General features: G+C 64.6%; 53 protein-coding genes and 1 other RNA gene (1 of these 54 running past the window's edge). 31 read left to right on the top strand and 23 right to left on the bottom strand.

Annotation, left to right across the window (positions count from 1 at the left end; all coding sequences use genetic code 11):
• Positions 1-201, bottom strand: partial view of a cytochrome c biogenesis CcdA family protein gene (locus tag ACT4OC_RS13665; RefSeq protein ID WP_444839525.1) — the beginning only. Its footprint begins 531 nt before the window's first position; only the first 201 of its 732 coding nucleotides appear in the window; it begins with the start codon at positions 199-201; its stop codon lies off the left edge, out of view.
• A 173-nt stretch (positions 202-374) separates the two neighbouring features.
• Between ACT4OC_RS13665 and ACT4OC_RS13660 the strand changes: the two genes are divergently transcribed.
• The 4 genes from ACT4OC_RS13660 to ACT4OC_RS13645 all read left to right on the top strand — a co-directional run bounded on the left by ACT4OC_RS13660 (position 375) and on the right by ACT4OC_RS13645 (position 5,175).
• Positions 375-2,405, top strand: coding sequence for an adenylate/guanylate cyclase domain-containing protein (locus tag ACT4OC_RS13660; RefSeq protein ID WP_444839524.1), 2,031 nt, complete (start codon positions 375-377; stop codon positions 2,403-2,405).
• 102 nt (positions 2,406-2,507) lie between these two features.
• Entirely contained in the window at positions 2,508-3,497 is a 990-nt protein-coding gene (locus ACT4OC_RS13655) for an NAD(P)-dependent oxidoreductase (protein ID WP_444839523.1), read from the top strand.
• A complete protein-coding gene (locus tag ACT4OC_RS13650; RefSeq protein WP_444839522.1) occupies positions 3,494-4,792 on the top strand; it encodes an MFS transporter in 1,299 nt (432 codons plus the stop codon). Before ACT4OC_RS13655 ends, ACT4OC_RS13650 begins: the two co-directional genes overlap by 4 nt.
• 65 nt (positions 4,793-4,857) lie before the next feature.
• Positions 4,858-5,175, top strand: a complete 318-nt coding sequence (locus tag ACT4OC_RS13645; protein WP_444839521.1) for a hypothetical protein — start codon at positions 4,858-4,860, stop codon at positions 5,173-5,175.
• A gap of 165 nt (positions 5,176-5,340) precedes the next feature.
• Here the strand turns inward: ACT4OC_RS13645 and ACT4OC_RS13640 are convergent, their stop codons facing one another.
• Positions 5,341-5,955, bottom strand: coding sequence for a TetR/AcrR family transcriptional regulator (locus ACT4OC_RS13640; protein WP_444839520.1), 615 nt, complete (start codon positions 5,953-5,955; stop codon positions 5,341-5,343).
• A 147-nt stretch (positions 5,956-6,102) separates the two neighbouring features.
• On the opposite strand from ACT4OC_RS13640, the gene ACT4OC_RS13635 reads away from it, so the two are divergent.
• The 4 genes from ACT4OC_RS13635 (at position 6,103) to ACT4OC_RS13620 (ending at position 12,241) form a co-directional block, all read left to right on the top strand.
• Complete coding sequence (locus ACT4OC_RS13635) at positions 6,103-7,332, top strand: cytochrome P450 (protein ID WP_444839519.1); 1,230 nt, start codon at positions 6,103-6,105, stop codon at positions 7,330-7,332.
• Between the two features lie 127 nt (positions 7,333-7,459).
• A complete protein-coding gene (locus tag ACT4OC_RS13630; protein ID WP_444839518.1) occupies positions 7,460-11,155 on the top strand; it encodes an AsmA family protein in 3,696 nt (1,231 codons plus the stop codon).
• A gap of 353 nt (positions 11,156-11,508) precedes the next feature.
• On the top strand, positions 11,509-11,982 hold the full coding sequence (locus tag ACT4OC_RS13625) for a hypothetical protein (RefSeq protein WP_444839517.1): 474 nt from the start codon (positions 11,509-11,511) through the stop codon (positions 11,980-11,982).
• Between the two features lie 16 nt (positions 11,983-11,998).
• Positions 11,999-12,241 carry a hypothetical protein gene (locus ACT4OC_RS13620; protein WP_444839516.1) on the top strand — a complete coding sequence of 81 codons (243 nt, stop codon included), beginning with the start codon at positions 11,999-12,001 and terminating at the stop codon, positions 12,239-12,241.
• Positions 12,242-12,590: 349 nt separating this feature from the next.
• Here ACT4OC_RS13620 and ACT4OC_RS13615 read toward each other — a convergent pair whose 3' ends face one another.
• From ACT4OC_RS13615 to ACT4OC_RS13575, 9 genes are all read right to left on the bottom strand, one after another.
• Positions 12,591-12,944: a hypothetical protein gene (locus ACT4OC_RS13615; protein ID WP_444839515.1), complete on the bottom strand. Its 354-nt coding sequence runs from the start codon at positions 12,942-12,944 to the stop codon at positions 12,591-12,593.
• A 363-nt stretch (positions 12,945-13,307) separates the two neighbouring features.
• Entirely contained in the window at positions 13,308-14,684 is a 1,377-nt protein-coding gene (locus ACT4OC_RS13610) for a CaiB/BaiF CoA transferase family protein (RefSeq protein ID WP_444839514.1), read from the bottom strand.
• A 257-nt stretch (positions 14,685-14,941) separates the two neighbouring features.
• Positions 14,942-15,343, bottom strand: coding sequence for a PAS domain S-box protein (locus ACT4OC_RS13605; RefSeq protein ID WP_444839513.1), 402 nt, complete (start codon positions 15,341-15,343; stop codon positions 14,942-14,944).
• Positions 15,344-15,646: 303 nt separating this feature from the next.
• Positions 15,647-16,228: a hypothetical protein gene (locus ACT4OC_RS13600; protein ID WP_444839512.1), complete on the bottom strand. Its 582-nt coding sequence runs from the start codon at positions 16,226-16,228 to the stop codon at positions 15,647-15,649.
• A 47-nt stretch (positions 16,229-16,275) separates the two neighbouring features.
• Positions 16,276-16,758, bottom strand: a complete 483-nt coding sequence (locus tag ACT4OC_RS13595) for a copper chaperone PCu(A)C (RefSeq protein ID WP_444839511.1) — start codon at positions 16,756-16,758, stop codon at positions 16,276-16,278.
• Entirely contained in the window at positions 16,755-17,390 is a 636-nt protein-coding gene (locus ACT4OC_RS13590) for an SCO family protein (protein ID WP_444839510.1), read from the bottom strand. The genes ACT4OC_RS13595 and ACT4OC_RS13590 overlap by 4 nt, the downstream gene beginning before the upstream one ends.
• Positions 17,391-17,487: 97 nt before the next feature.
• Positions 17,488-18,096, bottom strand: coding sequence for a TlpA family protein disulfide reductase (locus ACT4OC_RS13585; protein ID WP_444839509.1), 609 nt, complete (start codon positions 18,094-18,096; stop codon positions 17,488-17,490).
• A gap of 80 nt (positions 18,097-18,176) precedes the next feature.
• Positions 18,177-18,620, bottom strand: a complete 444-nt coding sequence (locus tag ACT4OC_RS13580; RefSeq protein WP_444839508.1) for a DUF411 domain-containing protein — start codon at positions 18,618-18,620, stop codon at positions 18,177-18,179.
• Between the two features lie 28 nt (positions 18,621-18,648).
• The gene (locus tag ACT4OC_RS13575; RefSeq protein ID WP_444839507.1) at positions 18,649-20,070 is read right to left on the bottom strand and encodes a multicopper oxidase family protein; all 1,422 of its coding nucleotides are present in this window, start codon (positions 20,068-20,070) and stop codon (positions 18,649-18,651) included.
• A 1,460-nt stretch (positions 20,071-21,530) separates the two neighbouring features.
• Between ACT4OC_RS13575 and ACT4OC_RS13570 the strand changes: the two genes are divergently transcribed.
• The gene (locus ACT4OC_RS13570; protein ID WP_444839506.1) at positions 21,531-22,346 is read left to right on the top strand and encodes a trypsin-like serine peptidase; all 816 of its coding nucleotides are present in this window, start codon (positions 21,531-21,533) and stop codon (positions 22,344-22,346) included.
• A gap of 194 nt (positions 22,347-22,540) precedes the next feature.
• On the opposite strand, the gene feoB is transcribed toward ACT4OC_RS13570, so the two are convergent.
• The 7 genes from feoB to ssrA form a co-directional block, all read right to left on the bottom strand.
• Positions 22,541-24,412, bottom strand: a complete 1,872-nt coding sequence (gene feoB, locus ACT4OC_RS13565; RefSeq protein WP_444839505.1) for a ferrous iron transporter B — start codon at positions 24,410-24,412, stop codon at positions 22,541-22,543.
• 19 nt (positions 24,413-24,431) lie between these two features.
• Complete coding sequence (locus tag ACT4OC_RS13560) at positions 24,432-24,707, bottom strand: FeoA family protein (protein WP_444839504.1); 276 nt, start codon at positions 24,705-24,707, stop codon at positions 24,432-24,434.
• Between the two features lie 138 nt (positions 24,708-24,845).
• Positions 24,846-25,109 (bottom strand): ribbon-helix-helix domain-containing protein, encoded by a 264-nt coding sequence (locus tag ACT4OC_RS13555; RefSeq protein ID WP_444839503.1) that lies wholly within the window; start codon positions 25,107-25,109, stop codon positions 24,846-24,848.
• Positions 25,106-25,294, bottom strand: coding sequence for a DUF4169 family protein (locus ACT4OC_RS13550; RefSeq protein WP_444839502.1), 189 nt, complete (start codon positions 25,292-25,294; stop codon positions 25,106-25,108). The genes ACT4OC_RS13555 and ACT4OC_RS13550 overlap by 4 nt, the downstream gene beginning before the upstream one ends.
• Positions 25,295-25,540: 246 nt before the next feature.
• Positions 25,541-26,947, bottom strand: coding sequence for a class II fumarate hydratase (gene fumC / locus ACT4OC_RS13545; protein ID WP_444839501.1), 1,407 nt, complete (start codon positions 26,945-26,947; stop codon positions 25,541-25,543).
• 61 nt (positions 26,948-27,008) lie between these two features.
• Positions 27,009-27,515, bottom strand: a complete 507-nt coding sequence (locus tag ACT4OC_RS13540; RefSeq protein ID WP_444839500.1) for an SspB family protein — start codon at positions 27,513-27,515, stop codon at positions 27,009-27,011.
• Positions 27,516-27,679: 164 nt separating this feature from the next.
• Positions 27,680-28,049: a transfer-messenger RNA gene (gene ssrA / locus ACT4OC_RS13535) on the bottom strand.
• Positions 28,050-28,394: 345 nt separating this feature from the next.
• Here ssrA and ACT4OC_RS13530 point away from each other — a divergent pair.
• The 10 genes from ACT4OC_RS13530 (at position 28,395) to ACT4OC_RS13485 (ending at position 36,891) form a co-directional block, all read left to right on the top strand.
• Complete coding sequence (locus ACT4OC_RS13530; protein ID WP_444839499.1) at positions 28,395-28,895, top strand: tripartite tricarboxylate transporter TctB family protein; 501 nt, start codon at positions 28,395-28,397, stop codon at positions 28,893-28,895.
• A gap of 7 nt (positions 28,896-28,902) precedes the next feature.
• The gene (locus tag ACT4OC_RS13525; protein WP_444839498.1) at positions 28,903-30,411 is read left to right on the top strand and encodes a tripartite tricarboxylate transporter permease; all 1,509 of its coding nucleotides are present in this window, start codon (positions 28,903-28,905) and stop codon (positions 30,409-30,411) included.
• 218 nt (positions 30,412-30,629) lie between these two features.
• Positions 30,630-31,424 (top strand): thymidylate synthase, encoded by a 795-nt coding sequence (locus tag ACT4OC_RS13520; RefSeq protein WP_444839497.1) that lies wholly within the window; start codon positions 30,630-30,632, stop codon positions 31,422-31,424.
• Between the two features lie 3 nt (positions 31,425-31,427).
• On the top strand, positions 31,428-31,847 hold the full coding sequence (locus ACT4OC_RS13515; RefSeq protein ID WP_444839496.1) for a hypothetical protein: 420 nt from the start codon (positions 31,428-31,430) through the stop codon (positions 31,845-31,847).
• A complete protein-coding gene (locus tag ACT4OC_RS13510) occupies positions 31,826-32,212 on the top strand; it encodes a hypothetical protein (protein WP_444839495.1) in 387 nt (128 codons plus the stop codon). Before ACT4OC_RS13515 ends, ACT4OC_RS13510 begins: the two co-directional genes overlap by 22 nt.
• 10 nt (positions 32,213-32,222) lie before the next feature.
• Positions 32,223-32,747: a dihydrofolate reductase gene (locus ACT4OC_RS13505; RefSeq protein WP_444839494.1), complete on the top strand. Its 525-nt coding sequence runs from the start codon at positions 32,223-32,225 to the stop codon at positions 32,745-32,747.
• 161 nt (positions 32,748-32,908) lie between these two features.
• Positions 32,909-34,057, top strand: a complete 1,149-nt coding sequence (gene hflK, locus ACT4OC_RS13500) for an FtsH protease activity modulator HflK (protein ID WP_444839493.1) — start codon at positions 32,909-32,911, stop codon at positions 34,055-34,057.
• The gene (gene hflC / locus ACT4OC_RS13495) at positions 34,054-34,974 is read left to right on the top strand and encodes a protease modulator HflC (protein WP_444839492.1); all 921 of its coding nucleotides are present in this window, start codon (positions 34,054-34,056) and stop codon (positions 34,972-34,974) included. The genes hflK and hflC overlap by 4 nt, the downstream gene beginning before the upstream one ends.
• Positions 34,975-35,050: 76 nt before the next feature.
• Positions 35,051-35,251, top strand: a complete 201-nt coding sequence (locus ACT4OC_RS13490; RefSeq protein WP_444839491.1) for a DUF2065 domain-containing protein — start codon at positions 35,051-35,053, stop codon at positions 35,249-35,251.
• Between the two features lie 134 nt (positions 35,252-35,385).
• Positions 35,386-36,891 (top strand): Do family serine endopeptidase, encoded by a 1,506-nt coding sequence (locus ACT4OC_RS13485; protein ID WP_444839490.1) that lies wholly within the window; start codon positions 35,386-35,388, stop codon positions 36,889-36,891.
• Between the two features lie 139 nt (positions 36,892-37,030).
• Here ACT4OC_RS13485 and serB read toward each other — a convergent pair whose 3' ends face one another.
• A complete protein-coding gene (serB, locus tag ACT4OC_RS13480) occupies positions 37,031-37,924 on the bottom strand; it encodes a phosphoserine phosphatase SerB (protein ID WP_444839489.1) in 894 nt (297 codons plus the stop codon).
• Here serB and miaA point away from each other — a divergent pair.
• From miaA to ilvC, 8 genes are all read left to right on the top strand, one after another.
• Positions 37,923-38,858 carry a tRNA (adenosine(37)-N6)-dimethylallyltransferase MiaA gene (miaA, locus tag ACT4OC_RS13475; protein ID WP_444839545.1) on the top strand — a complete coding sequence of 312 codons (936 nt, stop codon included), beginning with the start codon at positions 37,923-37,925 and terminating at the stop codon, positions 38,856-38,858. The genes serB and miaA overlap by 2 nt on opposite strands.
• A 324-nt stretch (positions 38,859-39,182) precedes the next feature.
• The gene (locus ACT4OC_RS13470) at positions 39,183-40,958 is read left to right on the top strand and encodes an acetolactate synthase 3 large subunit (RefSeq protein WP_444839488.1); all 1,776 of its coding nucleotides are present in this window, start codon (positions 39,183-39,185) and stop codon (positions 40,956-40,958) included.
• 210 nt (positions 40,959-41,168) lie between these two features.
• A complete protein-coding gene (locus ACT4OC_RS13465) occupies positions 41,169-42,155 on the top strand; it encodes a threonine dehydratase (protein WP_444839487.1) in 987 nt (328 codons plus the stop codon).
• Positions 42,156-42,178: 23 nt separating this feature from the next.
• Positions 42,179-42,736: an acetolactate synthase small subunit gene (gene ilvN / locus ACT4OC_RS13460; protein ID WP_444839486.1), complete on the top strand. Its 558-nt coding sequence runs from the start codon at positions 42,179-42,181 to the stop codon at positions 42,734-42,736.
• A 3-nt stretch (positions 42,737-42,739) separates the two neighbouring features.
• Entirely contained in the window at positions 42,740-43,435 is a 696-nt protein-coding gene (locus ACT4OC_RS13455; RefSeq protein ID WP_444839485.1) for a class I SAM-dependent methyltransferase, read from the top strand.
• Between the two features lie 45 nt (positions 43,436-43,480).
• On the top strand, positions 43,481-44,356 hold the full coding sequence (locus tag ACT4OC_RS13450; protein WP_444839484.1) for an EamA family transporter: 876 nt from the start codon (positions 43,481-43,483) through the stop codon (positions 44,354-44,356).
• A gap of 7 nt (positions 44,357-44,363) precedes the next feature.
• Complete coding sequence (locus ACT4OC_RS13445; protein ID WP_444839483.1) at positions 44,364-44,969, top strand: LysE family translocator; 606 nt, start codon at positions 44,364-44,366, stop codon at positions 44,967-44,969.
• Between the two features lie 151 nt (positions 44,970-45,120).
• Positions 45,121-46,140 carry a ketol-acid reductoisomerase gene (ilvC, locus tag ACT4OC_RS13440; protein ID WP_444839482.1) on the top strand — a complete coding sequence of 340 codons (1,020 nt, stop codon included), beginning with the start codon at positions 45,121-45,123 and terminating at the stop codon, positions 46,138-46,140.
• 319 nt (positions 46,141-46,459) lie between these two features.
• On the opposite strand, the gene ACT4OC_RS13435 is transcribed toward ilvC, so the two are convergent.
• The gene (locus tag ACT4OC_RS13435; protein ID WP_444839481.1) at positions 46,460-47,557 is read right to left on the bottom strand and encodes a DUF2336 domain-containing protein; all 1,098 of its coding nucleotides are present in this window, start codon (positions 47,555-47,557) and stop codon (positions 46,460-46,462) included.
• Positions 47,558-47,796: 239 nt separating this feature from the next.
• Between ACT4OC_RS13435 and ACT4OC_RS13430 the strand changes: the two genes are divergently transcribed.
• The gene (locus tag ACT4OC_RS13430) at positions 47,797-48,654 is read left to right on the top strand and encodes an SDR family oxidoreductase (protein ID WP_444839480.1); all 858 of its coding nucleotides are present in this window, start codon (positions 47,797-47,799) and stop codon (positions 48,652-48,654) included.
• Here ACT4OC_RS13430 and ACT4OC_RS13425 read toward each other — a convergent pair whose 3' ends face one another.
• On the bottom strand, positions 48,655-49,272 hold the full coding sequence (locus ACT4OC_RS13425) for a hypothetical protein (protein WP_444839479.1): 618 nt from the start codon (positions 49,270-49,272) through the stop codon (positions 48,655-48,657).
• Between the two features lie 108 nt (positions 49,273-49,380).
• On the opposite strand from ACT4OC_RS13425, the gene ACT4OC_RS13420 reads away from it, so the two are divergent.
• From ACT4OC_RS13420 to ACT4OC_RS13410, 3 genes are all read left to right on the top strand, one after another.
• On the top strand, positions 49,381-50,082 hold the full coding sequence (locus ACT4OC_RS13420; RefSeq protein WP_444839478.1) for a TetR/AcrR family transcriptional regulator: 702 nt from the start codon (positions 49,381-49,383) through the stop codon (positions 50,080-50,082).
• Positions 50,083-50,251: 169 nt separating this feature from the next.
• Positions 50,252-51,964, top strand: a complete 1,713-nt coding sequence (locus ACT4OC_RS13415) for a sulfatase-like hydrolase/transferase (RefSeq protein WP_444839477.1) — start codon at positions 50,252-50,254, stop codon at positions 51,962-51,964.
• Between the two features lie 12 nt (positions 51,965-51,976).
• Positions 51,977-53,725, top strand: coding sequence for a sulfatase-like hydrolase/transferase (locus ACT4OC_RS13410; RefSeq protein ID WP_444839476.1), 1,749 nt, complete (start codon positions 51,977-51,979; stop codon positions 53,723-53,725).
• Positions 53,726-53,885: 160 nt separating this feature from the next.
• On the opposite strand, the gene ACT4OC_RS13405 is transcribed toward ACT4OC_RS13410, so the two are convergent.
• Positions 53,886-55,442 (bottom strand): ABC transporter permease/substrate-binding protein, encoded by a 1,557-nt coding sequence (locus tag ACT4OC_RS13405; protein WP_444839475.1) that lies wholly within the window; start codon positions 55,440-55,442, stop codon positions 53,886-53,888.
• A complete protein-coding gene (locus tag ACT4OC_RS13400; RefSeq protein WP_444839474.1) occupies positions 55,439-56,218 on the bottom strand; it encodes an ATP-binding cassette domain-containing protein in 780 nt (259 codons plus the stop codon). Before ACT4OC_RS13400 ends, ACT4OC_RS13405 begins: the two co-directional genes overlap by 4 nt.
• Positions 56,219-56,330 lie beyond the last annotated feature (112 nt).

Genomic DNA, 56,330 nt, shown 5'->3' with positions numbered 1-56,330 from the left:
GGTGGAGAAGCCCAGCACGAACATCACCGCCGAGGTCATCACGGCACGTCGCGAGGTCTGCGCGCTCTCGTCGTTGGCGACGTGCTCGATGGTGGCGCCGGTCAGGTAGACCAGATAGGGCGGCACCAGCGGCAGCACGCAGGGCGACAGGAAGCTGATCAACCCTGCCAGAACCGCCGCCGGGACCGATACGTCGTGCATGCCTCACCTCGGGAAACTCGCGTCGTCTATCCTATTGGCTTGTACGAGGGCAACATTCCAGTGGTTTCGCGGCGGAGGGGGCTTTATCGCGGTCACAGAGCCGTGTGTAACTTATCCCGTCGCGATCCGTATCATGTGAGCTGGATCAAGCCAGCCTGACCCCGGAAGCCTCGATGCGCATCGGAATCCGCAGCGCCATTTCCGCCCTCGTGCTGACGTCCATCGTCGTCAGCGCGATCGTGGTGCATTTGCTGTGGTGGCGCACCGCCAACCAGGTCAGCCAGACGCTGGCCGACACCATCAACGACCAGATCGTCGCGGCGGTCGGCGACCAGCTGCAATCGATCACCACTGAAGCCCGCTCCGCCTCGATCGCGGTGCGCGCACTGCTGACGGAAAAGGTGCTCGACATCCGCGACGCCAAGCGCAGAAAATTCGTGTTCCTGTCGCAGCTGCAGGCCCAGCCAACCATTTCCTGGGTCGCTTTCGGCTGGCCCGACAATTCGTTCTTTGCCGTGCACAAGCTCGGCGATGCCGGCGTCGAGACGCTCGAGATCGGGACCGACGCAAAGCTCAGCATCGAGCGATACGACTTCGAGGAAGGCGACATCAAGCTCAGGGACAGCCGCGTCGAAGACACCAAATATCGGGTCACCGAGCAGGAGTGGTACAGCGGCTCCGACCTCTGGTCGACGCTGACGGTCCACCCCATCGGCGAGCGGCCCGCCGCGGCGTTTGCCGTGACGATCGAGATCGACGACGTGCGCACCGGCGTGCTCGCCGTCATCATCGAGCTGACGCGGGTATCGAACTTCCTGTCGCAGCTCACCGTCGGCAAGTCGGCGGGCGCCTTCATCCTCGATCCCGCAGGTAATGCCATCGCATCGCCCGACGCCAATGCCGACGAGCTCAACCCGCTGAAGACCGAACACCCGCTGTTCCCGGTCGCCGTCGACGCGATCCGGCAGGCCGGCAGCGCCTACAACCCGGCGGGCTCGCAACCCTTCAATACGGCCGTCGTCAGGGACGGCAAGGCCTACAAGACCGTGCTGACGCCGATCTCCTTTCCGGGCTGGTCGCTGGTGACCGTGGTGCCGGAATCGGAATTTCTCGGGCCGGTGCAGGCGACCATCCGCAACCTCCTGATCGGGCTTGCCGTGCTGATCGCCTTTGCCGGCCTGCTGTCGGCGTGGCTGGCGCAGCGCCTGATCGCGGCGCCCCTGATCAGGGTGGTCAACGAGATCAGGCATGTCGAGCGCTTCGACCTCGACAAGGTGCAGCGGCATTCCTCGCGCCTGACGGAGATCGCCAACCTCTCGGGCGCGATCGGCGACATGGCGCAGGGGCTCGCCGCGTTCCGCAAATATATCCCCGCCGACCTGGTGCGGCGGCTGGTCAGCGACGGCAACGGCGCCCGGCTCGGCGGCGCGGTGCGGCCGATGAGCGTGCTGTTCATCGATCTCGCCGGTTTCACCGGCATGTCGGAGCGGATGGGCGACCGCATCATTCCCGTGCTGTCGCGCTATCTCGACGTGGTGTCGGCGCAGATCCAGGGCGCTAGCGGCACCATCGACAAGTTCATCGGCGATGCCGTGATGGCGTTCTGGGGCGCGCCGTCGCCCAATCCGGACCACGCCGTCGATTGCTGCCGCGCCGCGCTGGCCTGCAAGCGCGCGGTGGAGGAGGCGGGCCTCGTCGACGACCGCGGCGAGAAGGTGAAGGTCCGCATCGGCATCAATTCCGGCGACATGCTGGTCGGCAATATCGGCTCCGAGGTGCGGCTGAACTACACCGTGATCGGCGATGCCGTGAACATCGCAAGCCGGCTCGAAAGCACCAACAAGGCTTACGGTTCCACCATCATCATCGGTCCGGAAACGCGCCGCCTCGCCGGTGACCGCATCGTCGTGCGCGAGCTCGACCGCCTCGCGGTCTATGGCCGCGCCGGGGGATTGCAGATCTACGAGCTGCTCGGCATGACCGGCGAATGCGAAGACTTGCGCGAATGGGTCATGACCTATGAAGCCGGCCTTGCCGCATGGCGCGCCGGCGATTTCGACGGCGCCATCGGTTGTTTCGAGTGGGCGCGGAAGCTCAGGGAAAGCGACGCGGCGTCATCGCTGATGATCGAGCGCTGCAGGCACCAGATCGACAACCCTACCGCCGAAGGCTGGGACGGCACCACGGTGGCGCGGACGAAGTAAGCGATTTGCCGCAGGCTCCACTCAGGCGGCAGGGTTGCGTGGATGGCTCTTGACCTCCCTGCCGACAGATGGTCGGAAGGCTGGCCGGGAGTGTCACCATCCTTGAAAGTGTTGCTGGCCCATACGCCGCAGATGCGGCGCGACTATTACGGCGAGCGCAGCCTGAGCGGCCTGCGCGCCGTGGCCGACGTGAAGCTGCACGAAGGCGACTCGGCGCTCGATGCGGCCGCGCTGATCGACGCAGCTGATGACGTCGACATCGTCGTCGCCGACCGCATGACGCAGGGGCCGGGCGAGATTTTTGGAAAATTGCCGAAGCTGCGCGCCTTCGTGCGCTGCGCGGTCGATATCCGCAACATCGACGTGGCCGCGGCATCGAGCGCAGGCGTGCTGGTGACGCGCGCCAGCCCCGGCTTCGTGCAGTCGGTCGCCGAGCTCGCGCTCGGCTACATGATCGATCTGTCGCGCGGCGTCTCGCGCGCGACGGCGGACTATCACGCGGGCAGGGCGCCCGAGGTCATCATGGGGCGGCAGCTTGCCGGCAGCCGCATTGGCATCATCGGCTTCGGCAGCATCGGCCGCTATCTCGCCGGCCTTGCCAAGGTGCTGGGCATGGAGGTTCTCGTCGCCGATCCCTTCGTCACCATCGATGACGTGGCGATCCGGCACGTTTCTCTCGACGATCTCCTCGGCCGATCCGATTACGTCGTCTGCCTCGCCATCGCCAACGAGCAAACCGAGAACCTGATCGGAGCGGCGGCGCTGGCGCGCATGCAGAAGCATGCCTTCTTCATCAACCTGTCGCGCGGCAATCTCGTCGATGAAGCCGCACTCGCCGCGGCCCTGCGCGATGGCCGCATCGCAGGCGCCGCCATGGACGTCGGCCGCGCGCCGGACCAGATGCCGTCACCGGGCTTGGCGAAACTGCCGAACGTGATCGCGACGCCGCATGTCGGCGGCCTGACGCCGCAGGCGATCGAGCATCAATCGTCGGAGACCGTGCGCCAGGTGGCCGAGATCGTCAAAGGCAACGCCCCGGTCGGCGCCGTCAATGTCGAGAGCTGGACGCGCCGGCCGGAGACGACAGCATGAAGAGCCGGCTTCCCTTCTATTACGGCTGGATGATCGTCGCCGTGGTGTTCGTCACCATGGCGATCGGCGTCAACGCCCGCACGGCGTTCTCGCTGCTGTTTCCGCCTGTCATCGCCGAGTTCGGCTGGGATCGCGGCGTCACCGCCGGCGCGTTCTCGTTCGGCTTCGTGGTGTCCGGCATCATGAGCCCCCTGATGGGTCGGCTGATGGATCGCTACGGTCCGCGCGCGGTGATGGAGCTCGGCGTGGTGCTGATGGGCGGCGGCATGCTGCTGGCGCCGCTGACCACGCAGCCCTGGCATCTCTACCTCACCATCGGCGTGCTGGTCGGCGCCGGCAGCGTGTGCCTCGGCTATTCCGGGCAATCGCTGTTCGTGCCGAACTGGTTCGTCCGCCGCCGCGGGCTGGCGCTCGGCATCGCCTTTGCCGGCGTCGGCGTCGGCTCGGTGACGCTGCTGCCATGGGTGCAGCTTATGATCGAGCAAACGGGATGGAAGACCTCCTGCACCGCGATGGGCATCCTGATCGTCGTCGTGCTGGCGCCGATCAACCTGTTGCTGCGCAAGCGTCCCGAGGACGTCGGCCTGTTGCCCGACGGCGATCCCGCGCCGACCGCGACGTCGGCCAAGCCCGTCTCCAACGTCGTCGACCCCGTGTGGGCGGGTACCGACTGGACGCTGAGTCTTGCGGTGCGCCCCGCGCGGTTCTGGTGGATCGCGATCGGCTATTTCTGCGGCCTCTACATCTGGTACGCGGTGCAGGTGCACCAGACCAAATTCCTGCTCGACATCGGCTTCTCGCCCACCGTCGGCGTCTGGGCGCTCGGCGTGGTCAGCCTGCTCGGCATTCCCGGCCAGATCTGGCTCGGCCATCTCTCCGACCGCATCGGCCGCGAATCGGTATGGGCGATCGCCTGCCTCGGCTTTGCGATCTGCTTCGCCGCGCTGGTGGCGCTGAAATACTGGCCGAGCCTGTGGCTGGTCTATCTGATGGTGCTGACGCAAGGCGCGCTCGGCTACGGCCTCACCTCGGTGATGGGCCCGGTGGTGCTGGAGATTTTCCAGGGCAAGCATTACGGCAGCATCTTCGGCACCATCATGCTCGCCGCACTGGCCGGCGGCGCGGCGGGCCCGTGGGCCACCGGCCTGCTGCACGATTTCACCGGCGACTACACCATCGCCTTCGCGGTCGGCATCGCCGTGAGCCTGCTGTCGGCGCTCGCGATCTTCCAGGCCTCGCCCGGCAAGGTCCGCGCCGTCGCGGGGAAGATGCCGCAAGTGTACGGGCCTACCTAGCGGGATGATGTTAACCGAGCAGTAATGACCGACGCTCAACCTAAAAGAGCAAATGGAAGCGAGCGATGATCCTCTTCATGTGGGCGATAATATTTGCGGTCGCCGTCATTCCTGGAGGCTTGATCGGTTGGTTGGTCGGGAAAACGCCGCTTCCAACGTTGCTCTGCATGGCCGTCCTCGTCGGCGGCTCAATGGCGGTGGGGTTCGCAGCCTCGCTACGAATTTTCAATCAATCGGATATGACGGCGAAATATCATTCCGAAAATCTCATCATGTTTGCGCCGCCCATTATCTTGGCGATGATGCTTGGACTATGGATTAGTCGTGCGAAGAAGCGGCCTCCGGTGCGGCCTTGGTATTTGCCCCCAGAGAACGATAAGTAGCGCCGGGAGGCGTCTTCCCAAGCTTGGCTATGGCAAGGGCCGGTGGCGATGTCAGCTTGTGGCCGCCCTTAGCAGACATTCCGGCCATACCCCCGACTGTCCGCCCTTAAGAGGAAAGCGGACATCGCCGCGCCTGCGTGAACCTGCCAAGTATCAGAACTCGCCTCACTTCACATCGAACGTCTCTCCGATCGCTTCCTGCAGGTCGTCGAGCGCGCGCAGGAAACTATCCGGCGGCGTGGTCTCGGGATCGATCAGGCGATGCAGCCGGAAACCGTCTTCCAGCGCCAGCAGGATGGCGGCGACCCATTCCGGCCTCTCGAAATTCTTGCCCTCGTGCTTCGAGATGATCGCGACGATCTCGGTGAGCATCTGCCGCCGCGCGCGCAGGCGCTTGGCCAGTTCCGGCCGCCGCTTCTCGGCGCGGGCCACGAACAGGATCATTTCCATATTGAGCAGCGGCGAGCGGCCGAGCGGATCCTGGCGCGTGCGATCCATGTTCCGGAATGCTTCGAGGTAGTCCTGCAAGTCCTGATGCTTGGCCAGAAGGTCGAGGTTGCGCTTGATGGTCTGCTCGACGTGATCCTCCAGCATGGCGACGATCAGTTCGTCCTTGCTGGCGAAGTTCGAGTAGAACGCGCCGCGCGTGAAGCCGGCCGCGGCTGCGATCGCCTCGATGCTGGCGGCGCTTATGCCCTGTTCCTCGAATACGCGGGCGGCCGCCTCGAATAGCTTGTCGCGGGTGTCGTCCCGGGTCGGTCTGGTTCTCAACCTTGACATCGGCGCAGATTAGGGCAGAATGCAACTCGATACAACAATGTATCGAGTTGCATAACGATAATCAGCGCGGCTAGAGCGTCTTCAAGCGAAGTGGATGCCGGTTCGCGTGAAGAAAACGCGTCAAGACAAGCTCCAGGGAGGTCTGTCATGAACGAGCACGTTCAGCCTGCGACCAGCGCACCGCTTTTCAATCCGCTCGCGCCGGAGTTCATCCGCAACCCCTATCCCCATTACGAGAAGCTGCGCACGTCGGATCCGGTGCATCTGACCCAGCACGGCATGTACCTGGCGAGCCGCCACGCGGACATTACGCTCGTGCTGCGCGACAGGCGGTTCGGCAAGGACTATCCCACGCGCATGGAGCGGCGCTACGGCCCCGACATCATGAAGGAGCCGATGATCCGCAACTTCGCGCTGACGATGTTGCAGCAGGATGCGCCCGATCACACCCGCCTGCGTGGCCTCGTGGTGAAGGCTTTCACGGCGCGGCGGGTCGAGGACATGCGCCCCCGGATTCAGCAGATCGTCGACGAGACTCTCGATCACGTCATCCCGCAAGGCAAGATGGACCTGATCGAGGACTTTGCATTTCGCCTGCCGGTCACCGTGATCTGCGACATGCTCGGCATTCCGCCCGAGCATCGCGAGATGTTCTACACCGGCGCCCGCGATAGCGGCCGGATCCTCGAGCCGGTTCCGTTGACGCCGGAAGAGATCAAGCAGGGCAACGCCCGCCAGGCGATGGCGAAGATGTATTTCGACCAGCTGTTCGATCTGCGGCGCAAGAATCCCGGCGACGACCTGACGACGCAGTTGCTGCATGCCGAGGAAGACGGCAGTAAGCTCAGCAACGAAGAGCTTTACGCCAACATCATCCTGCTGTTCGGCGCCGGCCACGAGACCACCGTCAACCTGATCGGCAACGGCCTGCTGGCGCTGTTCCGCAACCCGGACCAGCTCGCGCTGCTCAAAGCCAAGCCGGAACTCATAACCAACGCGATCGAGGAGTTCCTGCGCTACGACTCCTCCGTGCAGATGACCGGCCGCACCACGCTGGAGGACGTTGAGCTCGGTGGCAGGCCTATCCCCAAGGGCGAGGCCGTGTTGTGCCTGCTCGGATCGGCCAACCACGATCCCGCCGTTTATCCCGATCATCCGGAGCGGCTGGATATCACCCGGCCGAACGTCAAGCCGCTCTCCTTCGGCGGCGGCATCCATTTCTGCCTCGGCGCCCAGCTGGCGCGCATCGAGGCGGAGGTCGCGATCTCGACCCTGCTGCGCCGGCTTCCCGACCTGCGGCTGGATGACGCGGAAAACCCGGAATGGCGGCCCTCTTTCGTCCTGCGCGGCCTCAAGCGGCTGCCGGCAAGCTGGTAGAGTTCAGTCCCGGCATCCCTCGCGATGCCGCTGTGACTTCGCCTTAGTTGCCCCTATATTCCCCGGTGTCCCGGCGCCGGTTCCTCGACGGTTGCGGCCGCGCCAGTGGCACCCGAGAGGAGACACCGTGCAGACGACCCTGCTCGGATTGGCGATCGCCTTCATCATCGCGTTGGTGGCGGCGCTCGTCGGGCCGTATTTCATCGACTGGAGCCAGTTTCGCCCGCAATTCGAGGCCGAGGCGAGCCGGATCGTCGGCGCGCCGGTGCGCGTGGCCGGCAAGCTGGACGCGCGGCTGTTGCCGGCGCCCTCGCTGCAATTGCGCGAGGTGAGCGTCGGCGGCGCCAACGACCTCGGCAAGGTGCGCGCCGAGAAACTCGACGTCGAGTTCAGCCTGGGCTCGCTGATGCGCGGCGAATGGCGCGCCACCGAGCTTACCGTCAACGGCATGGCGCTCGACCTCGGCCTCGACGCGCGCGGCCGGATCGACTGGCCGGCCGCGACCGGCAGCTTCAATTTCGGCCAGCTCGCGATCGATCGGCTGAACCTCACCGGCCGTATCGCCCTGCACGATGCCGCAAGCCGCTCCACGCTTGAGCTCGGCGACATCGCGTTTTCCGGCGACGTGCGCTCGCTCGCCGGCTCGATCCGCGGCGACGGCAATTTCCTGCTCGCCGGTATCCGCTATCCCTTCCGCGTCTCCTCCGGGCAGACCCAGGACGGCAGCGGCACCCGCGTGCACCTCACCGTCGATCCCGGCCAGCGCGCGCTCGCCGTCGATCTCGACGGCGGCCTCACGTTCGACCGGCGCGCGCAGCGCTTCGATGGATCGGTGACCGTGGCGCGGCCGGCCGCGACGGCCGATCCCACCGCCCAGCCATGGAAGATCACCGCCAAGGTCAAAGGCGACCACATGGCCGCCAAGCTCGATCAGCTGGATGTGAGCTTTGGGCCGGAGGAGCGCGCGCTGCGCCTTGCCGGCACGGGCGAGGCCAGCTTCGGTGCCTCGCCGTTGCTGCGCGCGCAGCTGGCGGCGCGGCAGCTCGACATCGATCGCTTCGTCGCCAGGGACAATGCGAAGGAAAATGCCAAGGAAAATGCGAAGGACAATGCGGCCGAGCCGGCGCGGGCAGTGCCGGCGCTGCGCACGCTGCTGTCGGCAATTCCATCGACGCCGTGGCCGGTGCAGGTCGAATTCGGTTCCGACCAGATCACGCTTGGCGGCCGCCCGGTGCAGGACCTTGCCATCGAGCTGCGCGCCGACGGCGAGGCCTTGAGCGTGCGCAAGCTCGAATTCCGCGCGCCGGGCGGAACGCGCGTTTCGCTGAGCGGCGCCGGTGCGCAGGATGCCGCCACGTTCAAGGCCGCGCTCAGCGTCGATTCCGCCGATCCCGATGCGCTGGTGACCTGGCTGCAGGGCCGCAGCGATCTCGCCTCTCGCAGCCAGAAGCCGCTGCGGTTGCGCGGCGAGGTCGACGCCGCGCCGCACGGCATCGCGATGTCAGCGATGAAGGCGGAGTTCGACGGCGGCGCCGTGGAAGGCCGCGTCGCGATCTCGCATCCGCGCCCCGACGCCGGCACGCGGGTCGAAGCGGATTTGAAATCCGAGCGCCTCGATCTCGATGCCGCAACCGCATTGCTGCGTTCGCTGGCCGGACCGCAGGGTGACTGGCCGCAGGAAGTGCAGATGTCGCTCGACATCGGCCGCGCCATCTCCGCAGGGCAGGAGATGCGGCCGCTGCAGGCGAAGTTTGCCTATGGTCCGAAGTCGCTGACGCTGGAGCACCTGGCGATCGGACGGCCCGACAACGTCACCCTGGAAGGTTTTGGCAGCTTCGACCGCGCCGGCGTCACCGGAAAGCTGGCGCTGAGCTCCACGGCGGCTTCGTTCGGCCAGCTCACCGCGTTGATCAATCCATTCGCGCCATCGCTTGCGGCGCGTTTGAACGCGATGGGCGCAGGTCCGGGTGCCGCGCGGGCGCAACTGGTCCTGGATCTGGAGAAGGGCAGCGCCGACCGCGCCAATGCGCGCATCGCGCTCGATCTCGACGCCGCGCATTTGAAAGGCACGGCAACGGTCGCGGCGAAGCCGCCGCTGTCGGCGATCAACGGCATCGATCTGGAGACGCTACGCCGATCCGAGCTTGCCATCGAGACGAAGCTGACGGCCGCGCAAGGCAACGCGCTGTTGACGCTGCTCGGCCTCGACCGCGCGATCGTCGCGGGCGAGGGGCCGGTGCGTCTCGAAGGCTCCGCCAGCGGCGCCTGGGGCGCGCCGCTGCAGCTGAAGGCGAAGCTTTCCGGCAGCGGGCTCGACGCCGAGGCGCAGGGCTCGGCCGACCCGTTTGCGCAGGAGGCGAGGGCGGACGTCAACCTGCGGATCGGCAGCGCCAATCTCGCTCCTCTGCTCGACCTGAAGCCGGCCGATGCGCTGGCGCGGAATATCGCGCTGGCGTCGCGGCTGACGGTGGCCGGCAGCAGATGGACGTTCGACGGTCTCGACAGCACCATCGCCGGCTCGCGGCTGCGCGGTCGTGTGACGATCGCGCTGGACGGGCAGAAGTCGATCGAGGGCGAGGTGGGGCTCGATGCGCTGGATCTGGCTCAGGCGTTCGGGCTTGCGATCGGCGCGGCGGGCCATGACACCGCCGAGCCGCTCGGCGCCGGCCTGGTCAAGGGCTGGCGCGGCCGCATCGCCTTCCAGGCGCTGCGCGGGGCGCTGCCCGATAGCTTCGAGCTGCAGCCGGTGAGCGGCACGGTCAGGGCCGACGGCCAGTCGCTGGTGTTCGAGGATATCTGGGGCAAGGTCGGCGGCGGCGACGTGACCGCGACGATCGATGCGAGGCCAGGCGCTGACGGCATCTCGCTCAATGCGCGCGTGTCGCTCGGCAATATCGACGGCGGCGCCTTGCGCTACCGCGCGCTTGCGGTGCCGAAGGGCCGCGCTACGATCCAGATGACCCTGACCAGCCAGGGCCGCAGCGCTGCGGCCCTGGTCGGCGCGCTCTCCGGCAGCGGCACCGTCACGCTGCAGGCGGCGAAGTTTGCCGGGCTCGATCCGCACGCCTTCGAGGTCGCGGTGCGCGCCAGCGACAGCGGACAGGTGCGCGACGAAACCAGGCTGAGGCAGATCGTCGAGCCCGCATTGGCGGCAGGCAGCCTGTCGGTCGGCTCGGTGCAGCTGCCCTTCACCATCCGCGACGGCCGCATGCGCCTCGCCGCCACCGCCATCGATGCGCAGGGCGTGCGCGCGGTGATATCGGGCGGCTACGACATTCCCGCCGACCAGGCCGACATCCGCGCCTCGCTGGCGCTGACGCTTGCAACGTCCACCAGCGGCCGTCCGGAGATCCAGCTGTTCGCGGCGGGCACGCCGGATGCGATGACGCGCACGGTGGACGTCGCCGCGCTGTCGTCCTGGCTTGCGGTGCGCGCCATCGATCACGAGACCCGCAGGTTGGATGCCATCGAGCGCGGCGAGCCGCCGCCTCCGCCGCCGACCCCGGTTTCGATTCCAAGGGACCCGGATGCCGCCGAGGCTCTCGGCTCGGCGCTCGAGCCTTTGACTCACGTGCCGATGCCCGCCCGCGATCCGCGCGGCGCCAAACGGAAGGCGGCGAGCCCGCCGCCGCGCCTGCCTTTGCCGCCGCCACCGGTCGCCGCGGCGCCGCCCCCGCCGCCGGCCCAGCAGGCCGCCCCGCTGCCGCCGCCGATCGAGGTGAAGCCCGCGCCGGGCGCCGTGGCGAGGCCACGGCCGAAGCCGCCAATGGCGTTGACGCCGCAGGTCGCCAATCCGCCGCCGCGTCCGCCGGTGCAGAACTAGTGCATGATCTCGCGTAGGATTCCGATGTTGCGGAGAGAAGGAAGGAGATGGTTCGTCGGCTCGTCCAGCATCAACAGCAGCGGGCGGCTCCGGCCGTAGAAAATAAATGGTGAGTGTTGCGGAAGCGGGTTGTCAGCGCCAAAAAAACCAGGTGCGGGTGCCGGACCAAAATTCAACAGGCGGCGCAGCGTGCCTGATTTCGGCCGCACCCAATCGGAACCTATTGATATGTCTTTGGCATCGAGGTACGCGTGCCCTGGGCATCATCTCACCTAGCACCAGATTCACCGTCTCATCGTCAAATGGCGCCAACGGGCGGGGCGTATAGCTAGAGACCACCACGAGGAACTCCAATGACACATAGCGAACATGCGGATGCTGCCGTTGTCAGCGAGTCCGATGTGGCGCGCCGTCGTCGGCGCAAGGGTCCAGGAGTTCTGCGTTACATCCCCGGATTCACTTATATCCTGGTGGTGTTCGTCATTGGGCAGCTCGTCTTCGCTGATCCGAGAGCGACGATCTTCGATTATGCCGGCTATCGGCTGGCATGGGTCGAGGTTCTAATGGTCGCCGCGGCCATCGTTGCGATGGCCGAGCAGATCAAGGTATCGGATCCTGGCGTCAACAATATCTACGAAGTTCTGCTGATGGGAGCGATAGCAATCTTGCAGATTGTGCTGTTTGCTCTCGCGGCCGCCGGCGTGCAACGCCTCGCCATGTTCAATAATACCGAATTCCTGCTGCTCACGGTCATCAACGTGGCGCAGACGGTAGTAGCGTTCCAGATCAACGCCGCGACGTTGATGCGGACGATCAGTTCGGATTAGGGAAAGGCAGTTTTCGATGTCCGACGATGAGATGAAGGCCGAGCTGGAGCGCCTGCGCAGCGAGAACGCCGCGCTGAAGAAGGGTGCCACTGCCAGCACGAGGATGAAGGTCAGCGATAAGGGAGCCGTCTCGGTCTACGGCATGGGGCGTTTCCCGGTGACGCTATACAAGGAGCAATGGCTCCGCCTCCTCGACATGGCGGATGAGATCCGCGCCTTCATTGCGGCGAATGAGGCGAAGTTGAAGGCGAAGGAGTGAGGGCGCCGGAGTTGGTCGCAAGAGGGGGCATTACGGTGACAGCATTACGGTGCATTACGGTGACACAGTGCACTTAGTTCGTCGCTTTCAACGGCGGACGCAGGGGGATCGCCGGCATGGCAGCCTTGAAGCCCTCAATGCGGCGAGGACGCTGATTGAATGCACTGTCACCGTAATTCTGACTTGCGTTCATCACTTTTGAGATTACGGATTACGGTGACAGTGCACTTAATTTCTGGCTGACGAAGGGAGCAATCGCCGGCATGGCCACCTTGAAGCCCTCAAGGCCGCGATGTCTCCAATTGAATGCACCGTCACCGCAATTCTGTTCCTGTTGAGTCCTGATTTCTCAAGCTGTCCTGGCGAAGATCGTCAGGACGCCGTTGGCGACGGTGATAGCGACAACCTGTGACGAGCTCAGGCCCTTGGCTTTAAGCGCGGACACCGCCTCTGGCGTCGTGTCGATGGAATCCCGAAGCTTTTGCAGGTCGCTTTCACTTATCGTTGCGACGGCATCCTCGACCTTTGACCGCACCTCGGGCTCGAGGTCCTTGATGTTGACGACCTGTATGCTCCGGATGACGGTGGACTGGTCAGACTGAGCCTGTGGCGGCGCCTTTGGTTGTGCTCCTTGCGCTTGCACCCAAGTGGGCGTTCCGAGGGAGAGCGCTGCAACGATGACGGATGCCGTAGAGATACGCATGAGCATTCCCTTCTTGGTTTGCCCCCAATACCCCACAGAACGCGTTTTCCTCGCTTGAGGTTCCTTGGTTGCGAACGGCTTTAGTCTCTCTTCCACGCTTCGCTTTGCTATCGGCGCTGGTACTGGCAATCCCCTGCTGAGCCCTGCCTACCGGGAACCGGGAACAGTGTGCCAAGATTGTGTCACTTGCGGAGTACGGTGGCCGCAGGTCTGCAATGGGTCAAATGGCAAAATTCCGATCGTGAAGGTGCTTGTCCGCCTGCCTTCAGGGGCGGACTTTAGTAGGCTCGGCACGATGCCGGCGTCGGGGCCAAGGACGCACAGTGTTGTGCGTCCTTGGCCCCGTTCGCAGGCGCTCACGTCCTATGGATTGGCCGGGGCAACTTGTGGCGCAACGAACGGCTCCGTTCGGTGCACGATACCTTCCGCGTACAGTCCGCTTATTTCGGCCGCCGAAAGACCAAGCATCGTCGAGAGGATGTCGGTGGTGTCGTCGCCGATCGACGGCGCTCCGCGCCAGATCTGGCCCGGTGTCAGCGACATCTTCGGAACCACGCCGAAGACCCGGATCGGCACGCCGGACTGACGATCGAGTACCGGGACGGTCATTTCGCGAGCCGCATAGTGCTCGTCGTGATACTGGTCGCGCACGTTGAACACGCGAGCGCAGCCGATCTGAGCCGCGTTCACTGCGGTTTCAACCTCGAGTGCCGTATGCGCAGCGCAATAGTCGCGCAGTCGTCGGTCGAGCTCGCGCCCCTTCTCCGAGTTGACCGCGGCCGCGTCTTTCGAGCATTCGTCGTAGCTGTACTCCACGGGGTCAAGCCCGAGGAATTTCGGCACCCGATCGTAGATTGCGCCGCCGAGCGCGCCGATATAGACCCAGCCATCGCTGCATTTGAACGTATCGTAGGGCTGGAAGCCCGCCGGCCGATTACCGGTATGCCCGGAGACCGCGCCCTCGCCAGTGAAGATCGGCAGTGTATTGCCATTGGTCTGGGCGACCGATTCATATTGCGCGAGGTCGACCACCTGTCCCCGCCCGCTCTTCTTGACCTCCCACAGCGCCATCATCGTTGCCGCCCACCCGGTTAGCGCGGTGACATAGTCGCCGGTATAGGATTTGGCGCGCTGCGGTGGACCGGCGGGGTCGCCGGTCAAATTCATCATGCCGCCGTAGGCCTGCGCGATCGCATCGTAGCCCGGTCGCCCAAGATATTCCTCCTTTCCGTACTGACCGTAGGTGCTGACGCGCACGATCACGAGGCTGGGGTTGACCGCCAGCGCTAGCTCGTTGGTGATGCCGTTACGTTCGCATGTGCCGGGTGCCGATGATTCCATCCAAACGTCCGAAATCTTCCACAGCGCCATCAAGAGCTCGACGCCGCGCGCCTTCTTGAAATCGAGTCCCATCGACAACTTGTTCTTGGTGACTTCGGCCTCGTCGCCTCCGTGGGGGCGCGGCCCGCGCACCAACTGCGGCGCGGTGAAGCGAAAGACGTCGCCGCCCGGCTTCTCGACGTGAATAACCTCAGCGCCGAACTCTGCGAGCTTGGTGCCAATGTAGGGCTGGGCGATCAGCTGCCCGGTGCCGACCGCACGAATGCCCTCCAACGGACCGAACGCCGGCGTGACGCACGGCGTTGTCGGTCGCTGAAGCTTCTTGATCCACTCCGGGATGGTGCTTCGAAGTTGCTCAATGTTGTCCTCGTCCTTGACGAGCCTTGGATCATGCGGCATGTAACGCGCCCCCCTCATTGTGGGCACCATGCAATCGAAAATTCCAGGTCAAATCAAGATCAATGTCTGCCTTGGGTCGCGTGCGGACGGCACCCTGGCGAGAACTTTCTGACGCTTCTGCAGCATTGGTCGGGTAGGCGCGGTTGGGTGCTCAGTCAGAATGATGTCATCAGACGCTCTACAACCCTGATCGCTTGCGAGGGCGCCGCCACCGCGATCATTTTGCGGGCTCCGGCCAGTTGTAGATCATTCAAGGTTCAGGACGACCGGCTTGCAGCGCGCTCTCGCTCGACGCGTTCCGTTACGTCGCGTGCCATGGCCACCGCGCAGAGTGCTTCGCTCCCAGCATCTCCTTTGACAATGGTAAAAGTCATCTCGACATAAAGTCTGCGCCCGCTCTTATGCAAGGCACGGGTCAGCGTCGGCCGGCCCTGAAGCTTTAGGGTCCCCTTGGTCATCGCCGCATCGAAGCCACCCCAGTGTGCGGCCCGGAGATGCTCAGGTATGATCAGGTCGAGGCTTTGCCCGATCGCCTCTTCCGCGGAAAAGCCAAACAACGCGGTACAGGCGCGGTTCCAGCGAATGATCTCCCCGTTGCGGTCGGCGCAGATGAGAGCGTCACCGACTTGATCGAGTATCTGCTCGGCCAATTCTGACATCGTTTCCACCGATCAGCGGGTATTGTGACCCTCCCGAACCGCCAGGTCGAGTTCATCACAGCAATGGGCGCCACGCCAGCAGGATTCCGACGCAAATCGGTTCTTATGCTTGGAGCTGCGCAGCAACTCATGATGGTCGAGCCGCGTCGGAAATCTAGTTAGGCCAAGGCTGTTCACCTTCGGCTCGCACGGAACGACCGAGTCACTAAACATATCGGTCCTCAAACCGTGATCTCGCAGGCCCGCCGCTGGCCGGGCGTCCTTACGTGGCCTGACAGGCGGCACGAAAGCTGCCGCTGATCACTAGTTTTCGTACTCTATCGCGCCGGTATGCCGGTCGACCTTGAGCCGCTGAACGAGCGAGTTGTCAAGGGTGACGATTTCCGCGGCAATCGTCTTGTCGTCGCTCTTGAGATCGCCGACTTTCAGACGCTTGTTATTGAGACGGTCGATCCGCAACCCGAGATATCCTCGCACGTCATCGACCGACAGATTCATTGGCGGCGTAACATGCGATCCGAACAGGGCGCCCATTCCACTTTCCATTCCGCGCTGGGTCATGGCGCGGCCGTCTCGCATCATGCCTGTACCCATCATCCCCATCATTCCTGACCCCATCATGCCCCGACCCATCTGCCCCATCATCCCCGAGTGCATCCGGCCAGGCATCATGCACTGCATGCCTGCGCCCATCTCGTCTCGCATCATGCCATGCTCTCCGGTATGCTGGCCGGAGCCCTGCATCATCTCGCGACCTCCGGTCTGCTGATCGGGGCCTTGCATCATGCCCGACCCCATCCGTCCCTGCATGCCCTGTGCAGTCGCAGCCTCAAACGAGAGCGCTACGCCGGCGCTAACGGCCAACGCCCAAAGAGCTGATTTCATCCTCATATTCTTCCTCCATGGAGTGGTCCAAACTGCACATGGACCGGCTAGTTCGTCACGTGATCATGCTTTTGCCTCTTGTCCCATTGCATGGCGCCAACCTTTGCGATCGGGGCGATCAAATCCCGTTGGCCCGCGCGTTCAAACGTCAGCGTCAGCGGCAACGTCTCTCCTTCCTTGAGCGGCTGTTTCAGCCCAACCAGCATGATGTGCATGCCGCCCGGGCTGAAAGTGATCTTTCCGCCGGGCGCGACATCGACCGACAGCATCTCGTGCATCCGGACGATGCCACTCACCTCACTGACGCCGTGGAACTGGACGTTGTCCGCTACGGGCGTCGCGGCGCTCAGCAGGCGATCGGTGATGGCGCCATTATTGGTCACGATTAGATACACCGCCCCGGTTTTCGCGCCGGGCGGTGTGGCGCGCGCCCACGGGTGATCGATCACGATCGCGCGTTGTCCTGACGCCTGGTCGAGCGAAACGAGTCCGAGCAGTAATGCCAACACGAGATGGCCCATGTGCCTCATCGGAAACTCCACCAACTCCCAGAGCGGCTCGTTTCCTCGTGCACCCAGGCCGCTATCGCTTCACCAGTTTCGTTGCCGTGGATGACGTCCACGAATTTCCCGTTCGGATCGATCAGGTAAATGTACGCGCTGTGGTCAACGAGATAGTCGTTGCTTTCGTTCTCGGATTTCTGCTGCGCGACGTACAACCGGTATTTCCTGAGAACGTCGTCAATCTGATCCTGCGTCCCGGTCAGTCCAACAATGCGCGAATCGAACGGTTTGAGGTATTCACGCATCACCTCGCGCGTATCGCGTCGCGGATCGACCGTTACGAACACGGGCTGCAGGTTGCTCGCACGTTGCCCAAGTTTCTCAAGAGCGATGCTGATACTATTGAGTGCGGTCGGGCATGCATCGGGACAATATGTATAGCCGAAGAAAATCAGCAGCCATTTGCCGCGATAACTTTGATCGGTAACGGTGTCCCCGCTCGTCGACACAAGCTCGAATGGGCCGCCGATTGCGGCCGTTCCCTCTCTGGTAACAGGTGGTGCGCGAGCATGCTGCAGCATCACCCACGTGCTTGCGAGTGGGCTTGCTGTGGCTACTGCCAGCGCAATGGCGATCAAAGCTAAGTGTTCTCGATTCACGGATCGCCTCATTGTGTTTCGAACGTGGCTCGCGGGCTCCCCGAGCGCTGCAGGTACTCCACTCGTTTCGTCAGGAGTTCGCTCCCTTCTCTTCACCTCAGTTGTTCGCAAACAGCGACCTGACCCATTGGATGCCGCGCGCGAAAGCGCCACCGGGGGCTGACACCGTGCTCGATACGCCGCTAGCGCCACGGTCAGTCCGCTGAATTGTCACGCTCCTTTGTTCAACAAGGGGCTTCAAGAATTCGACCAGCTCGGGCGCGTCCCATTCGGCCGGTCCGGTAACCCGGGCGATCTCGTATCCTTCGCGGTCGAGTACCAATGTCGTCGGCAAGCCGATAGCGCCGACCGCCCGAGCCGCTTTTCCGGAGACGTCAAGATAGATCGGGAGATTTTGAATCCCGATCTCGCCGTAGAACTTCATCACCGCATCAACGCCGCCCCGGTCGATCGAAACCGGCACCACTGCGAAGTGTGGCCCTCCCAAGGTCGCCTGCAGCCGGTCAAGCGCGGGCATTTCGCGGCGACAGGGTACGCACCACGTTGCCCAGATGTTGAGGACAAGAGCCTTGTCGGCGAATGCAGTCAGTGTCGTAACCCGACCCGTTGCGTTCTCGAATGCAATCTCCGGTACGGGCTTCCGGGCCGCGTGCACGACGAGGTTTCTCGGCAGGCTCTGCGCGCTTGCATGTGCGATCGTTGCCATTAGAAGCGCAATCGCTATCGACCTGGCCGTGAGCCATGGAACTAACGGCAAGCAGGCACGCTTGGCTGTGGCGTTGGCAGTCATTCGCTTGCATAAATAGTTGGTGGCGCACCATCCTTGAGCACTGCATAGATCGTGAACGGTGCTCTCTTCGGCCCGGTCATGCCCGGAGATCCCTCCGGCATCCCGGGAAGCGTGATTCCGGCGATCGGCGGTCGCTCGGACAGGAGCCTGCGAAGCACCTTTACCGGAACGTGGCCATCGACCACGTAGCCATCGATGAACATGGTATGGCAGCCCTGAAACTGTTCCGGCACGCCCGCTTTTCGACTGATTTCGGCAAGCTCGGTCGTCGGCTTTACGTCAACCGCGAAACCGTTCTTGCGAAGATAGGCAGCGTAGCCTTCGCAGCAGCTGCACTGCGGATTTTTGTACAGCATTGCCCGCGTCGGCTCAGCGGACGCCGGCAACGGAGTGACCAACAGCATGAACGCCGCGCTGTAACAGAAGACTCGTCTGTTCATCTCGTTCTCCATTTGGCACGCGAGTTGTTCAGGTAACCCGCAGCACAGCCATCATTCCGGTCACCTGATGGTCCGTAACGTGGCAGTGAAACATCCAATCACCCGGGTTGTCGGCCACGAACGCAACTTCGGCGGTTGCCTTTGGCGGCACGAGCACGGTGTCAGCCCATTGCCGATGCGGGACGGGAGAGCCGTTCCGGCTCAGCACCCGAAAGCTGTAGCCGTGCAGATGCATCGGGTGCCACCAAGCGGTATCATTTCGGATGGCAATTACGTACGTTCGACCGACGCGGAGAGTGAGCAGCGGTGGCATTTCCGCATGGCCATCGCCGGTGACCGACTTGCCATTGATGGCCCAGCTCGCGCCATGCGCCATGCCGCTCATTCCCATCATGCCCGCGCCGCCCATCATTCCGCCTTGCAGTCTCAATTCGTATCGCTCCGCACCTGTCAGATCGGGCTCGGGCAACGGATTGCGCGTGAGAGAAACCGCTTCGCGTGGGCGCGCGCGGACGGGAGGCGTGTCTTGGTAGACAAGCTTGGTGAGCCAGTAGCTGAGGCCGTCATAGAAATCATCGATGACGCGGTAGTGGCGCCCCGGCTCGCCTTGCATATCGACCACAAGATCGACGCGCATGGCCGGACCAAGCAGTACCCGATCCCGCTCCGGCTGGTGCGGTTCACAAGGCTGTCCGTCGATCGCCACAATGGTCGGACGATGGCCCTCGAAACGGAGCGACATGAGTCGCGCAAGAGAGCTGTTCACGAGCCGTAGCCGGATGCGCTCACCTGCGCGAACCGGCACTTCGTCCGATATGGCTCCATTGAGCGTAACTGTATTGCCGAGACGGCCGGACATCGCCGCATCCATCCGGTTACCGAAGCCGCCCGCGATTTCGGCCTCGGACGTCAGCCGCCAGTCCGCCAGCATCCAGAGAACGTCGCGATCAACCGGAACAGCCGTTGGCTCTTCGACAATGAGCGCGCCCGCCATCCCGCGCCCGAGTTGACGGAGGCTATTCGAATGCGGGTGGTACCAGAACGTCCCGGCATCTGGAGGAGTGAATTCGTAAGTGAAGCTTTCGCCCGGCCTGATCGGCGGCTGCGTCAGACCAGGGACGCCATCCATGGCGTTCGGCAGACGAATGCCGTGCCAATGTACGGTCGTCTCTTCGGGCAGCTCGTTGCGCACGATGATGCGAACGGGCTCACCTTGGCGCACGCGAAGTTCCGGACCAGGGACGTGGTTACCGTAGCACCAGACTTCGGTGACCGGGTGAGGCGAGCCGACGAGAGGCGCCCGACCGATGCCAGCGGTTAGCTCGATTGCCCTCGGCTTGGCAGGTTCGGCGCGCGCGCCATGTCCCCAAGGTGCCGAAGCAGCGAGGGCGGCGCCGCCGATGAGCAGAGTGCGGCGATCAATCGCCGAACGGAATCTAATAGCGTGCATTGCGAAACCGATCCTGTGCGTTGATGCACCGCCACAGGCGTTTGAAAACGCCTATGTGGCAGTGACGCTGCGCGTCCGAGGCGACAAGCTTCACGCGCGCTGGAGGATCACATCGCCGCGCTCGGCGATGTCCCTCAACCCAGGAGGACCGGTCTGGGAGGATAGGGGTCTGGTGGGATCATATGGCCCGCCACACTCGGCGCAGCAGCGTCTGGCACTGCTTCGATTGCAGGCGGCTCAGGCGACGCTTCGGTCGAGGGAAGCGCCAGGAAGCCGTTGCAATGAGCAGGGCATGCTCCCACGGTCATGGCCTTTTGAGTGTCGTTGCAGCCGCCGGATTTCCCTGACATGGGCATGTCAGTGGTCGCAACCATCATCATCACGTCCGCGCTCGCGGCACGCAGGCCATGCGGCACGAGGCTTGCGGCAAATGCGAGCGCAAGTAACAGCGTAATGACGCGTCGAACCTTCTGCGACATATGAACAACATAGCGCTTGCCCGTACAAAAAACTAGGCTGGCAGATGAGAAGGCAAGTTGCTCTTGCTCGTTCCACCGCCGCGTGGCTGCCCATTCACTGACTTGTGAGCGCGGCGACCGGTTTGACGTGCGGAGGAAGCTAGCCGACCCTGAGCCGGCGAACCTTGCGGATCATCTACTGCGGCTATCCCGAGAGATATTTGATCAGCGCCGCGATGCCGAGAATGAGGAGAACGAGGACGAGAAGCCCAACTAGTCCCATACCCCATCCCATTCCGCCCATCATGCTTGTCATGTCGCTCATCATGCGTGATCCCTCCGGATAGGGCAGGGCTGTTGTCGCAGTTGTCGGGCGGGTGGCGTGGCCAGTAGGAGCCGTCGACTTGATTGCAGGAAGTAAAATCGATGGCGCTGGAATCAATACTCCTGATATCCTGCATTATGGCGCGTTTGATCTCAGTGGTGTTGTTGATCTTGGCATTTGCCCTGCCGGGAGCCGCACGGGCGAGTGAACGCACAGGTCATCTCTCTGCGACACTCAGCACCGCAGCGTTGAGCGACACCCAGCGCCTGGCGACCAAGTGCCGCCTCTGTGCCTGGAAAACGTGCGGTGCCTTCGGCCTCACGTGCGGCCCATATTGCGGTTCGACCAGCATTCTCCAACCTGACGCAATAGTTACAGTCTCGCTTACCCGCAAGTCATCGAGAGCCCTTGTTTTTCGCACTCTCCGTGATCACGGCTTTCCGCCGGATCCACATCCTCCCAAGCGTACCGCGCTCAACTGAGCGGCCGCGCTCGCGGCCGTCGCCTATCCATGCGTGTCCGCGCGACGGTCAGTCTTGGCACTTGCTTGCCGCGGGCGACTGACAAGTCGGCACGCGTTCAGGGCAGCTGACGGACGGCGTCCCCGAAGCCGGTAGCTCAGATCGAGAATCACGGCCGACCCTCCAACAGTTGCGACGTGAGCGCGGGAGGAGAAAATGGTTACCGCACGGAATCTGCTGGGGTGCCTTGTCATGCTGCTTTTGGTCGCGTTGATCAAGCTATTCACGAGCGTCAACCCTCACTTCGGGGCATTGGTTGGAGGAATCGATCGCCGTCATATCGTCAACACAGGGTTGGTGCCCTACGCGGCGGTAGGGAAGTTCAAAGGCACCATGACGTGTACGGCGGCAATAGTCCTTGATCCACGGATCATCGTGACCGCGGCCCACTGCCTCATGGAAAGAGACGGAACGATGAGACGATCAAGCTTCTCGTTTCAGCCCGGTTACCAGCCTGGCAGCAACGATACGAGGTTTGATGCGTCCGTCTGGGCGGTCGGATCGAGCCAGAGTCCGGATCATGAAACGGTCGGGGCCGCAGCGAGGGATTGGGCAATACTGGTTATGGATCGTCCACCGTCAGGTGTGCAACCACTCACTATCGGATCGGATTCTTTCGGGGTCCAGGCCTTGCCCGGATTACATGTTCAACTCCCGGCCTATTCCGAAGATGTCGCCGGCGCGGAAGTCCTCAGCGCCGATCTCTCCTGCAGCGTTCATGACCTGGTTTGGGATACCATCATTCACGACTGCATGGCCGGGCGCGGGTCTTCCGGAGCACCGCTTCTGCTGCGCGGGGAACAAGGTTATGAAGTGGTCGGCATTCATGCCGCCGCCGTATTTGAAAATGATCAGCACCGGAACGATGTGAGATTTCTCGGTGGCCAGGCGATTGGGTCTTGGATGTTTGCAAACTCAGTACGTGCTCTTGCGCGGCAGCTGAACACGAAGCCGACTCTGGCGGTCAATTAGGGCCTCATATCTGCAAAGATGACCGGTAGCCCTTGACATGTCGCCCTCCTCTTGAAGCGCGCGACTTCCGCTTAACCCTCGGGAGCCGACGTTCATGACGCCACGTCCCGGTCCGGCCTACTTTGCATGGGGTTGTTTTCGCGATTTTGTATCCGGGTCCTGCGGTGCACCGCCGCGTGGCCCGTCGAACTGCCTTAGCCGGCCCCGAGCGCCATCGCGATCTGGTAGGTCGCGAAGCTCGCGAGGTAAGCCAGCGTCAGCATGTAGAGGAAGGTGACCGCCATCCACTTCCAGCTTCCTGTCTCGCGGCGGATCACCGCCAGCGTCGAGGCGCATTGCGGGGCGAAGATGTACCAGACCAGGAACGACAGCGCGGTGGCCAGGCTCCATTTGGTGGCGAGCATCTGCCCGATCTGGTCGGCGGCTTCCTTGCCGCCTTCGATGGCATAGACGGTGCAGAGGGCTGCGACCGCGACCTCGCGCGCCGCCATGCCGGGGATCAGCGCGACCGCGATCTGCCAGTTGAAGCCGACCGGCGCCAAGAGCGGCTCCAGCGCCTTGCCGATCCAGGCGGCGATGCTGAAGTCGATCGCGGGCGCGGTCGCGCCGTCCGGCGGTTGCGGGAACGAGGCCAGGAACCAGATCAGCACCATCATGGCGAAGATCGTGGTGCCGGCGCGCTGCAGGAACATTTTCGCGCGCGTGTAGGTGCCGATCACGATGCTCTTCAGGCGCGGCAGCTTGTAGTCGGGCAATTCCAGCATGAAGGGCGCGGGCTGGTAGTCGCGCAGCATGAGGAACTTGATCAGGAACGACATCAGCAGCGCGCTGGCGATGCCGGCGGCATAGAGGCCGAACATCACGAGGCCGCGGACGTTGAACCAGCCCCAGACCTGTTCGTCGGGAATGAAGGCCGAGATGATCAGCGTGTAGACGGGGATGCGCGCCGAGCAGGTCATCAGCGGCGAGATCAGGATGGTGGTGAGGCGGTCGCGGCGGTTGTCGATCACCCTTGTCGCCATGATGCCGGGGATGGCGCAGGCGAAGCTCGACAGCAGCGGGATGAAGGCGCGGCCGTGCAGTCCGGCGCCGCCCATGATGCGGTCCATCAGGAACGCCGCGCGCGCCATGTAGCCGAAATCTTCCAGCAGCAGGATGAACAGGAAGATGATGACGATCTGCGGCAGGAACACCACCACGCTGCCGACGCCCGAGATGACGCCGTTCTGCAGGAAGCTCTGCAGCAATCCACCGGGAAGGTTGTCATGCACGAGCTCGCCGAGCGCGCCGAAGCCTTCTGACAGTAATTGCATCAGCGGCTGCGCCCAGGCGAACACCGCCTGGAACATGACGAACAGGATCAGCGCGAGGATCAAGAGCCCCGCCACGGGATGCAGCACGACGGCGTCGATGCGCGCGGTCCAGCTGTCGGGCCGCGTCGGCAGGCCGACGCTCTCGCCGATGATCCGGTCGGCCTCGCGCTGGGTGGCGCGCAGCTGCGCCGCGGTCAGCGGCTGCCAGCGGTTCTCTCCCGCCGGCGCCTTGCCGCTGCCGGCGATCGCGTCGGTGAGGCGCAGCAGCTCGGCGGTGCCGCCCTTGCGCACCGCGATCGAGGTCACCACGGGGATGCCGAGCGACGCGGCGAGCCTGGCCACGTCCACCGTCACGCCGCGGCGCGTGGCGATGTCGAACATGTTGAGCACCAGCGCCAGCGGCCGGCCGGTGGCCTTCAGCTCCAGCACGAGACGGATGGTGAGCCGCAGATTGGTGGCGTCGGCCACGCACAGCACGAGGTCCGGCCGCGCCTCGCCGGGCGTCTTGCCGAGCACCATGTCGCGGGTGATCTCCTCGTCCGGGCTGCGGCCGCGCAGCGAATAGGTGCCGGGCAGGTCGACCAGCGAAACCTGGCGCCCCCCTGGCGTGACGAAAGAGCCTTCCTTGCGCTCGACGGTGACGCCGGGATAGTTCGCGACCTTCTGCCGGCTGCCGGTCAGCGCGTTGAACAGCGAGGTCTTGCCGCTGTTCGGCGTCCCGACCAAAGCGAGATGCAGCAAGGGGGCTTCCATGATGGCGATCCGAGCCCCGCTAGCCGACGATGATGGCCATGGCCTCGCGGCGGCGGACGGCGATGGTGATGTTCTCGACGCGCACCGCGATCGGGTCGCGTCCGACAGCGCCCTCGTGCAGCACTTCGACGCGCGCGCCCTCGACGAAGCCGAGCTCGATCAGCCGGCTCTCCAGTTCCGCGGCCGACAGCGCCGACCCCGTCGCATCGGCCTCGATGCGGCGGATCACGCCGCAATAGCCGCGTCTGGCCTCTCCAAGCGGAAAGCAGGTGGTCGCCTCGATGCCGTCGGTCATGGCCTGTCATTCCAACCGCATGGCGGCAGGTCAAGCACATGACTTGCAATCGCGTACGATCTTAGAGTGATTATAAGTCGCACATGGCTAAGCGCCCCGGGGCCGCAGGTCCGGGCGACGTTCAGGTTTCAACCTGGATCAGGCCTGCGGCCGCGCCTCGGCGCTGCTGCCGCCGCCTCCGCCATTGGCGCGGGTGCGGAAGTAGTCGAGCACGAACAGGCGAATCGCCGACGACAGATTGCCCTGCTGGCGATTGCTGTCGATCTCCCCGACCAGCTCCGACAGGGTCATGTCGCGCGTGCCGGAGATTTCCTTCATGCCGTTCCAGAACGCCTCTTCGAGGCTGACGCTGGTCTTGTGGCCGGCAACGACGATCGACCGCTTGACGACGGGCGACTTCATGAGGCCTCTCCGTCGTCGAGCCGATGCTGATCGAGCAGTGCCCTGGCGCGCTCCTGCTGCCGTTGCTCCTGCGTGCGCTCGGCCTTGCTGCGGCCGAATCGCGCGCGGTTGGCGTCGGCTGCCTTTGCCGCCTCCTGCTTCGCAACGCGCTTCCTGAATCGCTTCAGATTGACGACATCAGCCATGCGAGTCTCCATCATGCGAAGACCGCGGACAAAAAGCGACAGCGTCGCGAAATAAACTCAATAGCCATCCAGAATCCCCGTATGCCCATCAGATAGCATCAATAACCGAATTCCGCTCTGCGAAAACCAACATTATTGTGCTCTAGCACGGGCCAGCGCGATGGCAATAGCTGAATAATAATGCGCATTCGTTCAGCTGTTATGATCCATAATTATAACAAGCCGCCGCAATGAACGATGATGCGCCTAGCCGGGATGCGTCATCTTGGACGGCTGTACAAGACGATCGAATTCCGCAGCCGTTACAAAGCCGAGCCGCAACGCTTCCTCCTTCAGCGTAGTGCCGCGCGCATGGGCTTCCTTCGCGACTTTCGCCGCGTTGTCGTAGCCGATCTTCGGCGCCAGCGCGGTCACCAGCATCAGCGACCGCTGCATCAGGTCGCGGATGCGTTTCTCGTCGGCGCGTATGCCACTCACGCAGTTCTCGGTGAACGAGCGCGAGGCGTCGGCCAGCAATTGGATGGAATGTATCATACAATATGCCAGCAGCGGTTTGTAGACGTTGAGTTCGAAATGGCCCTGGCTGCCGGCGACCGTGATGGCGGTGTGATTGCCGAATACCTGGCAGCAGACCATGGTCATCGCCTCGCACTGGGTCGGGTTGACCTTGCCGGGCATGATCGAGGAGCCGGGCTCGTTCTCGGGCAGGATCAGCTCGCCGAGGCCGGAGCGCGGGCCGGAGCCGAGCAGGCGGATATCGTTGGCGATCTTGAACAGGCCGGTCGCGACCGAGTTGATGGCGCCGTGCACGGAAACATAGGCGTCGTTGGAGGCCAGCGCCTCGAACTTGTTGGGCGCGCTGGTGAACGGCAGTCTTGTGATTTTCGCAACGTGCCGGGCAAAGGACTTCGCGAATCTCGGTTTCGAGTTGAGGCCGGTGCCGACGGCGGTACCGCCCTGCGCCAGCGGATATAATTCCTTCACCGCCACGCGCAGCCGTGCAAGGCCGCTTTCGACCTGCGCGGCATAGCCGGAAAATTCCTGGCCCAGCGTCAGCGGCGTCGCATCCTGGGTATGGGTGCGGCCGATCTTCACGATCCCCGAGAAGGCTTTCTCCTTCTGCCGGAGCGCGCGGCGCAACCCGTCCAGCGCCGGGATGAGGTCGGCCGTGATGTTGCGGGCGGCGGCGACATGCATCGCGGTCGGGAACGAATCGTTCGACGACTGGCTCATGTTGACGTGATCGTTCGGATGCACCGGCGCCTTGGCGCCGAGCCCGCCGCCGAGCAGCTGATTGGCGCGGTTGGCGATCACCTCGTTGAGGTTCATGTTGGTCTGCGTGCCCGAGCCGGTTTGCCAGACCACCAGCGGAAAGTGGTCGTCGAGCCTGCCCTCGATCACCTCCCGGGCTGCGCGGGCGATGGCGCCGGCGCGCCGCGCATCGATGAGGCCGAGTTCGCGGTTGGTCTCGGCGGAGGCGAGCTTGACGATGCCGAGCGCGTGCACGATCGCGGTCGGCATGCGGTCCTTGCCGATCCGGAAATTCTGCCGCGAGCGTTGCGTCTGCGCGCCCCAATAGCGATCGGAAGGAACCTCGATCGGCCCGAAACTGTCGGTCTCGGTGCGGGTAGCTGATTTCGGTGAGCGGGCCATGACGAACGTCCATTGCGCATGAGGGCAGGACGTTCAGTCTATCTTGCGAAAAGCAGGCCGACTATTTCTTGCGGAAGCGGTCGAAGCGCACCACCGTTGCGCCTTCGTCACCCTTCGGCCGCTCTTCCTCGGCCGCGGGTTGGGAGGTCGTGGCGGGCAGGGCAGGAGACGGCGGAACCGCCGGCAGCTTGCCGGCGGGGGCTTCGGCCGCTTCCGCCGGTTCGAATTGCAGGCCGAACTGTACGGACGGATCGAAGAAGCTCTTGATCGCGGCGAACGGCACCACCAGCCGCTCGGGGATGCCGCCGAACGACAGCCCGACCTCGAAGCGATCCTCGCTCACCACCAGATCCCAGAACTGGTGCTGCAGGATGATCGTCATCTCCTCCGGATATTGCGCGAGCAGCCGCGGCGACAGCTTCACGCCGTCGGCTTTCGACAGGAAGGTGATGAAGAAATGATGCTCGCCGGGCAATCCGTGCTCGGCAGCGTCGCTCAGCACGCGACGGAGCACTCCGCGCAGCGCGTCCCGCGCCAGCACGTCATATCGGATGTGATCGGTCGCCATGGTCTTCCTTGCAAATCATCAACTGAATCGGGCTCGGCGGGTCCGTCTCCGACTCGCCTTTCGGCGGCATGCTACCTCGGCCGCACACGGAGGTCAGCAGGGCAGCGGGTCGGAATTTCGGGCAGCAATGCGGCTCCTCGATCGGGCAAACGGGGCAAAATGAAAGTGGAGGCTTCTGTTGCCAGGTGCCTCCGAACCCCGCCTGACGGAGCTTAACCCGTCAGGACTTTAAAGTGGTCTTTCAAACTGCGTTACGCAGCCTGAGCAACCGGAGCATAGTTGTCGTTGGCAACTATAGCAGTAGCCCGATAACGGCGGAACAATACCGGGAAAAAACACGCCCTTTACGCCCTCGTCGATCCTATTTCGCCCCCGCCGAAACCCGCCACCGAAGATAGGCTGGTATGACGGGCTTTGGTGGAGGCGCCGGGTACCGCCCCCGGGTCCGAATGGTTTATTGCGACGGTCGTTTATTTCCATAGCCGGCAAGCCGGCACCCCCAATATAGGGGGCAAAGGTTGAGAAAAACAGTGCCGGAAAAGCACGCTTTGGCGCCGTGACGCCCGGTCGCGCCGGAAAGCTGCCTATCCGGGATTTGGCCGCGTTACCCGGTCCCGAACCAGGCGCTGTTCCGCCGCCGCATCCACCGAGAACCTCCCCCCTGCGCCCGGACCGGCCGCTTGGTGCGTTCTTCAAGTCGGTCTCTCCCGACGGCTTCGCCGGGCTTGTCTAACGCGGCATCGTTCCAGCTTTGCTGGGTTTTGGGCGCCGAGTTAGCTGTTGGGTTTCACTGGCTTTGTTCGACGAAAGTCGCTAGCAAGGCCTCCGGATCAATCCAAGCAAAACGGGCGGCAAGCCTTCGTAGGGGGGAAGTGACGTATGAGTGATGCGCCTAGCCACGAGGCTGGCAAATCCATTTTGCCAAAATGGATTCGGGGCCCGGAGGACTTTATCGGCGGGCTCGCGTTGATGCTGTTTGCGCTGTTTGCGCTATGGGCCTCACGCGACCTACAGGGCATGCACGGATTTTCGTTCGGCGCCGGAACCGCACCGCGGATGTTCGCCACGCTGCTGCTGGCGCTCGGCTTTGCCGTGATGGCGATGGGCATCATCTTCGACGGGCCGCCCCTTCAGAAGTATCACTGGCGCGGCCCGTTCTTCGTGTCGCTGGCGATCATTTCCTTCGCCTTCACGATCCGGCCGTTGGGTCTGGTAGTCTCCGCCTTTGCAAGCTTCATGATCGCGGCCCTCGGAACGCCCGAAACGAGATGGGGCGAGGCCATCATCGTCGGCATCTGTCTGACCATCGGGTGCAGCCTGCTGTTTCCCTATGCGCTCGGGCTGCCGTTCCAGCTCTACCCGCGTTTCATGGTTCAGTGAGGGCGCGATGGCCGATCTTTTCCAAAATCTCGCCCTCGGATTTGGCGTCGCCTTCACGCCCGTCAACCTGATGCTCTGCCTGATCGGCGCGCTGGTTGGTACGCTGGTCGGCGTGCTGCCGGGCATCGGCACCATCGCCACGGTCGCGATGCTGCTGCCGATCACCTTCGGCCTGCCGCCGGTCGGCGCCCTCATCATGCTCGCCGGCATCTATTACGGCGCCCAATATGGCGGCTCGACCACGTCGATCCTGGTCAACATCCCGGGCGAAGCAACTTCGGTGGTCACAACGCTCGACGGTCACCAGATGGCCAAGCAGGGCCGCGCCGGTCCGGCGCTGGCGATCGCCGCGATCGGCTCGTTCTTTGCCGGCTGCGTTGCCACCGTCCTGATCGCCGTGCTCGGCGCGCCGCTGACCAAGCTCGCGCTGGCGTTCGGTCCTGCCGAGTATTTCTCGCTGATGGTGCTGGGCCTGATCTTTGCCGTGGTGCTCGCCAAGGGCTCGGTGCTCAAGGCGATCGCAATGATCGCGTTCGGAATCCTGTTGTCCATGGTCGGCTCCGACATCGAAACCGGCGCCTCGCGCATGGCGTTCAACATTCCGGAGCTCGCCGACGGTCTCGGTTTTGCCACGGTGGCGATGGGCGTGTTCGGCTTTGCAGAGATCATCCGCAATCTCGACGCGGGCGCCGGGTTGAACCGCGACCTGGTGCAGCAGAAGATTACGGGCCTGATGCCGACCAAGCAGGATCTCAAGGAGGCTGCGCCGGCGATTGCCCGCGGTACGGTGCTCGGCTCGATCCTCGGCATCCTGCCCGGCGGCGGCGCCGTTATTTCCTCGTTCGCATCCTATACGCTGGAGAAAAAGATATCGAAGACGCCGCAGATGTTCGGCCGCGGCGCGATCGTCGGCGTCGCGGGACCCGAAAGCGCCAACAACGCGGCGGCGCAGACCTCGTTCATTCCGCTGCTCACGCTCGGCATTCCGCCGAATGCGGTGATGGCGCTGATGGTCGGCGCCATGACGATCCACGGCATCGTGCCGGGCCCTCAGGTGATGCAAAAGCAGCCCGAGCTGGTCTGGGGCATGATCGCCTCGATGTGGCTCGGCAATCTGATGCTGATCATCATCAACCTGCCGCTGGTCGGCATCTGGGTGCGCCTGCTGCGGGTGCCTTACCGGCTGATGTTCCCCTCCATCGTGGTGTTCTGCGCGATCGGCATCTACTCGGTGAACAACGCGCCCACCGACGTCATCCTCGCCGGCGTCTTCGGCCTGGTCGGCTACTGGCTGATCAAGCACGATTTCGAGCCGGCGCCGATGCTGCTCGGCATGGTGCTGGGCCCGCTGATGGAAGAGAACCTGCGCCGGGCGCTGCTGATCTCGCGCGGCGACTGGTCGGTATTCGTGACGCGCCCGTTGTCGGCGGTGCTGATGGCCGTCGCAGCCGCGCTGCTGGTGCTCGCGGTGTTGCCGGCGCTTCGCAGGAAGCGCGACGAGGTGTTCGTGGAGTGACGGGATTCGGCCCTGCGGCGGGACGCCGCGGGGCCGGCCCGGAACCGGGCGGGTCGCGAAGTCCAAAACGGGGGCGGAACGCGAGTTCCGCCTCCTTGTCGTTTCCGGGCAGACGAACATTTCCCTGTATAATGGGTAGGTGATGCCGAGTCGGCCCTGTCGAGGGTTCGGCCCGGCGGCTACATTCGCCGTCCCCTGCAGCGATCCGATCCGACGCCATGAACCAGTATCACGACCTGCTCGAACGCATCCTCGCCGACGGTGTCGAGAAGCACGACCGCACCGGCACCGGCACGCTGTCGATCTTCGGCCACCAGATGCGCTTCAATCTGCAGTCGGGCTTTCCGATGCTGACGACCAAGCGGCTGCCGCTGAAGGCGATCGTGCATGAATTGCTCTGGTTTCTCAAAGGCGACACCAACATCAAATATCTGAAGGACAACGGCGTCACGATCTGGGACGAATGGGCCGACGAGAACGGCGATCTCGGCCCGGTCTACGGCTCGCAATGGCGCTCATGGCCGGCGCCGGACGGCCGGCAGATCGACCAGATCGCCGATGTCGTCGACATGATCAAACGCAACCCGGACTCGCGGCGGCTGATCGTCAGTGCATGGAATCCGGCCGAGGTCGACAGGATGGCGCTGCCGCCGTGCCACTGCCTGTTCCAGTTCTATGTCGCGAACGGAAAACTGTCCTGCCAGCTCTATCAGCGCTCGGCCGACGTCTTCCTCGGCGTGCCCTTCAACATCGCGTCTTACGCGCTGCTCACGATGATGGTGGCGCAGGTCACCGGCCTGAAGGGAGGCGACTTCGTGCATTCGCTGGGCGATGCGCATCTCTATTCCAACCATCTGGAGCAGGCGCGGCTGCAGCTGACGCGCCCGACGCGGCCCTTGCCGACCATGAAGATCAATCCCGACGTGAAGGACATCTTCTCCTTCCGCTACGAGGATTTCGTCCTCGAGAACTACGACCCGCATCCGCACATCAAGGCCGAGGTCGCGGTGTGAGCGATGGTGGCTCTTCCCAGGGGAACACTGCGGCGCCTCGCACTCGCTAAAGTTGATGATGCGCGCCTCCTGTTCGAGAATAATCGCTTTTCGAATTCGTATTATCTCTACGGCTATGGGATCGAGCTTGGCCTGAAGGCATGCATAGCTCGTCTGATGCTGGCTGAAACAGTGCCGGATAAGGCCATTTTGCGGGGATTTCTCGACCATGAGATCGTGAAACTGGTGGGCTTGGCAGGTCTCGCCGATCTCCTTAGAGCCGAGCGCGAGAATCCGGAGTTTGACGTTCGCTGGGCCATTGTCGCCGAATGGTCGGTCGAATCCCGATATGATATGATTGACGCTGTTTCGGCGACTGCCATGAAAGATGCCGTCGAGAACACGGAATTTGGAGTTATGAAATGGCTGCAGCGGTATTGGTAGACGCTGATGTCGAGATGGGGCGTGAACTCGTCCGGATTCTCGACGAGGCCAATTTTCCAGTAACCGGCGCGGCTTGGATTTTCTTTCCCGATGTCGAGGAGTGGCGGCTAATTATCCGTACACCCAAGGCAGAGAAGAATCTTCAGCAGGCTTTGCTGGAAATGGCGGTCGCTTTGGACGAGCGAGGAGACTTGAGAAGACGCCTCGACCTGGCGCGGGTAAAGCTCGTCCCTCCCAAGGACAAGGTACTCGCCGCGATGGGCAGCATAGTCAGGGCAGAGGGCCTTTCGGCGATCCGATTCAGTCGAAACGTCATAAATGGTGTCCTTATTGACGATGCCTTGATCTATCGGCTGGCAGCTTGACTGCTTGGGCATGCATTCCAATCCTCAGGTAGTCCTCATCGCCGCCGTCGCCGAGAACGGCGTGATCGGCGCGGGCGGCGCGATTCCCTGGCGGCTGAAATCCGACATGCAGCGCTTAAAGGCAATCACCCTCGACAAGCCCGTGGTGATGGGGCGCAAGACCTTCGAGTCCTTGCGCCGCCCGCTGCCCGGGCGCACCAACATCGTCGTCACGCGCGATGCGAGCTATCGTGCACCCGGCGCCGTCGTCGCCAATTCGTTCGAGAGCGCCCGTGCTGTCGCGCTCGGTGACGCCTTGCGGCGTTGCGCTCCCGAGATCGCCATCATCGGCGGGGCGGAAATCTATGCACAATGGATGGATGTGGCCGACCGGCTGGAGATCACGGAGGTCCATGCCCGCCCGGAGGGCGACACGCGCTTTCCCGCCATCGATCCGGCGCAATGGGAGGAAGTCTCGCGCGTCGGAAATCCGGCCGGTCCCGACGACGGCGCCGGCTTTTCCTATGTGACATATCGTCGGCGCCGATCACGTTAACTGCGCTAGCCGATGTTTACATTGACTTTTCCGCTCCCGCGCCTAGCTGCTTTGAGGTTGGCGGCGCGTTGTAAGGGCCCAACCGGTCCCCTATAAAGCCGGCCTGAGTTTTGCGAGGCGGGCGGTCCGTGCCGGGCAAGCCCCGCGGAGGAGAGGTTCGAATGCCGTGGAAGAATCAAGGCGGAGGGGGTCCCTGGGGCTCGGGGCCGAAAGGGCCGTGGGGCCAGGGGCCGCAATCGGTCGGGCCGCGTCCGCCGGACCTCGAAGACCTGCTGCGCCGCGGACAGGACAAGATGCAGCAGCTGTTGCCGGGCGGTCATCTCGGCGGCATGGGCATCGCGCTGATCCTGGTCGGTGCGCTGGCGATCTGGGGCCTGTCGGGCTTCTTCCGGGTGCAGTCGGAAGAACTCGGCGTGGTGCTGCGCTTCGGCAAGCATGTGCGCACCGTGCAGCCGGGCCTGAACTATCACCTACCTTATCCGATCGAGACCGTGCTGCTGCCGAAGGCGCTGCGCGTCAACACCATCTCCATCGGCATGACCTTGATCGAGGATTCGGCGCGCCGCGGCCGCAGCATGCGCGACGTGCCGGAGGAGAGCCTGATGCTCACCGGTGACGAGAACATCGTCGACGTCGACTTCACCGTGCTGTGGCGCATCAAGCCCGACGGCGTCGGCAATTTCCTCTTCAACATCCAGAATCCGGAAGGCACCGTGAAGGCGGTGGCCGAAAGCGCGATGCGCGAGCTGATCGGCCGCTCCCTGATCCAGCCGATCCTGACCGGCGCGCGCACCACCATCGAGCAGGGCGTCCAGGAACTGATGCAAAGGACGCTCGACGATTACGGTGCGGGTGTCCTGATCACGCAGGTGCAGATGCAGAAGGTCGACCCGCCCGCACAGGTGATCGAAGCGTTCCGCGACGTGCAGGCGGCTCGCGCCGACCAGGAGCGTCTGCAGAACGAGGCGCAGACCTACGCCAACCGCGTGCTGCCGGATGCCCGCGGCCGCGCCGCGCAGATCCTGCAGGTCGCCGAAGGCTACAAGGAGCAGGCGGTCGCCGAAGCCAAGGGTCAGAGCGCGCGCTTCACCAAGGTGTACGACGAATACGCCAAGGCCAAGGACGTGACGCGGCAACGCATTTATCTCGAAACCATGGAGCGGATCCTCGGGCCCTCGCAGAAGCTCGTCTACGACGGCGGACCGTCCGGATCGAGCATCGTGCCTTATCTTCCCCTCAATGAACTGAGTCCGCCGCGTCAGGCCCCGTCGGCGGCCGGCCAGCAGCAGCAGGGCGGAGGCACGCGATGAGGTCCCCGGTTACAGGTATCGTTACGCTGATCCTGCTGTTTCTGGTCGCGATCGTCGGCTACAGCTCGCTCTTCACGGTGCAGCAGACCGAACAGGCGCTGGTGGTTCGGCTCGGCCGGCCCGTCGACGTGGTGTCGCAGCCGGGCCTGAACTTCAAGGCGCCGTTCATCGACAGCGTCATCAGCATCGACAAGCGCATCCTCGACCTCGAGAACCCGTCGCAGGAAGTGATCGCTTCCGACCAGAAGCGGCTGGTGGTCGACGCCTTCGCCCGCTACCGCATCGAGGACGCGCTGCGCTTCTATCAGAGCGTCGGCTCGATCCAGGCCGCCAACCTGCAGCTCACCACGCTGCTCAATGCGGCGCTGCGCCGCGTGCTCGGCGAGGTCACCTTCATCGCCGTCGTCCGCGACGAGCGCGAGGGGCTGATGAGCAAGATCCGCACCCAGCTCGACCGCGAGGCCGAGGGCTACGGCATCCAGGTGGTCGATGTCCGCATCCGCCGCGCCGATCTGCCCGACGCCAACAGCCAGGCGGTGTATCAGCGCATGCAGACCGAGCGCCAGCGCGAAGCCGCGGAGTTCCGCGCCCAGGGCGGCCAGAAGGCCCAGGAGACCAGGGCCAAGGCGGATCGCGAGGCGACCGTGATCATCGCCGAGGCCAACTCGACCGCCGAGCAGGTCCGCGGCGCCGGCGACGCCGAACGCAACCGCCTGTTCGCCGAGGCCTATGGCAGGGATCCGGACTTCTTCGCCTTCTACCGCTCGATGTCCGCTTATGAGCAGGCGTTGCGCGCCAACGACACCCGCTTCCTGCTGCGTCCGGATTCGGACTTCTTCCGCTTCTTCGGCGGCGCCTCGGGCAAGTCCAATGGCGCGGCCGCGGCGCCGGCGCCGCCGGCGGCACCGAAGCAGTAGTGCCAACGAGGGGCGAGGCGGTTCCGCTTCGCCCCTTGCTTCATAACAAGAACCATTTTCGGGAGGCTGAGGTCCGATGAGGTCCCTTGGGTTCGTCGACTTCCTCATCGGCCTTGGAATCCTGTTCGTTCTGGAAGGCATCCTGTTCGCGGCGAGCCCCGCCTTCATGCGCAGGGCGATGAAGAGCGCGCTGGAGGCGCCCGACAACATCCTGCGTGCGGTAGGCATCGCCTCGGCGGTCGCAGGCCTCGTCCTGATCTGGCTGTTGCGGCGCTAGCTAGTAAGCCAACGCAAACGTGAGCCCGAACGCGGCGGATTTTCGCCGGATTGCCCATCCCGGATGCTTGCGCCGCAGCCCGGTTCGGGCGCAGTGTTGATATCCGTTACCTGTTTGCCTGGAGACCGACCGACATGACCGGTGCCCGACCCGCCCTCAGCCGTCGCCTGCGCCACCTTGCGGCTGCGATGACGATTGGCGCCGCGAGCATCGTGGCGTCAGCGCCCGCTCTGGCGCGCGGCCCGGACGGCATCGCCGACATCGCCGAGAAGGTGATCGACGCCGTCGTCAACATCTCGACCTCGCAGACCGTCGAGTCCAAGGGCGGCGGCGGTGGCGTCACGCCGCAAATTCCGCCGGGCTCGCCCTTCGAGGAATTCTTCGATGACTTCTTCAAGAACCGCAAGGGACCGGGCGGCAAGGGCGGCGAGAACAACCGCGAGTTCCAGCCGCGCAAGACCAATTCGCTCGGCTCCGGCTTCATCATCGATACCGCCGGCGTCGTCGTCACCAACAACCACGTCATTGCGGATGCCGACGAGATCAACGTCATCCTCAACGACGGTACCAAAATCAAGGCCGAGCTGGTCGGCGTTGACAAGAAGACCGACCTGGCGGTGCTGAAGTTCAAGCCGACCAAGCCGCTGGTCGCGGTGAAGTTCGGCGACTCCGACAAGCTGCGGCTCGGCGAATGGGTGATCGCGATCGGCAACCCCTTCAGCCTCGGCGGCTCGGTGACGGCCGGCATCGTCTCGGCGCGCAACCGCGACATCGCCCAAGGTCCGTACGACAACTATATCCAGACCGACGCCTCCATCAATCGCGGTAATTCCGGCGGTCCGCTGTTCAACCTCGAGGGCGAGGTCGTCGGCGTCAACACGCTGATCATCTCGCCGACCGGCGGCTCGATCGGCCTCGGCTTTGCGGTGCCGTCGAAAACCGTCGCTGCCGTCGTCGACCAGCTGCAGAAGTTCGGCGAGCTGCGCCGCGGCTGGCTCGGCGTGCGCATCCAGCCGGTCACCGAGGAGATCGCCGAGAGCCTCAGCATCAAGCCGGCGCGCGGCGCGCTGGTCGCCGGCGTCGACGACAAGGGCCCGGCCAAGCCGGCCGGCATCGAGCCCGGTGACGTCGTGGTCCGCTTCGACGGCAAGGACGTCAAGGACCCCAAGGACCTCTCGCGCGTGGTCGCCGACACCGCGGTCGGCAAGGAGGTCGAGGTCGGCATCATCCGCAAGGGCAAGGAAGAGACCCGCAAGGTCACCCTCGGCCGCCTCGAGGACACCGACAAGGCCAAGGAAGCCGCCGCCAAGACCAAGGAAGAGCCCGTCGAGAAGCCGGTGACGCAAAAGGCGCTCGGCCTCGATCTTGCGACGCTGAGCAAGGACCTGCGCAGCAAGTACAAGATCAAGGAGACCGTGAAGGGCGTCATCATCACCGGCGTGGACGGCAAGTCGGATGCCGCCACGAAGCGGCTCTCGGCCGGCGACGTCATCGTCGAGGTGGCGCAGGAATCCGTGGCCAACGCCGGCGACGTCATGAAGCGTGTCGATCAGGTCAAGAAGGACGGCAAGAAGTCGGTGCTGCTGCTGGTCGCCAACGGCGAGGGCGAATTGCGCTTCGTGGCGCTGAGCGTGCAGTAGGCGCTACGTCGCCGCGTACATGGCTGTCATCCCCCCGCGCATGCGGGGGATCCAGTACGCCGCGGCTTCTCGTTTCTATCGCAAAGGTCTCTGGAATACTGGGTCACCCGCCTTCGCGGGTGACGACGAGCGGGGGGAATTATCCCTCCACAAGCTCCTCCCGCCGATATCCCTGCGCATAGAGCAGCGCCGTGAGATCGCCGTGGTCGATCCGCGCCGCCGCCGCGGCTGCCACCGCCGGCTTGGCGTGATACGCCACGCCCAGCCCCGCCTGCTGGATCATGCCGAGATCGTTGGCGCCGTCGCCGGTGACGAGGCTGTCGATATCGTCTAGATCGAAGGACTCGGTGAGATCGATCAGCGTCTGCAGTTTCGCGGCGCGGCCGAGGATCGGCTCCTTGACCTCGCCGGAAAACTTGCCGTCGCGCACGATCAGCTCGTTGGCGCGGTTCTCCTGGAAGCCGATCATCGCGGCGACGGCATTGGTGAACAGCGTGAAGCCGCCCGAGATCAGGCAGGTATAGGCGCCGTGGGCGCGCATGGTCATAACGAGTTCGCGGCCGCCCGGGGTCGCCTTGATGCGCGTCTTCAGCACTTCGTCCACGACGCTGACGGGCATGTCCTTCAGCAGCGCGACGCGCTCGCGCAGCGCCGGCTCGAACTCGATCTCGCCGCGCATCGCGCGTTCGGTGATGGCTGCGACATGCGCCTTCAACCCGGCAAAGTCGGCCAGCTCGTCGATGCACTCCTGCCCGATCATGGTGGAATCCATGTCGGCGAGGAAAAGCTTCTTGCGCCGCGTCGCTGTCGGCTGCACGACGATGTCGATCGGCAGGTCGCCGCGCGCCGTGCGCAGGCGGGCTTCCATCGTCTTGACGTCCTCGCTGCCGGCAAAGGGGATATCGACCGCGACCTCGTTGAACAGCCACTCGGCCTCGCCCGGCGACGGCAGCACGGCGAGCGCGCCGTCGACGATCGTGCTATCGAGCGCAGGGTTGGCGGGATTGCAGATGAGGGTGGCGACGAGGGACATGCAGGCGGGATCATCCTACGTGAGCAAGGCCGTGCTTATCGCAGGGCCGACCGCCAGCGGCAAGTCGGCGCTGGCGCTCGATCTTGCGCAGAAAACCGGCGGTATCGTCATCAACGCCGATTCCATGCAGGTCTACCGCGACCTGCGCATCATCACCGCGCGCCCCACCGTGGAGGAGGAGGCGCAGGTGCCGCACCGGCTTTACGGCCATGTCGATGCCGCCGTCAATTTCTCCGCCGGCGCCTGGGTCGCTGACGCGGCCGCGGCGCTGGAAGAAGCGCGCGCGCAAGACAAGCTGCCGATCTTCGTCGGCGGCTCCGGCCTCTATTTCCGGACGCTGACGCGCGGCCTGTCGGCGATCCCGCCGATCCCGGCCGAGATACGCGATGCCGTGCGCGCGCGGCTGGAGCGCGACGGCGTCGAGGCGCTGCATGCCGAGCTTTCGCGCCGCGATCCCGTTTCCGCCGAACGGCTGAAGCCGCGCGACCGCACCCGCATCGCCCGCGCGCTGGAGGTGATCGAGGCCACGGGCCGCGCGCTGCCGGACTGGCATCGCGAGGGCCTGCCCCCGCTATTGCCGCCGGGGGAATTTTCCGCGCTGTTCCTCGCACCGGAGCGCGAGGCGCTCCACGCGCGGATCGATGCGCGCTTCGACGAAATGCTGGCGTCCGGCGCAATCGAGGAAGTCGCGGCGCTGGCCGCGCGGCAGCTCGATCCTTTGCTGCCGGCGATGAAAGCCCATGGCGTGCCGGTGCTGATCCAGCACCTCCGCGGCGAGGTCTCGCTGACCGAGGCCGCCGAGTTCGGGCGCACCGAGACCCGGCAATATGCCAAGCGGCAGTTCACCTGGTTTCGCCACCAGTTGCCGGAGTTCGAATGGCTGGCCCCGGAGCGGGCGAGGGGGTGGCTGGAGGCCCGCGCAGCCCAGCCATGACGCCTCTTTTGCGCGATTGCAGCGATTTCGCTCTCGCCGAATGCCCGCAAGCCCGCTAATCTCCAGGAAATCGCGCGGAATGCGCCTTTGCCTTGACAATCGGGGCGGGGTGGCTATGTTCGCGCAACCTTTGGGAAGCCTGAGCCGGCAAATGCGCAATATTATTGCCAAACTCCTTATCGTCGTCGTACCCAGGTGCATCGCCCCGGGTGGCTGAGGCCATCCCGAATTCAGGCGGTGCACATGGGCCTCTTCGGGCCCTTTTTTATTTCCCAGACCAGACCAACGAAGACCGCGCCAGCGAGGCGCATCCGGAGCAAGCCAATGAGCAACCAGAGCCACGATCCGAACCAGATGACGGGAGCCGCGATGATCGTCCGCGCGCTGATTGATCACGGCGTGCAGCATCTCTTCGGCTATCCGGGCGGGGCGGTGCTTCCGATCTATGACGAGATCTTCCAGCAGAGCGAGGTCGAGCACATCCTGGTCCGCCACGAGCAGGGCGCCGGCCATGCCGCCGAAGGTTATGCGCGCTCCACCGGCAAGCCAGGCGTGGTGCTGGTCACCTCGGGTCCCGGCGCCACCAACATGGTGACGCCGCTGACCGATGCGCTGATGGATTCGATTCCCCTGGTCTGCATCACCGGACAGGTTCCTACTCATCTGATCGGCAACGACGCCTTCCAGGAATGCGACACCGTCGGCATCACGCGGCCCTGCACCAAGCACAACTGGCTGGTGCGCGATGTCAACGATCTGGCGAAGGTGCTGCACGAGGCGTTCTACGTCGCGACCACCGGCCGTCCCGGTCCCGTCGTCGTCGACGTTCCCAAGGACGTGCAGTTCGCCACCGGCACCTATCATCCGCCGCAGAAGGACGACGTGCACGTCTCCTACACGCCGCGGATCAAGGGCGACGCCGTGCAGATCCGCAAGGCCGTGGCGCTGCTCGCCTCCGCCAGGCGCCCGGTGATCTATTCCGGCGGCGGCGTCATCAATTCCGGCCCCGAGGCCTCGAAGTTGCTGCGCCAGCTGGTCGAGGCCACCGGCTTTCCGATCACCTCGACCCTGATGGGGCTCGGGGCCTATCCGGCCTCGGGCAAGAACTGGCTCGGCATGCTCGGCATGCACGGCACCTACGAAGCCAACATGACCATGCACGATTGCGACGTCATGCTGTGCGTCGGCGCGCGCTTCGACGATCGCATCACCGGCCGCACCGATGCGTTCTCGCCGGGCTCGAAGAAGATCCACATCGACATCGATCCGTCCTCGATCAACAAGAACATCCGGGTCGACGTGCCGATCATCGGCGATTGCGCTAACGTGCTCGGCGACCTCTTGGCTGCGTTCAAGGCGGAGCCGAAGAAGTCCGACATCAAGGCGTGGTGGCAGCAGATCGCGCAATGGCGCGCGCGCAATTCGCTGTCCTACCGCAAGAGCAGCGACGTCATCCTGCCGCAGCATGCGATCCAGACCCTGTTCGAGGCAACGCGCGGCCTCGACACCTACATCACCACCGAAGTCGGCCAGCACCAGATGTGGGCCGCGCAGTTCTACGGTTTCGAGGAGCCGCACCGCTGGATGACCTCGGGCGGGCTCGGCACCATGGGCTACGGCCTGCCGTCGGCGCTCGGCGTGCAGGTCGCGCATCCCGACAGCCTCGTCATCGACATCGCCGGCGATGCCTCGGTGCAGATGACGATGCAGGAAATGTCGACGGCGGTGCAGTACGAGCTGCCGATCAAGATCTTCATCCTCAACAACCAGTACATGGGCATGGTGCGGCAATGGCAGCAGCTGTTGCACGGCAACCGCCTGTCGCACTCCTATAGCGAGGCGCTGCCCGACTTCGTCAAGCTGGCGGACGCCTATGGCGGAGTCGGCCTGCAGGCGACGAAACCTTCCGATCTCGACGGCGCGATCAGGGAGATGATCAAGGTGAAGCGCCCGGTGCTGTTCGACTGCCGCGTTGCCGCGCTGGAGAACTGCTTCCCGATGATCCCGTCCGGCAAGGCGCACAACGAAATGCTGCTGCCGGAAGAAGCCACCGACGAGGCCACCGCCACCGCCTTCGCCGGCGGCAAGGCGCTGGTGTGATTTGGTGTGACGATGAAACAGACGCAACACGGCTCTTTCTTCACCTCTCCCCTCCGGGGAGAGGTCGGATTGCATCGCAGATGCAATCCGGGTGAGGGGGGCTATCCACGAGTCCAACCCTCACCGAGTTCGCCGAGGCAGCCCCTCACCCCAACCCTCTCCCCGCGAAGAGCGGGGCGAGGGAGCAGACCGCCGTTGCCGAGTTGACCCATGTTTGATCTCGCCGAGCTCGAGCACGCGCACAAGATCGTCGGGGCAGCGATGCCGCCGACCCCGGCGCATGCCTGGCCGCTGCTGGCGCCGCGGCTCGGCACATCGGTCGTGGTCAAGCACGAGAACCACACGCCGATCGGCGCCTTCAAGGTGCGCGGCGGTCTCACCTATCTCGACCGGTTGAAGCGCGAGCAGCCCGCTGTGCCCGGCATCATCTCGGCGACGCGCGGCAATCACGGCCAGAGTGTCGCCTTTGCCGCCAGCCGCGCCGGCATCCCGGCGACGATCTATGTGCCGCACGGCAATTCGGTCGAGAAGAACCGGGCGATGGAAGCGTTCGGCGCCAGGCTGGTCGAGCATGGCGACGACTTCCAGGCGGCGCGCGAGGAATCGATGCGCCACGGCGAGCGGGCCGGGCTGCACATGGTGCCGTCCTTCCACCGCGATCTGGTGCTCGGCGTTTCCACCTATGCGCTCGAGCTGCTGCGCGCCGCGCCCGACCTCGACGTCATCTACGTGCCGATCGGCCAGGGCTCCGGAATCTGCGGCTGCATTCTCGCCCGCGACCTGCTCGGCCGGAAGACCGAGATCGTCGGCGTGCAGTCGACCGAAGCGCCGTCCTACGCGCTGTCGTTTGCGGCAGGCACCGTGGTGAAGACCAACAGCAGCGACACGCTGGCCGACGGCATGGCGACGCGCGTTCCGGATGAGGACGCGCTTGCGATCATCCGCAAGGGCGCCTCGCACGTCGTGCAGGTCACCGATGACGAGATCGGAGAGGCCATTCGCGCCTACTGGACCGATACGCACAATCTCGCCGAAGGCGCCGGCGCCGCCGCGCTCGCAGCCGCCTGCCAGGAAAAGAACAAGCTGCACGGCAGGCGCGTCGGTTTGATCCTGAGTGGCGGCAATATCGATTTCGATTTGTTCCGGCGATGGGTCGGAACGGATGCGCCAGCCACCGGCCAAATGGCCGTGGCCTGACGAATGGATATGAGGGGACGACGATGAACCAGCAAGCCGCGAACCAGCCGGCCTCCGCCTACTTCCTCGAGGACCGCCACGATCCGAACGAGACGCACACGCTCTCGATCCTGGTGCAGAACGAGCCCGGCGTGCTCGCCCGCGTGATCGGCCTGTTCTCCGGGCGCGGCTACAACATCGACAGTCTCACGGTCTCGGAGACCGAAGCCCAGAAACATCTCTCCCGCATCACCATCGTCACCACGGGCACGCCGATGGTGATCGAGCAGATCAAGCACCAGCTCGATCGCATGATCCCGGTCTATCGCGTGGTCGACATGACGCTGACCGGCCGCTCGATCGAGCGCGAGCTCGCAATGGTCAAGGTGCGCGGCGGCGGCGACCACCGGGTCGAGGCGCTGCGGCTTGCCGACGCATTCCGCGCCCGCGTCATCGACGCCACCATCGAGAGTTTCGTGTTCGAGATCACCGGCGCGTCTTCCAAGATCAACCAGTTCATCGACCTGATGCGTCCCCTGGGCCTCGTCGAGGTGTCGCGCACCGGCGTCGCCGCGATCGGGCGCGGGCCCGAGGGGATGTGAAGCATGCTGGCGCGCGACTGGTATTATACCGAGCGGCGGCGTCTCGGCATCGATTCCGCCGTCGCCTCGCTCTATGACCGCCACGACAACAGCGACCGCCGCGCCAACGCCGCGCTGACCATGCTCGGCGTCAAGAAGGGCTGGCACGTCGCCGACATCGGCTGCGGCAACGGCGTGCTGGCCTGCGAGGCGGCCTCGATGGGCGCCGAGGTCGACGCGATCGACATTTCACCGGCCATGCTCGCGCTGGCCGACATCCTGGCGCGCGACCGCAAGGTGAAGATCCGCACGCAATTCGCGGGCCTGCTCAGCTTCGCCTATCAGCCGAATTCATACGACCTGATCGTCAGCGAATTCGCGCTGCATCATCTGCCGGACTTCTGGAAGGCGGTGGCGCTGTCGCGCATTTTCAACGCGCTGAAGCCCGGCTCCAATTTCTATCTGCGCGACATCGTCTTCGTCGGCATGCCCGATGCCGTCGACCGCGACGTCGAGGGCTGGGCGGATTTCTCCATCAAGAACCACGAATTCGACCGCGAAAGCGTCATCACGCATATGCGCGACGAGTACTCGACGTTCTCCTGGGTGATCGAGCGGATGCTGACCGATGCCGGATTCCAGACCGTCTCGGCCGATTATCACGCGCCCCTCCACGGCACCTACCTCCTGCGCAAACCGAAAGCCGGCGAACAGAGCTGAACAAGACAAACCCGACAACGCAGCCGCAAACAACAGAGCCAACCAATGAAGCCGGCCGACGTCTTAATCGCTGTCCTGGTGGCGGTGATCTGGGGGCTTGCGTTCGTCGCAAGCCGGATCGCGCTCGACGAGCTTTCGCCGGAGCTGATGACGGCGCTGCGCTTTGCCATCGCCGCCATTCCCTGCCTGTTCGCGCGCAGGCCCGACGTGTCCTGGCCGCTTCTGATCGCCATCAGCCTGTCGCTGTTCCTCGGCCAGTTCCTGGCGCAGGCCTTTGCCATCGCGCACGGCGTGCCGGTCGGGCTCTCCAGCGTGATCGTGCAGAGCCAGGCGCTGTTCACCATTGCGTTCGCCGCGCTGATTTTCCGCGAACACCCGACGCGCACGCAGGCCGCCGGCATCGCCGTCGCCACGATCGGCCTGCTGATGATCTGCGGCACCGTCGGTTACGATTTCAGCGTTGCCGCCTTCGCCGTGCTGATGATTTCGCCGATCAGCTTTGCCATCGGCAACATCGCGCTGCGCCGCGTAAAGGGTGCGCGGATGTTCGACCTGTTCGCCTGGCTCTGCCTCACGGCAGCCGTGCCGCTGTTCGCACTCACGTTCCTGTCCAACGGTCCGCAGCCGACCTGGCATGCGCTGACCCACATGTCGCTGACCGGCTTTGCCTGCATGATCTTCCTCGGCGCCGTCTCCACCAGCATCGCCTATTGGCTGTGGGGCCGGCTGCTGCGGGACTATCCGGCAGCCACGGTCGTGCCGTTTGCGCTCCTGGTGCCGTTCGTCGGCTCCGCCGCCTCCAGCATCGTGTTCGGCGAGACCTTCGGCCCGCTGCGGCTCGCCGGCATGGTCACCGTCATCGGCGGCATCGCCGTCATGCTGCTGGCGAGGCGTCCGCAAGCTCTCCCGAAGATCGCGTGAGGTGCCGATGTCCAGCTCGATCTTTATCGCCTTCGTGATGTTCGCCACCGTGATGTTCTTCACCCCGGGGCCGAACAACATCATGCTGCTGTCGTCGGGGCTGACCTACGGCTTCCGGCCCACCATCCCGCACATCATGGGCATCACCGTGGGCTTTGCCTTCATGGTCGGCGCGGTCGGCCTCGGGCTCGGCACCGTCTTCATCGCCTATCCGGTGCTGCAGACGATCCTGAAATACGCCGGCGCGGCTTACCTGATCTACCTCGCCGGCTATCTTGCGCTGTCCGAGCCGCCGTCGGCGGAAGAGGACAAGCGCGGCGGCCGTCCGATGTCGTTTTGGGGCGCGGCGATGTTCCAGTGGGTCAATGCCAAGGGCTGGGTCATGGTGATCGGCACCATCACCGCCTATGCGGCGATTGCGGCGTTTCCCTTCAATATCGCGATTCAGGTCGGCATCTCCCTGATCCTGGGCATCCTGTCCTGCACCGCCTGGGCCCTGTTCGGCACGGCGCTGCGGCCGGTCCTGACCTCGCCCCGGGCGGTCCGGGCCTTCAACATCGTGATGGCGCTGCTGCTGCTGGCCTTGCTCTACCCGGTCTTCATGGACGCATGATGCCGCACCGCGCCATGCGAGAACGGGGTTTCCCCCCTTGGGCAAATGCTCTAGACAACGGCCGGAATTTCGCGGGCGACCCGGCGGTTTTTGACCCTCCCAACAGCCTGATTCATCGGCCGATTTCCGGCCCCCTCGAGAGGAAACGACTATGCGTGTTTACTACGATCGCGACGCCGACCTGAACCTGATCAAGGGCAAGAAGGTCGCCATCGTCGGCTATGGCAGCCAGGGCCACGCCCATGCGCTGAACCTGAAGGACTCCGGCGTCAAGGAAGTCGCCATTGCGCTGCGCAAGGGGTCGGCCTCGGCCAAGAAGGCGGAGAACGCCGGCTTCAAGGTGCTGGAAGTCGCCGAAGCCGCCAAATGGGCCGACCTCGTCATGATGCTCACCCCGGACGAGCTGCAAGGCGACATCTACCGCGAGCACCTGCACGACAACATGAAGAAGGGCGCAGCCTTGGTGTTCGCCCACGGCCTCAACGTCCACTTCAACCTGCTCGACCCCCGCGCCGACCTCGACGTGCTGATGATCGCTCCCAAGGGTCCCGGCCACACCGTGCGCTCGGAGTACCAGCGCGGCGGCGGCGTGCCCTGCCTGATCGCGATCGCCAAGGACGTCTCCGGCAACGCCCATGACCTCGGCCTGTCCTACGCCTCCGCGATCGGCGGCGGCCGCGCCGGCATCATCGAGACCACCTTCAAGGAAGAGTGCGAGACCGACCTGTTCGGCGAGCAGGTTGTGCTCTGCGGCGGCCTGGTCGAGCTGATCAAGGGCGGCTACGAGACCCTCGTCGAGGCCGGCTACGCCCCCGAGATGGCCTATTTCGAGTGCCTGCACGAGGTGAAGCTGATCGTCGACCTCATCTATGAGGGCGGCATCGCCAACATGAACTACTCGATCTCCAACACCGCCGAATACGGCGAATACGTCACCGGCCCGCGCATCATCACCGACGAGACCAAGAAGGAGATGCGCAAGGTGCTGGCCGACATCCAGGGCGGCAAGTTCGCCCGCGACTGGATGCTGGAGAACAAGGTCAACCAGACCTCGTTCAAGGCCACCCGCGCCAAGCTCGCCCAGCATCCGATCGAGGATGTCGGCGCGAAACTCCGCGACATGATGCCGTGGATCAAGAAGGGCGCGCTGGTCGACAAGAGCAAGAACTAGGGCTGAGACGAAATCTTAAACGTTGGACGGCATATTCGGGCGAGATCGCGCAGGCGGTCTCGCCCTTTGCTTACTTGATGTGATTTCTCGGCGGCGATTTTTTCATCGCGTCGCGCCAGCCAAAACGAAGAACTGACGCTTCGTGCACATTCTTGGTGTGAAGCCGTTCGCGTGATTTCCTGAATCCAAAAGGCTGAACGCTTTCCGAGTCGAAGCACGATTGCTTCAACTGCATTCTCGGATGGCAAAGCGTGCGGCAGCGCTTCAAGCGTTGCGATAGAAAGCCAAGAGCTGAGAGCTAATCCAGATTCTTGGCGGGCTACGCCGCGCCGGCCTTCTCGATCCGGTTATGCAGCTGCCAGAAGCGCACCGTGCGCTGGGCGGTCTCGTGCGACAGCCGGCCGTAGTCGCGGTGCGCCTGCCAGATCGTCCGGTCGTCGATCTTGGGAACCACCGGCCGGTGGCGCAGGATGCTTTCGACCACCATCCAGTCGAGGCCCGCCGACTTGCAGGGGATCAGCAGCAGGTCTGCCCTCGTTCCTTCCATCACCCGCGCCATCAGCGCGGTCGGAACGTCGTTGAGCGCGGCGAGGCTGGCTGCGACTTCCGCGAACTTGCCGCTGCCGACGAATTTGACGATCGCGGCCTCGTCGAGCTCGTTCAGGCCCTTCATCAGCTTCACCAGCTGCTCGGCGAGGGCATAGTCCTGGCTGAGCGGCGGCTCTTCCCTGCCGCCGATCTCGTCCAGCACCCGGCGGATCTCGTCCTGCACGCCGGGCGGCGCGATCGCCAGCAGGCGGTCGCGGACCGCCTCCTTGGCCCGGCGCAGGAGGTCGCGGAGGAACTTGACCGGCAGGTCGACCCGCAGTCCCAGGATCTCGATCAGCTGCTCGTCGGATTCGGCATGGGCGACCATGCCGGAATAGCCGGCCTCCGAGAAACGGGCGCTGGCATTGTTGGCGAGCCGCCGGATCACCTTGCCGTCGCCGCGGTCGACGATCACGTCGGTCACGGCCTCCGGCAGGTTGGCGCGGCCGGAAATCGCCAGCAAATGGTCCTGGCCCTTGGTGCTGGCGATCTTCACCAGCGTCTCGGTGCCGAGCCGGCTGGAATTGGTCAAGACGTCCGCGGCGACCTCGATCTCGTCGTCGAAGGCAAGGTGCTGGATCACCTCGAAGGGGGCGTAGTCGACCGGCGCCAGGCGCCTTGCCAGCTCGGCCCGCGCGCGGGTCTCGACCCGCGCGATCAGGAAACAGAGGACGTCGTCGAACACCTTGACCTGCTCGTCGTTGAGCCGCTCCCCGTCGTGCAGGAAGAGATCGGTCACCCTTCTCAGCGTGGAGATGCGCTTGGCCGACGAGCCGCCGGCGACGGCATCCTCGAGCTCGGAAATGATGGAAAATGCGGGCTGTTGCACTTAAGGTCAGCCTTGGTTGCTTCTTGGCCTCGTTGCCTCGACCATCGCAACAGCCTCCTTACGCCGACGTTAAGACCGGAACCCCGGGCAAACACCTGTGAAACGCACGCTTAACGTGCGCTTGCAGCTCCGCGAGATTCTTTAATCAAAGGAAGAAGGCGTTAACCGCGTACGGCTGCCCACTTGCACCATTCGCTCGCCATGTTGAGATAAAGGCCAGCAGAGGGGAGCGAAACAGCATGAAATCCGTCGTCATCACCGGTGCGTCCACCGGCATCGGCTGGGCCAGCGCGAAGCTGCTGCTGGACAAGGGCTTTGCCGTGTTCGGCAGCGTCCGCAAAGAGGCCGACGCCGACCGGCTCAAGGCCGAATTCGGCGCCCATTTCACGCCCCTGATCTTCGACGTCACCGACGAGGGCGCCGTGCTGGCGGCCGCGCGCGAAGTGCGTTCGGCGCTGAACGGCGAGAAGCTTGCCGGCCTCGTCAACAATGCGGGAATCTCGGTGGCCGGACCCGCGCTGAGCGTTTCGGTCGACGACTTCCGCCGCCAGATGGACGTCAATGTGATCGGGCCGATCATCGCCACGCAAGCGTTCGGGCCGCTGCTCGGCGCCGACCAGTCGCTGAAGGGCGCGCCCGGACGGATCGTGATGATCTCCTCGGTTGCCGGCAAGAACGGCAATCCGTTCACCTCGGCTTACTGCGCTTCCAAGCACGCCGTCGAGGGTTTCTCCGAGAGCCTGCGGCGCGAACTGATGCTGTTCGGCATCGACGTCATCATGATCGCGCCCGGGCCGGTGAAGACGCCGATCTGGAGCAAGGGGCAGGAGGCCGTCGACGTTTCCCGCTACCGGAACTCACCCTATCTGCCGGCCGTGCAAAAAGCCGCTGCCTTCATTCAGCAGCTCGAATCCAAAGCATTGCCGCCCGAGCAGATTGCCGCCCTCGTATTCGACGCGTTGACGCTGCCGAACCCGAAAGTGCGCTACCACATCGCGCCGGACAGGATACGCTATCTGCTGGCCGCAGTGCTGCCGAAGCGCACGATGGACCGGATCATCGCCAAACGCCTCGGCCTGATGCCGCCGGCGAAATGATCACGCCGTCCGGGCCGGACGCGGCGCAGCCTTGGCGGCCATGCTGACCAGGCGCAGAACGAACACCGTGACCAGCGGGATCAGGAACAGCGCATAGAGCGGCATGTCGGGGACACGCTTGCCGAAACTGACGGTGAACTGGAACAACAGGTAATAGCCGCAGGTCAGGTGCAGCGCGCGCCAGGCGCGCGGGCCCAGCATCTGCGCCGTGCGGTCGAACGAGGTCGCCGTCATCGCGATGATGCAGGCATAGCCGATGCCGCCGAAGATGTAGGAGGCGGCCGAGGTCGCCGCCGCATAGCCGGCCGGGTCCATGATGGCGAAGCAGAGGATCGCGATGCCGTGCAGGCCGTGCGAGGCGGCGAAGGTGACGCCGAGAAAACGGCGGTTGCGGCGCTGCCAGCGCGTCCAGGCGTTGGGCCAGAGCCTTGCCAGCGCCGCGGCCGAGAAGGCGAGGCAGAAGAACAGCAGCGAGGTGCGCGCGGTGAAGCGGATCACCGCGCGTACGCCCTCGACCTCGAAGCCGCGCATGCCTGATATCCAGACGCACAGCGCGGTGAGCGCCAGCACGGCAAACAGCCGCCAGCCTTCGAACCAGCCTTGCCGAGACGCGGTCATGGTCCCCCTCCATTGGATGTAATCGGTAGTTACATCGATGCGGGGTGACCCCGTCAATCCGTGTAATCGGTGCTTACATTCACAAGCCGGTGATGGTAGGGAAGGGCGATGCGACGAACAGCCACGCCCTCCGGCCGCAAGCGCGCTGCCGCCAGGTCTCCCCGCCCGGCCTCCCGCCGAGCGCCGGCGGAGCGGCCCTATCACCATGGCGACCTCCGCCGCGTGCTGGTGGAGGCGGCGTTCGAACTGGTCGGCGAGGGCGGGGTCGAGGCCGTCAGCGTCCGCGAGACCGCCCGGCGCGCCGGCGTCTCGCCGGGGGCGCCGTTCCGGCATTTCGCCAGCCGCGATGCCCTGCTGGCGGCGGTGGCCGAGGAGGCGCAGCGGCGGTTCCGGGCCGAGATCGATCGGGGGATGGCCGAGGCTCCGGCCGACGATCCCTTGCGGCAGTTTCGCTGCCTCGGGCTTGCCTACCTGCGCTGGGCCAGGCGCAACCCCACCCATTTCGAGGTGATTTCCGGCCGCCGCTTCTTCGATCACGACCGATCGGCCGCGGTGTCTTCCGACAATGCCGAGGTAATCGGCCTCACCGAGCGTATCCTGAAGGAAGCCCACGCCAGGGGGCAGCTCGGCACCTCCGACCTGAAGCAGGTGCTGATCGGCGGCCGCGCGCTGGTCTACGGCTTTGCCCGAATGGCGATCGACGGGCATTTTGCGCGCTGGGGCGTTGCGGAGGCGGAGATCGACCGCACCGCGGAAGCCGTGCTCGACCTCTTCATATCAGGCATCGCTCGGCGTCCCGGCCGCAGCTGACCCCGGAAGTTTACCGAACCGGGCGTCGAGCGGCGCAATTCATTGCCTGTTCATGACGTTTCCACTACGATTTTGTGACATGCTGTGAAGACCGGCCGCAGCGGTTGCCTCCTGGCCTTCGCCAGATCGGGCCTTGGCATTGCGCCGGTTCGTACTGCGTCCTCACCCCATGGCGCCCGCGCCAAATTCCGGTCCGTCTGCCACCACCGTCGTCACGCGGGGCCTTGCCGCGATCGGCTACTGGCGGCTGCTTGCGGTGGCGATGCCGCATCTGGCCGCGGCGGTCATCATGCTGCGCACCGAAACCGATTTCGGCTCGCGCGCCGCCTTCCTGTTCGCCTGGGGCATGCTCAATTTCTTTTTCATCGTCTGGCTGCGCCGGCCGGCAGTGTCGGGCGCGCTGTCGCTGACGCTGCTCGTGGTGCTGGTGCTGCTGTCGCGGCTCAAGCACGACGTCGTGCAGATGACGGCGAACTTCCTCGATCTGATGCTGATCGACCTCGACACCGCGGCGTTCCTGTTCACGATCTTCCCGAACCTGCGCTGGAACGTGGTGCTCGCTGCCAGCGTCATCCTGCCGCTGATGTATGCGCTGTGGTGGCTCGATCCCTTCCGCATCCGCCGCCTGCCGGCCGCCGCCGGTCTATTGGCATGCACCGCCGCGCTGACGGGTTACGCCGCGATCTGGCCGGACGAGGCCTGGCGCGGCTATCACGACGACGCTTATCTCTCCAAATTCGCGCTGTCGGGCGTGACCGCGGTTTCCGACTTCTCCGCTTACGGCTTCATGCAGTCGGATGCTGCGCTTGCCGAGCGGCTGAAGATGCCGCTGGTCGATTCCTGCCACGTCGCCGGCCGCCGCCCGCATATCATCCTGATCCACGACGAGAGCAGCTGGGACATCCGCCAGGCCCCGGGCGTCAAGGTGCCGGCGGGCTATGGCGGCCACTTCAAGTCGTTCGACGGCAAGCAACGCAAATTCCTCGCCGAGAGCAGCGGCGGCTCGAGCTGGCTTGCGGAATACAACGTGCTCGCCGGGCTATCCTCGCGATCGTTCGGCCGTTTCGCCTATTTCGTCACCCGCATCGCCTCCGGCCGCGTCGAGCGCGGCTTGCCGATGGCGCTGCGCCGCTGCGGCTACTCTACCGCCTCGCTCTATCCGGCCTATGGCGCCTTCATGAGCGCGAAGGGTTTTCACACCACGACCGGCATCCAGCATTTCTACGATGCCAGGGACATGGGCGCCAAGGGCATCGAGCCCGACAGCTTTTTCTACGCCAAGGCCGTGAAGCTGATCGCCGAGCAACCGGCCAAGACGCCGCTGTTCACCTTCGTCTATCTCGCCGCCAACCATTTCCCGTGGGAGACGAAATATCGTCCGGACCTCTTGCCGTCCTGGCGCGCGCCGGGCAACGAGCCCGTCGTCGACGAATATCTGCGCCGGCAGGTCCTGAGCGCGGAGCACTACAGCAACTTCGTTGCGGAGCTGAAGAAGAAATTCCCCGACCAGCCGTTCCTGATCGTGCGCTATGGCGATCACCAGCCGGAGTTCTCCTCGAACCTGCTCGATCCCGGCCTCGATGAAGCCAGCATCGCCCGCAAGTTCGACACCTACGATCCCAGCTATTTCACGACCTACTACGCCATCGACGCCGTGAACTTCCAGCCGGTGAAGAGCCCGGCGGTGATGGACGCGGTCGAGGCGCCGTATCTGCCGCTGGTGGTGCAGGAGGCCGCCGGCATTCCGCTCGATCCTTCCTTCGAGGAACAGAAGGCCATCATGCTGCGCTGCAAGGGCCTGTTCTACACTTGCAAGGACGGCGCCGAAGCGCGACGTTTTAATCGCCTGTTGATCGAAGCGGGTTTTGTCAAAAATCTCTAGCCGGGGAGAGTGATGTTGGAGACCGGCAAGGCCGAGACCGGAAGGGAAGCCGCTCCGATCTGGAGCTGGCGGAGCCGGATCGGCGTTGCCTGCGTCGCGGTCCTGCATCTCGGTGCGCTCTACGCGCTCTTCACCACCGAATACGGCCCGTTCGCCATCGCGCTGTCGCTGCTGGCCTGGCTGTTCGCCAACTGCCTGGTGCTGCTGTTGCTGCCGCGGCCCGGCATCGCGGCGGCGCTGTCGCTGATCGCGACCGTCGCCCTGATCGCGCTCTCGCGCTTCAAGTTCGACATCCTGCAGCTTTCGATCACCTTCCTCGACTTCCTGATCATCGACCGCGACACCCTTTCGTTTCTGCTCTCCGTCTTCCCGCGGCTGAAGCTGCCGCTGCTGCTGGCCGCGATCGCCGCCGTGCCGGTGCTGTGGCTGGTCTGGCGTACCGATCCGTTCCGCATCAGTCGCAAGGCCTCCCTGGCCGGGCTCGCGCTTGCCGCTGCGGGCATCTCGGGCATGGCGATCGCGGTGCCCGAGCAGCCCTGGGAGCCGTTCCAGGGCGTCAACCACATCTCCAATCTCGCGCGCTCCGGCGTGGTCGCGGTGTCGCGGTTGAGCTCGACCGGCTGGATCGAGGCCGACCCGCCGGCGCAGCCGCCTTTGCCGCTGGCGCGCGTCGCCCATGCCGCGACGCCGCTCTCGCTTCCGCCGCCGCTTGAATGCGAGGCGAAGGCGAAGCGCCCGCACATCGTCATGATGCTGGACGAATCCAGCTTCGACGTGACGTCGGCGCCCGGCATCAAGGTGCCCGCCGGCTATACCGACTACTTCAAGTCCGCCGACGGCAAGCAGCGCACCTTCGTGGCCGAGGCGACCGGCGGCCCCACCTGGTACACCGAGTTCAACGTCATCACCGGCCTCTCGGCGCGCTCCTTCGGCGACCTCAAATTCTACGTCACGCGCATCGCCGCCGGCCGCGTCACGCGCGGCCTGCCGGCCGCGCTGCAGCGCTGCGGCTACAAGACCGTGTCGCTCTATCCGACCTATGGCGATTTCCTCAGCGCCCGCACCTTCCAGAAGGCGCTCGGTGTCGACGAGTTCATCGACATGGCCGAGATGGGCGTCAGCGAGGACATGCAGCCCGACAGCTTCTATTTCGACCAGGCACTGAAGGTTTTCTCACGAGAAGTGCCGGCGCGCGCGCCCGTCTTCATGTTCCTGTACCTCACCGCCAACCACTTCCCCTGGACCGACGTCTACCGGCCGGAGCTGACGCCCGGCTGGAAGGGCCCGGGCAACACCGGCGAGATCGACGAATACATCCGCCGCCAGACCGTGACGGCGCGCGACTACGGCGAATTCATCGAAAAGCTGAAGCGCAATCATCCCGACGAGCAGTTCCTGATCGTCCGCTTCGGCGATCACCAGCCGAACATCTCGCAAAAGATGCTCGAGCCCGGCATCGACCGTGCCCATCTGGCCAAGCGAGTCATGGCTTTCGACCGCCGCTACTTCTCGACCTATTACGCGATCGACACGATCAACTTCCGCCCGGCGGACCTGTCGTCTGCGTTCGACAAGCTCGATGCCGCCTATCTGCCGATCGTGATCCAGGACGCCGCCGGCGTACCGCTCGATCCGTCCTTTGCCGAGCAAAAAAGCATCATGCTCCGCTGCAAGGGCGTGTTCTACAGCTGCAACAAGGGCACTGAGGCGCGGCGGTTCAATCGCCTGCTGATCGACGCCGGGTTGATCAAGGGGCTGTAAGCCCGCCACGACACTCTCCTTCGTCATGGCCGGGACAAGCCCGGGCATGACGCGGATAGCGGATCACCAACCGTCATTGCGAGCGAAGCGAAGCAATCCATTTCTCCGCTTGCGGCACGATGGATTGCTTCGTCGCTTTGCTCCTCGCAATGACGGAGGACTATTTCCCCACCTTCTCCCACAGCCAACGCGCCACCGCGTCGGGCGAGGACGCCGCGTCATTCCCCGCCGCGCGCAGGTTCGCCTCGCGCATCGCGGCGATGTCGATCTTGCCGAGTAGCGGCTGCAGCGCGGCCTTCAGCCTCTCGTCGCCGGCGCGCTTTGGCGCCAGCAGCACGATGGCGTCATAGGGCGGGATCGCGCGCCTGGGGTCTTGCAGCGCGACGAGATCGTATTTCGCGATCAGCCCGTCGCTGGTGTAGCCGGCGATGACGTCGACCTCGCCGGAGGCGACCGCCGCATACATGAAATCCGGCTGCATCGTCCGCTGCGCGCGGAAGGCGAGCCCGTAGGCCTTCTGCAGCGCCGCCCATTCCGGCCGCGAGAAGAACTCGTAGTCGCCGGCGATCGACAGCGTCGGCGCGCGCGCGGCGAGATCGGCAGCGCTCTTGATGCCGAGCTCGGCGGCGCGCTGGCGCGGCATCACCAGCGCATAGGCGTTCTCGAAGCCGAGCTCGCCGAGCAAGGTGATGTCCTGCTTCGCCAGCATCGTCTTCAGCTCCGCCAGCAACGCCTCGCGCGGCTTGATGTCGGTGCGCTGGAACTGGTTGGCCCACAGCGTGCCGGAATAGTCGACGCAGACGTCGATGTCGCCGGCCGCGAGCGCCGCGAAGATCACGTTGGAGCCGAGGCCCTCGCGCGTCGTCGCCGACAGTCCCGCTTGGCGCAGCCGCTGCGTAATCAGGGCCGACAACACATATTGCTCGGCAAAGGTCTTTGCGCCGACGATGTAGCCGGAGGAGGGGCGGGCGATGTTCGGCGCCAGCGTCGCCGCCACCAGCGCGGCCATGCCGACCGCGCCAAACGCCGCACGAAGCCGGCTGCGATTTCGCAGGCCGCTCTCGATCAGCGCGAGCAGCTGGTCGACCAGTAGCGCCAGCGCGGCGGCGGCGATGCAGCCGAACAGCACGAACACCCAGTTCTGGGTCTGCAGCCCCGCAAATATGTAGTTGCCGAGACTGGTCTGGCCGATCGGCGTCGACAGCGTCGCGGTGCCGATCACCCACACTGCCGCGGTGCGGATGCCCGCCATCGTCACCGGCAGCGCCAGCGGCAGCTCCACCATGACGAGCGATTGCCGCGGCGTCATGCCGACGCCTTGCGCCGCTTCGAGAATGGCGGCGTCGACGCCCTCGAGGCCGGTGATGGTGTTGCGCAGCACCGGCAGCATCGAATAGAGCGCCAGCGCCAGCACCGCCGGCAGGAAGCCGAAGGCGGAGAAGGCAAAGCCGAACCAGTCGAGCGTGATCGCGGCGAGCGCCAGCAGCAGCGGATAGAACAGGGCGAGCAGCGCCAGCCCCGGCACCGTCTGCACGATGCCGGCGAGCCCGAGCAGCGCGCCGCGCAGCACGGGGCGGTTGCGCGAGAGGATCGCCAGCGGCAGGCTGACGGCCAAGCCCAGCGCCAGCGCGGTGACGCTGACCCGCACATGGTTGCCGAGATAGTCCGGCAGATGCGCCAGCGCCTCGCCCCAGCGCGGGTCCGACAGCAGGATCATGCGCCACCCCGCGGCAGCGCTTCGTTGAGCCGTTCCGCCTGCCGCCGCGGCGTCCGCAGCAGCTCGCCGACATAATCGTCGCCGCTTGCGGCAAGCTCGGCCGGCGTACCCTGCGCCAACAATTTGCCCGCGCGCATCACCGCGATGCGGTCGGCCAGCAGGATCGCTTCGGTCATGTCATGGGTGATCATGACCGTGGTGAGCGCAAGCCTGCGATGCAGCTCGCGATAGTCCTCGCCGAGCGCGTCGCGGGTCAGCGGATCGAGCGCACCGAACGGCTCGTCCATCAGCACGATGCGCGGCCTTGCGGCCAGCGCCCGCGCCACGCCGACGCGCTGGCGCTGCCCGCCGGACAGTTCATGCGGCAACCGGTCGCGATAAAGCGCGCGCTCCAGCCGGACCAGGTCGAGCAGCTCGTCGGCGCGCGCGGAGATGTCGTCCGCGGCCCAGCCCAGCAGGCGCGGCGTGATGCCGATATTGTCGGCGACGCTCATATGCGGGAATAGCGCGCCGCTCTGGAAGACATAGCCGATGCGCCGGCGCAGGCGTATCGGATCGGCCGCGCGCACGTCCTCGCCCTCGACGGTGATGAAGCCATCGTCCGCCTCGATCAGCCGGTTGGCCAGCCGCAGCAGGGTGGTCTTGCCGGAGCCGGAGTCGCCGACAATGGCGAGGAATTCGCCCTCGGCCACTTCAAGCGAAACGTCGTCCACCGCCGTCACAGCGTCGAAGCGCTTTGCCACGTTCGCATAGGCGATGAGGGGGGAGTTGGGCATTGAGTGAAGTCTCGCAGTTGCCTCTTACCCTCCCCTGGAGGGCAGGGCTATCGCATATGAGGTCCAAGGTGCAGCGACATCGGCACTGTGCTCCCTCTCCCGCTTGCGGGGG

Source organism: Bradyrhizobium sp. (assembly GCF_052389815.1).
Lineage (GTDB): Bacteria > Pseudomonadota > Alphaproteobacteria > Rhizobiales > Xanthobacteraceae > Bradyrhizobium.
The sequence above is the reverse complement of the archived record's forward strand: the minus strand, read 5'-3'. Positions and strand labels throughout refer to the sequence as shown.

Coding starts and splice junctions, on each gene's coding strand:
- ACT4OC_RS13415 (WP_444839477.1), top strand. CDS start 50,252: ATGGCGCCCGCGCCAAATTCCGGTCCGTCTGCCACCACCGTCGTCACG.
- ACT4OC_RS13640 (WP_444839520.1), bottom strand. CDS start 5,955: ATGTCAAGGTTGAGAACCAGACCGACCCGGGACGACACCCGCGACAAG.
- ACT4OC_RS13570 (WP_444839506.1), top strand. CDS start 21,531: ATGGTTACCGCACGGAATCTGCTGGGGTGCCTTGTCATGCTGCTTTTG.
- ACT4OC_RS13625 (WP_444839517.1), top strand. CDS start 11,509: ATGACACATAGCGAACATGCGGATGCTGCCGTTGTCAGCGAGTCCGAT.
- ACT4OC_RS13600 (WP_444839512.1), bottom strand. CDS start 16,228: ATGAAATCAGCTCTTTGGGCGTTGGCCGTTAGCGCCGGCGTAGCGCTC.
- ACT4OC_RS13555 (WP_444839503.1), bottom strand. CDS start 25,109: ATGAAGTCGCCCGTCGTCAAGCGGTCGATCGTCGTTGCCGGCCACAAG.
- hflC (WP_444839492.1), top strand. CDS start 34,054: ATGAGGTCCCCGGTTACAGGTATCGTTACGCTGATCCTGCTGTTTCTG.
- ACT4OC_RS13575 (WP_444839507.1), bottom strand. CDS start 20,070: ATGCACGCTATTAGATTCCGTTCGGCGATTGATCGCCGCACTCTGCTC.
- ACT4OC_RS13525 (WP_444839498.1), top strand. CDS start 28,903: ATGGCCGATCTTTTCCAAAATCTCGCCCTCGGATTTGGCGTCGCCTTC.
- ACT4OC_RS13505 (WP_444839494.1), top strand. CDS start 32,223: ATGCATTCCAATCCTCAGGTAGTCCTCATCGCCGCCGTCGCCGAGAAC.
- ACT4OC_RS13520 (WP_444839497.1), top strand. CDS start 30,630: ATGAACCAGTATCACGACCTGCTCGAACGCATCCTCGCCGACGGTGTC.
- ilvC (WP_444839482.1), top strand. CDS start 45,121: ATGCGTGTTTACTACGATCGCGACGCCGACCTGAACCTGATCAAGGGC.
- ACT4OC_RS13660 (WP_444839524.1), top strand. CDS start 375: ATGCGCATCGGAATCCGCAGCGCCATTTCCGCCCTCGTGCTGACGTCC.
- ACT4OC_RS13405 (WP_444839475.1), bottom strand. CDS start 55,442: ATGATCCTGCTGTCGGACCCGCGCTGGGGCGAGGCGCTGGCGCATCTG.
- fumC (WP_444839501.1), bottom strand. CDS start 26,947: ATGGCCCGCTCACCGAAATCAGCTACCCGCACCGAGACCGACAGTTTC.
- ACT4OC_RS13410 (WP_444839476.1), top strand. CDS start 51,977: ATGTTGGAGACCGGCAAGGCCGAGACCGGAAGGGAAGCCGCTCCGATC.
- ACT4OC_RS13595 (WP_444839511.1), bottom strand. CDS start 16,758: ATGAGGCACATGGGCCATCTCGTGTTGGCATTACTGCTCGGACTCGTT.
- ACT4OC_RS13540 (WP_444839500.1), bottom strand. CDS start 27,515: ATGGCGACCGATCACATCCGATATGACGTGCTGGCGCGGGACGCGCTG.
- ACT4OC_RS13515 (WP_444839496.1), top strand. CDS start 31,428: ATGGTGGCTCTTCCCAGGGGAACACTGCGGCGCCTCGCACTCGCTAAA.
- ACT4OC_RS13580 (WP_444839508.1), bottom strand. CDS start 18,620: ATGAACAGACGAGTCTTCTGTTACAGCGCGGCGTTCATGCTGTTGGTC.
- ACT4OC_RS13620 (WP_444839516.1), top strand. CDS start 11,999: ATGTCCGACGATGAGATGAAGGCCGAGCTGGAGCGCCTGCGCAGCGAG.
- ACT4OC_RS13560 (WP_444839504.1), bottom strand. CDS start 24,707: ATGACCGACGGCATCGAGGCGACCACCTGCTTTCCGCTTGGAGAGGCC.
- ACT4OC_RS13445 (WP_444839483.1), top strand. CDS start 44,364: ATGTCCAGCTCGATCTTTATCGCCTTCGTGATGTTCGCCACCGTGATG.
- ACT4OC_RS13420 (WP_444839478.1), top strand. CDS start 49,381: ATGCGACGAACAGCCACGCCCTCCGGCCGCAAGCGCGCTGCCGCCAGG.
- ACT4OC_RS13450 (WP_444839484.1), top strand. CDS start 43,481: ATGAAGCCGGCCGACGTCTTAATCGCTGTCCTGGTGGCGGTGATCTGG.
- ACT4OC_RS13465 (WP_444839487.1), top strand. CDS start 41,169: ATGTTTGATCTCGCCGAGCTCGAGCACGCGCACAAGATCGTCGGGGCA.
- ACT4OC_RS13530 (WP_444839499.1), top strand. CDS start 28,395: ATGAGTGATGCGCCTAGCCACGAGGCTGGCAAATCCATTTTGCCAAAA.
- ACT4OC_RS13645 (WP_444839521.1), top strand. CDS start 4,858: ATGATCCTCTTCATGTGGGCGATAATATTTGCGGTCGCCGTCATTCCT.
- serB (WP_444839489.1), bottom strand. CDS start 37,924: ATGTCCCTCGTCGCCACCCTCATCTGCAATCCCGCCAACCCTGCGCTC.
- feoB (WP_444839505.1), bottom strand. CDS start 24,412: ATGGAAGCCCCCTTGCTGCATCTCGCTTTGGTCGGGACGCCGAACAGC.
- ACT4OC_RS13605 (WP_444839513.1), bottom strand. CDS start 15,343: ATGTCAGAATTGGCCGAGCAGATACTCGATCAAGTCGGTGACGCTCTC.
- ACT4OC_RS13470 (WP_444839488.1), top strand. CDS start 39,183: ATGAGCAACCAGAGCCACGATCCGAACCAGATGACGGGAGCCGCGATG.
- ACT4OC_RS13425 (WP_444839479.1), bottom strand. CDS start 49,272: ATGACCGCGTCTCGGCAAGGCTGGTTCGAAGGCTGGCGGCTGTTTGCC.
- ACT4OC_RS13455 (WP_444839485.1), top strand. CDS start 42,740: ATGCTGGCGCGCGACTGGTATTATACCGAGCGGCGGCGTCTCGGCATC.
- ACT4OC_RS13400 (WP_444839474.1), bottom strand. CDS start 56,218: ATGCCCAACTCCCCCCTCATCGCCTATGCGAACGTGGCAAAGCGCTTC.
- ACT4OC_RS13550 (WP_444839502.1), bottom strand. CDS start 25,294: ATGGCTGATGTCGTCAATCTGAAGCGATTCAGGAAGCGCGTTGCGAAG.
- hflK (WP_444839493.1), top strand. CDS start 32,909: ATGCCGTGGAAGAATCAAGGCGGAGGGGGTCCCTGGGGCTCGGGGCCG.
- ACT4OC_RS13485 (WP_444839490.1), top strand. CDS start 35,386: ATGACCGGTGCCCGACCCGCCCTCAGCCGTCGCCTGCGCCACCTTGCG.
- ACT4OC_RS13635 (WP_444839519.1), top strand. CDS start 6,103: ATGAACGAGCACGTTCAGCCTGCGACCAGCGCACCGCTTTTCAATCCG.
- ilvN (WP_444839486.1), top strand. CDS start 42,179: ATGAACCAGCAAGCCGCGAACCAGCCGGCCTCCGCCTACTTCCTCGAG.
- ACT4OC_RS13650 (WP_444839522.1), top strand. CDS start 3,494: ATGAAGAGCCGGCTTCCCTTCTATTACGGCTGGATGATCGTCGCCGTG.
- miaA (WP_444839545.1), top strand. CDS start 37,923: ATGCAGGCGGGATCATCCTACGTGAGCAAGGCCGTGCTTATCGCAGGG.
- ACT4OC_RS13490 (WP_444839491.1), top strand. CDS start 35,051: ATGAGGTCCCTTGGGTTCGTCGACTTCCTCATCGGCCTTGGAATCCTG.
- ACT4OC_RS13610 (WP_444839514.1), bottom strand. CDS start 14,684: ATGCCGCATGATCCAAGGCTCGTCAAGGACGAGGACAACATTGAGCAA.
- ACT4OC_RS13615 (WP_444839515.1), bottom strand. CDS start 12,944: ATGCGTATCTCTACGGCATCCGTCATCGTTGCAGCGCTCTCCCTCGGA.
- ACT4OC_RS13585 (WP_444839509.1), bottom strand. CDS start 18,096: ATGGCAACGATCGCACATGCAAGCGCGCAGAGCCTGCCGAGAAACCTC.
- ACT4OC_RS13430 (WP_444839480.1), top strand. CDS start 47,797: ATGAAATCCGTCGTCATCACCGGTGCGTCCACCGGCATCGGCTGGGCC.
- ACT4OC_RS13510 (WP_444839495.1), top strand. CDS start 31,826: ATGGCTGCAGCGGTATTGGTAGACGCTGATGTCGAGATGGGGCGTGAA.